The organism is Sinobaca sp. TMA16-18 (assembly GCF_059510535.1).
Genome location: NZ_JCAKFM010000001.1, coordinates 570,453 through 628,123, shown reverse-complemented (window position 1 = coordinate 628,123; position 57,671 = coordinate 570,453). Strand labels below are relative to the sequence as shown.

Sequence of the window (57,671 nt, the reverse complement as noted above, 5' to 3'; positions counted from 1 at the left end):
TATAATCATAAAAAGCAGAAAAGACTAGGGAGTGGAGCATGTTATGAGTAACGAACAACTGGATGCACTAAGAGACGAACTGGATAAAGTAAACCTTCAAATCCTGGATTTGATTAATGAAAGAGCTACTTTGGCTAAAGAAATCGGCCAGGTGAAAAATACAGCAGGGCAGAAAAGATTTGATCCGGTAAGAGAAAGAAATATGCTGGATTTAATTGCTGAAAACAACAAAGGTCCTTTTGAGACTTCAACGGTTCAGCACCTGTTCAAGCAGATCTTCAAAGCGAGCCTGGAAATTCAGGAAGATGACAATCGCAAAACGCTTCTTGTGTCACGTAAAAAGAAGCAGGAAGATACGATTGTTGACCTAAAAGGAGAAATGGTTGGAGACGGCAATCAGCGCCTGATCCTCGGACCGTGTTCAGTAGAAAGCTACGAGCAGGTATACGAAGTAGCAAAAGCAATGAAAGCACAGGGACTGAAGCTTCTCAGAGGCGGAGCGTTTAAACCAAGAACGTCCCCTTATGACTTCCAGGGACTTGGTAAAGAAGGTCTTGAAATCTTAAAAAGAGTAGCTGATGAGCTGGATATGGTCGTAATCAGTGAAATTGTAAGCCCAAAAGATGTTCAAATGGCTACAGAGTATATTGATGTGATTCAAATTGGTGCAAGAAACATGCAGAACTTTGAACTCTTAAAAGAAGTGGGCGGAGTAGATAAGCCTGTCCTGCTGAAAAGAGGACTGTCGGCTACTATTGATGAATTCGTTAATGCCGCAGAATACATTATCTCTAAAGGTAATTCGAATATTATGCTTTGTGAGCGCGGTATCCGTACGTATGAAAAAGCAACACGTAACACTCTCGATATTTCAGCAGTGCCGATCTTAAAGCAGGAAACACACCTTCCGGTACTCGTTGATGTAACGCATTCTACAGGCAGAAGAGATCTGCTTCTTCCAACAGCGAAAGCAGCACTTGCAATCGGAGCAGACGCTGTTATGGCAGAAGTTCATCCGGATCCGGCCGTAGCGCTTTCCGATTCTGCTCAGCAGATGAACATTCCGCAGTTCCAGGATTTCCTGACATCCCTTCGTGACTCAGGACTTTACAAATATTAAAATAGTACAAAAGATAAAAAGAGGAGAGTAATCGACCTGGTTCGATTCTCGCCTCTTTTGTTTTTTTGTGTGGATAAAACGCTTTATTATTTGCTATGCTGAAGAAAATAGAATAAGATCAGATAGGAAATATTTTATGAAAAAATTAATAAATTTTCATAAAATACACAAGAATACGGCTTAAAGGAATTGCAGAACCTCCTTAAGTTATAATATGATAGCAATAAATGTACGAAAGTAAAGAATAAAAAAAGGAGGCCTTTCATTGAATACAACTATTTATGATGTGGCAAGAGAAGCTGGGGTATCGATGGCTACGGTATCCCGTGTAGTAAACGGAAACCCGAACGTAAAGCCGGCAACAAGAAAAAAAGTGCTGGATGCCATTGAAAGACTTGGCTACCGCCCTAATGCTGTAGCAAGAGGACTTGCCAGCAAAAAGACGACGACAGTAGGGGTTATTATCCCTGACATTTCCAATATCTTTTTCGCTGAACTGGCCCGGGGTATTGAAGATATTGCGACGATGTACAAGTACAATATTATTTTGTGCAACTCGGACCAGAACAAAGATAAAGAGATCAGCCTGATCAATACGCTGTTGGAAAAACAGGTGGATGGTATTTTATTTATGGGCGGCGAAATTACAGAAGAACACGTCACACAGTTCAAGCGTTCTCCTGTACCGGTAGTACTGGCTGCTACAGTAGACCAGGACGGCGAACTGCCTTCAGTGAACATAGACTACCAGCAGGCTTCGTTTGATGCAGTGACAGAGCTTATAGAAGCTGGACACAGTCGTGTAGGTATGGTATCCGGTTCGCTTGAAGATCCAGTGAACGGATTTCAGAAATTCAGCGGCTACAAGAAAGCCTATACAGAAAAGAGCATGAACTTCGATGACTCCCTCGTAGCTATCGGGGATTACACCTATGATTCAGGCATTCAGGCAGCGGATACTCTTATGAAGGTCGACAATCCGCCAACCGCTATTTTTGCAGGAACCGATGAAATGGCTTTAGGAGTTATTCACGGTCTGCAGGACCAGGGCAAAAAAGTACCGGACGAGGTAGAAGTGATTGGTTTTGATAATACGAGACTTGCCACAATGGTAAGGCCGACGCTGACTACAGTAGTACAGCCTATGTATGATATTGGAGCTGTATCCATGCGGCTTTTGACAAAGTACATGAACAAAGAAGAAGTGGATGAAAAAGTAGTCGTGCTTCCGCATAGATTGGAATACAGAAATTCCAGCACATTGAAATAAAAGAAACCACGTACAAAAAGCTGCGGCTCTTTATAAAGAGCCGCAGCTTTTTGTATGCTTATTACTGGGTATAGTGGAAAAAACAAAATTTATTTTTTCTTTGTTTTCTGTTCGTTTCGAATATAGTAAAGCGATTTTTCCAATGTTTTTTCATTTTTTCCGGTTATCTCTGCCTGGCGTGGGATATGTTCGTACATATCTTCAGGATCGGTCCATTTATCCGGTAAAGGGTGTGGTGATTTTTCCTGCCACGTCTCTATCCATTTTGGCGGAATCGGATGCTTCAAAAGATCCTGGCGGTTTGTCATTTCCAGCCACAGCATAGACCATGCCCGCGGGACGACCCTCCAGATATCATAACCGCCGCCGCCGACAGCAATCCATTTGCCCCCGCAGTACTTATGGGCAAGCTTATGAGCCAGACGTGGTATCATTTCAAACGTTTTGATAGTAGAAGACAAGTGGGTTAAAGGGTCGTAGTAATGGGCGTCTGCGCCATTCTGAGTGAGAATAACATCAGGCTTAAAAAAAGCAGCTGCTTCCTCAATCGCCGTTTCGTAACAGGAAATAAAGGAATCATCTTCTGTAAAAGCATCTACAGGGATATTGATAGAAAACCCAAACCCCTGGCCCTGGCCTTTTTCATTGACACTGCCTGTGCCGGGGAATAAGTACCTGCCTGTTTCATGAATAGAAAGAGTACAGGCATCGGGCGTATCGTAAAACGCCCATTGCACTCCATCGCCGTGGTGGGCGTCGGTATCAATATAAAGAACCCGGGCCCCGTAATGCCTGCGCATGTACTCAATCGCAATGGCGCTGTCATTATAAATACAAAAGCCGGAAGCGCGGCCGCGAAAACCGTGGTGAAGGCCGCCGCCCAGATGCAGGGCGTGCTGGGCTTTATTCTGCATAACAGCATCTACAGCTGTTAGGGTGCCTCCTACAAGCAGAGCGGATGCTTCATGCATATTTTTGAAAATGGGTGTATCCTCTGTGCCAATTCCGTAGTTGGCAGCCACACCTTCGCTTAATGTTCCTTTGCCGGCTGCCTGGACAGCTTCAATGTAAGCGTCATCATGAAAAAGTTTAATTTCTTCATCTGTTGCCATGCGGGGAGTAAGAATGTCTTCCTCCTGAATAACGTTCAAGGCAAGCAGAAGATCATAAGTTAAACGAAGACGCAGATGGTTAAAAGGATGGTCGTCATTAAACTTATACTGCATCTGGTCTTCTGAATAGACAAAAACAGCATCTTTATTCATTACTCTATCCCCGGGAAGTGCGGTCGTTTCACGTGGTAGCCCGCTTCTTCGATCATACTCATGATCGGCCTTGGATCCATCGTCTGCACCCGGAAGGTAAGCACTTTGTGGGTAAGATCATCACTGGGATATACGAGCACACTGGTTATATTAATCTTATGTTGTTTAAATAAAGCTGATAAATCTGCCAGATGCCCATAAATATTGGGGACAACCACTTCAATCTGGGAAGAGGGCTGATGAGCTCCTGTAAGCTTTACAATCGTATGGAGTACATTTGTTTCTGTCAGCATGCCGACCAGTTTATCGTCAACTGCGACAGGCAGGGCACTGATGTCGTTTTCAAATAATACGACGGCTGTTTCTTCTACAAAGTCCAGAGGGTGGGCTGTAATGACAGGGTATTTCATAATATCCGAAACAGGACGGTTCAGTTCTTCTTTTAAAGCGTCCAGCTGGAAAACGGATGGACTTGCATCTCTTATATCCCGGTCGGATACAATACCGACAATCAACATATTTTCATCAACGACAGGAATATGGCGGATGCGGTTTTTCTGAAGAAGATCCATTGCATCCTGGATGGTGGTTTCTTTCTTTATTTTTATCATGTCTGTTTTCATAATTTCTTCAACGAGCATAGATATATCCTCCTTTGTACAATTAATACATAAAGCGGTTCGTAAACCGGATGGCGTCGAATTTCTGCATCGAAGACTGCGACACTCTTTTACCAACGCGCACCATCAGGCAGTTGGCCGGGTGGGAGCTTATCTCCGGGTCATCTGTTGCCATCCATTCGAGCCCGCCGGCATTCATCATTTTTTCCATTACTTTTCTATAATCCCAAATGCTCAATCCGCTTCCTTTTAAATCCCAGTGCCAATAATATTCTGTTGTAATAATGATAAAGTCCTCCACAGCATCATCAAGCATGGAAAAAGTGAGCAGATTGGAGCCAAGTTTCGCACCGCGGTACTCTTTAGCTACTTCAATAGCTCCTAATTCCAGCAGTTCTTCCATTTCTGCCTCAGACCAGCGTTCCAGCGGATCCGGGTAGACAAACGTGACATAGCCGACTATTGTGTTGTCATCAACGACAACATTAATACGACCTTCGGGAAGATCGGCAATACTAATAAGCGCTTTCTTTTGTTCGGAAGGGGAACGGAATGCGACAAGTCCTTCGTGCAGTTCGTAATCATGAATTTTTTTTCCGGATATTGGACCTTCAATCAGCAGTGTCCTGCCATTGAATTCCAGTTCCTTTGAATAGTATTTCTTCTTATGGTTCATCCAAGTACCACCTTTTAGCATATAATGAACTAATGATAGAATTACTTTTATTATACAACACCTGAAAAAAATATTGGGGATTTAAGGGAATTTCTTCGGGAGAATCCCTACAGTAACTAATAGTCACCGGTAATAAGCCTGAATTCAGCAGATTATAAATTGAAGAAATATTCATATTATATTATAATGTGTAATAGAACACATATCATTTAGCAGAAGGGGTCGATCATTAATGCAACTGAAAGCGCTTCCTCCAAGAGACGGAGATCACAATTTAAAGAGTTATGAAGATACAGCTAAGACATTTAAATGGGAGGATATCGAAAAAGAATTTTCCTGGTATGAAACAGGGAAAATAAACCTGGCTCATGAAGCGATTGATCGTTATGCCGATATGCCTGAAAAGAAAGACCAAGTAGCGCTGTATTATAGTGATGCACAGCGGGACGAACAATATACATTTGAACAAATGAAAAAGCATACAAATAAAGCAGCCAATATGATAAAAGATGCAGGTATTGAAAAAGGAGATCGCTTATTTATTTTTATGCCAAGATCTCCTGAACTGTACTTTGCTATCCTTGGGGCTATTAAAGCAGGAGCCATTGTAGGTCCGCTATTTGAAGCCTTCATGGAAGGTGCGGTAAGAGACCGCCTGGAAGACAGCAGTGCAAAAGGCCTTCTTACGACACCAACTTTATTAGAGAGAGTGCCGGTAGATGACCTGCCTGCGCTTGATACGGTATTTATTTACGGTGAAGACGTAAAAGAAGAAGGACCGTATTTGAACTTTAATTCCAGAATGGAAGCGGCGAGCGAAGAGTTTGAGCCGGAATGGATGGATAAAGAAGATGGAATGATTCTTCATTACACGTCCGGGTCCACCGGCAAGCCAAAAGGCGTACTACATGTTCATAATGCTATGCTGCAGCATTATCAGACAGCAAAGTGGGTACTTGACTTGAAGGATGACGATGTATACTGGTGCACAGCCGATCCGGGCTGGGTTACAGGAACTTCCTACGGAATCTTTGGCCCATGGCTTGCAGGAGCAACCAACGTAGTACGTGGCGGACGCTTCAGCCCCCAGGACTGGTATCAGACATTGGAAGATTATAAAGTCACCGTATGGTACAGTGCCCCAACAGCATTTAGAATGCTGATGAGTGCCGGAGACGAAGTAGTGAAAAAATACGACCTTTCCAAACTAAGACACATCCTAAGTGTAGGGGAGCCGCTGAACCCTGAAGTAGTAAGATGGGGTGAAGAAGTATTTAACCTGCGCATTCATGATACGTGGTGGATGACAGAAACAGGTGCACAGATGATCTGTAACTATCCATCGATGGAAATAAAGCCCGGCTCTATGGGCAAGCCGATTCCAGGTGTTAAAGCTGCTATTGTTAATGACCAGGGCGAAGAGCTTCCGGCAAACAGAATGGGTAACCTGGCTATAGAAAGCGGCTGGCCTTCTATGATGAGAACCGTTTGGAATAACGAAGAGAAGTTTAACAGCTATTTCGAAGTGGCGGGCTGGTACATTTCAGGTGATTCCGCTTATATGGATGAAGACGGCTATTTCTGGTTCCAGGGCAGAATCGATGACGTTATAATGACTTCCGGTGAACGTGTCGGTCCATTTGAAGTAGAAAGCAAGCTGGTGGAACATCCTGCTGTAGCTGAAGCTGGAGTAATAGGCAAGCCGGATCCGGTTAGAGGCGAAATTATTAAAGCATTTGTTGCTCTCCGTGATGGATATGAAGTAACAGATGAACTAAAAGAAGAAATCAGAGTCTTTGTTAAAGAAGGACTGGCTGCACACGCTGCACCGCGGGAAATTGAATTCAGAGACAAACTTCCTAAAACAAGAAGTGGTAAGATTATGAGACGAGTGCTTAAAGCATGGGAACTCGATCTTCCAACTGGCGATCTTTCTACGATGGAAGAATAAGCAAATAATCAAAAGCCTCATTCCACACAGGAATGAGGCTTTTTTCGTTTACAGGCGCGCTTTTCATGAGACGCTGTAGATAGAGTACAGCGTCATGCTGGGTTCAAACGTATTAAAAAACAGCCTTATTCCAGTTTAGGAATAAGGCTGTTAAACGTAATCAAATAGATGCTATTCTTCTTCCGACTCCGGACCGTCCTCTGATTCCGAACTTTCTTCCGCATCGGAAGTATCTTCCGGTTCCGGGCTTGAATCTGGTTCAGGCTCGGCTTCCGTTTCCTCTTCGGCTTCTTCATCCTCTTCCCGATTTACAGGAGTAGAGCCGCCGCCTTGAGAACTTGTTTCCTCTTCAGATTCAGTATTGGTGCCACTGCTGTTTTCAGGCGGGGCCTCTGGACTGGAGGCACCGTCCTCTTCTGAGCTTGAACCGTTGGTTTCCGGCTCAGCTGGTTCTTCAACAGGCGTTTCTTCCTCGGACTCAGGTGCAGCAGGAGGCGTTTCCTCTTCTTCAGCAGGGGCTTCTGGTTCAGCGGGGCTCTCCGGCTCAGGAGAAGTGTCTCCATCCGCTGGTGGAGATGCACCGTTATCTGAAGGTGATTCTGTCTCACTGCCGCCGTTGTCGGAAGAACTCTCTTCTTCGCTTGAAGAATCATCGTTTCCGGTATCCTCCCCATTTGAAGATCCGTTTTCTTCCTGATTTGTTTCATCTGAACTTTCTGCCGGAGAGTCCTGTTCTTCATCGGAACCGTTAGTGTCTTCATCCGGTTCCGTTGAACTCTCATCAGACGATTCGTCCTGGCTTTCCGGGTCTTCCTCTGTGGTGCCGGTAGAAGGTTCGCTATCCTGGCTGGCGTCTTCTGAGCCGCTCTCATCGCCGTTATCATCGTCATCCTCTGATCCATTTGTGCCGGAAGAAATTCCTGCACTTGCAGAATCGGAGGATTCTCTTCCACGGGTGTCGACAGCTCTGACTGTATAGGAGCCGGATCCAGGTGTGGCAGAGGTGTTGTCTTTTCCTACAATAGTATCTTCTACACTGCTGCCTTCATATACTCTGTATCCGACAATATCATCGTCTGTGTGTTCCGACCATGTAAGCTCAGTGCCGCTGCTTGATACGCCTGAAACAGCAGCAGGGGTTCTTTCGTTATCGGGAGCATCCCGGTCGACAGTAACATCACCAATGTCTCCTGGAAAATACTCTTCCGGATTATCAATGTCATCGAAATAATCTTCATTCAGAATAATTCCCGATAAAGTAAAATCGTCAGGAGTTTCTTCATAAGCAGTATAGGTGCTTTCATCAATTTCAACGAGCTCGCCTTCCTGAAGGCTGTCATCTTCTTCTGTTGGCACGAACTCTTCATTCATTAGATCTGTTACAGCAAGTCCGGCTTCTTCACACATAGGAGAGACAAGCAGGCCGGATAAACCGCAGATTTCCTGTTCCACAATGCCATCAGGCTCTTCAAACGTGCTGTCCGTATTAACAGCATCCGGATTGGCCTCGGTGGCGGCATTCATTAAATCAGCCCAAATATTCTGGGTACGCTCACTGTAGGAATACCCGTTGTATGAGTTTTCCAGCTGATTCTGCTGTTCACGGTTATCATAACCGAGCCAGAGTCCCATAGTGACTTCAGGATTCATACCTACAAACCAGGCATCTACCTGATCAGACGTTGTTCCTGTTTTTCCGGCCCAGTCGCCTTCTTCGTCCAAGTAAGAAGAAAGCTGGGCGGCTGTTCCGGGTGACTCAAGAACATCCCGAAGCATATCAACCATTAAATAGCTTGTCTGCGGGGAAAATATTTCGGTTTCTTCTGTTTCATGCTCGTAGGCGACTTCGCCATCGCTTTTCTTTTCAATGCGTTCTACCATATAGCTCTCATGGTACTGGCCTTCATTGGCAAATGTAGAAAAAGCGTTCGTGTTCTGCGAAACAGTTACCCCGTTCTCGAGTCCGCCCAATGCGGTTGATTCTACAGGTTCTTCCTCCGATAGTCTCGTGAAACCGAGGTTTTCTAAATGTTCTTTAGCTTCTTCCTGCTCGAGTTCCCAGAAGCTTCTTACTGCAGGAATGTTTTGAGAACGCTGCAGCGCCTCCCGTACCGGAATAAATCCTTCAAAGCCGCTGCCGGCATTATTAATTTCTGTTCCCGTCGTATAGTCTGTCGGCACATCGGCTACAGTAGAACCGGGATGCAGTTCTCCTTCGTCCATTAGAGGTCCATAGGAAAGGAGCGGTTTCATTGTGGAGCCATTCTGTCGGAACGTTTGTGTAGCGTGATTTAAGTTCTGTGTATCGTAATCTCTGCCGCCGACAAAACTGATGATGGCTCCGGTTTCGTTATTAATCATCATCGCACCGACTTCTTCCTGCTCTGTTATATCTCCATTGGTACGATCCGGACCAAACCAGGTGGAGCTTTCAATGGATTCCTGCATGTTGTCATAGATACTTTTGTCAATTGTAATATGAATGTCGTACCCGCCGATTGCCAGGTCTTCCCTGGCGTCTGTCGTGTACTGTTCAAGCGTCTGTTCACGCTCTTCTTCATCCATTGCGTTGAGGTTTACATCATCTTCTTCAAGCATTTGATCACGAAGAAGAGTAGAGGCTTCGCGCTGCACTTCACCCGTGATATAAGGATACTCATCTGTAACCGTATCACTCGGCTCTGCTAAATTTTCCTCGATGTCATAGGCCATCGCTTCTTCGTATTCTTCTTCTGTAATATAGCCTTTGTCATGCATGTCATTTAATACGCGGTCTTTGCGGTTAAGTCCTGCTTCGAATTCTTCTTTTACGGTTCCATTATTTTCAAAGGGCGTATAACCATAAGGGTTTTGAGGCATGCCGGCAATAAAAGCTGCCTGGGCGATATTAAGCTCGGAAGCGTCTACTCCGAATACACCTTCCGCAGCAGACTGGGCGCCTGCAATATTTAAGCCGTTGGCATTCCGGCCAAATGGTACAAGGTTAAGATAGGCTTCCAGAATTTCATCTTTGTTCAAGTAGCCTTCCAGCCGAAGAGCCAGCAGAATCTCTTTAGCTTTTCTTTCGAAACTTACTTCATTTGTTAAAAGTTGATTTTTAATAACCTGCTGGGTTAGTGTACTTCCTCCGGTCTGGACACTTGCGTTGCTCATCTCCTGGTATGTAGCCCGGAACAAAGCAGTAGGAACGATACCATCATGTTCGTAGAAGTTTTCATCTTCTGTAGCAATAATGGCATGGACCAGATTGTCGGAAATATCTTCAAGCGGCACCTGCTGTCTTTCAATATCTGCAGGGACGTTTCCCAACGATTCACCGCCGGCAAAATACATATCACTGGCCTGTTCGTAATCATAAATCTCTGCCCGCATTTCTTCTTCGTTCAGTGCTTCCTGATCATCTACGAGCGACACAAAAAAACCAGCGCCGACCGACCCGATAAAAAGGATAAAAGAAATAAAAACAATAACAGCAACCAGAACAATATTTATAATAATATTAGAACGGGAGTAGGATTCCTCTCCCAGCTGTTTTCCTCTAAACCAATCGACTCGTTTGTTAGCTTTGTATAAAAAATTTTTCATGCAGCGACCCCCTAAATTTCTAGCTCATTATAGCATATAAAAGACCCATATTTAAACTAAGGACAATCGGCAGTGAAGCTTGACATTGCCGGAAAAACCATGTTAAATAGTGATTATCATAAATAACAGAACAGCGCAGACGAAATGAAGTAGCTTTTTTTATCCCTGTCACAGAGAACCGGCGGCTGGTGGAAGCCGGTACATATAAAAAAGCGAATTACGTTATCCGAGCTTCTTTAGCAGATAAAGACGGCAGCCGCCGTTAACGGTTTGAGTGAAAAGCTTTGCTTTTAAAAAAGGGTGGTACCGCGGTAAACATCGTCCCTTTTATTAAAAGCGGGCTTTTTTTATTTGTCCGATGACGGCAGCCGCTGCGTTGGTGGTTAATTTAAAAGGAGAGACACAATGACTATTTTACAGGATCTGGAACAAAGAGGATTAGTGAATCAGGTAACCGATCGGGAAGGGCTGGAAGCTTTACTTAACAAAGAATCTATTACGCTTTATTGTGGATTTGACCCGACCGGCGACAGCCTTCATATCGGACATCTGCTTACAATTATTACGATGCGCCGGTTTCAGCTGGCCGGCCACAAGCCTCTCGCTTTAGTCGGCGGAGCTACGGGGTTTATTGGAGATCCCAGCGGAAAGAGTGTCGAACGGTCGCTGAACGAAGAAGACGTAGTAAAAATGTACAGCGAGAGAATCCGCAGTCAGCTGCAGAGACACCTTGATTTCACAGGAGAGTACGGAGCAGAAATTGTTAACAACTTTGACTGGATCGGAGAAATGAGTGTTATTACATTTTTAAGAGACGTAGGAAAGCATTTTGGCGTGAATTATATGCTGTCCAAAGAATCGGTGGAATCCCGAATCAAAAACGGCATCTCTTTTACAGAATTCAGCTACCAGATTCTTCAGTCCCTCGATTACCTTCACCTGTTTAAAGAGAAAAACTGCCGTCTTCAGATCGGCGGCAGCGACCAGTGGGGCAATATAACGGCAGGGCTGGAGCTGATCCGCAGAAAAAGCGCAGATGAAGAGCAGAAAGCCGAAGCATTCGGCTTCACTATTCCTCTTGTCACAAAAGCGGACGGCACCAAATTTGGTAAAACTGAGGGTGGTGCGATTTGGCTCGATCCCTCTAAAACGACACCGTATGAGTTTTATCAGTTTTTAATAAACACCGATGACAGAGATGTAATCAAGTTTCTGCATTACTTTACATTCCTCCCGGCGGAAGAAATAAAGGAATACGAACAGAAAATGCAGCAGGCACCGGAAAAAAGAGAAGCCCAGCAGAAGCTGGCCGAAGAGCTTACGGCATTTGTTCATAGTAAAGAAGCAGTACAGCAGGCACAGAATATCTCGGCGGCCCTTTTTGGCGGGGGAGACGTGAAAAAGCTTTCGGCAGATGAAATTGCGCAGGGATTCAAAGACGTTCCCACCCATGAGGCAGGAACGAACGAAGAACCAGGCTTAATTGATACACTCGTGGAAGCAAAACTCTCTCCGTCGAAACGACAGGCGAGAGAAGATATTACAAACGGTGCCGTTTACATTAATGGGGAACGCTGCACCGATTTACAAAAGCAGCTGTCCAATGAAGACAAAATCGGTGGCAGGTACACTATTTTAAGAAGAGGCAAAAAGAAATACGCGCTCGTATCATTTAAATAGAGCAAAAAGGGCTGTCCCAAAAGTACATTAAAAAAATGAAACAGCTGTATCAGATCTAAAAAAAGATAAGGCTGGTGTTTATTCAGGCGGGAGCTTTCGGCAGGCCAATCTTCAGCGGTGGCTGGTCTGCCTGAGTCACCGCCTGGTCTTTTTTTATGGTTTTGTTTTCGAAAAAAATAACCATCGCTGCATTTAAAAACCCCTCGTATTCCTGTTGAAAGGAATACGAGGGGTTTCGTTTGTCTTCTCTTATTATTGGTAAAACGAAGACTGAAATCCACAATTTAAAATAAAAAAAAGCAGCCGGCCGGCTGCTTTTCTTTATTAACGGGAGTACCACTCAACGATAAGGGCTTCCGTGATTTCTGCAGGAAGTTCAGAACGCTCTGGGTAACGATCAAGCGAACCTTCCATTTTTTCTTCATCAAAGCTGACGAAGTCAGGCTTGTAGCTGTTTACATCCAAAGCTTCTTTGATAGAAGTAAGGTTGCGTGACTTTTCGCGAAGGCCAATAACCTGGCCTGGCTTTAAGCGGTAAGAAGGAATATCTACGCGCTTACCGTCAACAGTTACGTGACCGTGGGAAACGAGCTGGCGTGAACCACGGCGCGTACGGGCAAGACCGAGACGATACACGATGTTATCAAGGCGTGCTTCAAGAAGAACCATGAAGTTTTCGCCGTGAACACCCTGCATTTTGCCTGCGATTTCAAATGTGCGGTGGAACTGACGCTCATTTAAGCCGTACATGAAACGCAGCTTTTGCTTCTCTTGAAGCTGAAGGCCGTATTCAGTAAGCTTTTTGCGTTGTGTTGGGCCGTGCTCACCTGGTGCATAAGGTCTTTTTTCTAATTCTTTTCCTGTGCCGTTAAGAGAAATTCCATAACGACGTGACTTTTTCCAAGATGGTCCTGTATAACGTGACATACAAGTAATCTCCTTTATAATAAAATAGTTGAAAAAAGAGCAACGTTGGTAATCTCCCGCTATGCCCATTTTATTTTCACGTATCTTCACCTCGACAGCTGGAGGGTACGCAATACACCTTATACTCCTGCGAGTATAGGAATAAAATGAAGAAAGATCGAACATGGCAGGCTTACCCTGGCTGTCTTTTTGCACAAAGATCATTATATCCTTTTAAAGCTGTCAAGTCAATAGAAGTAAAGCGTATTAAATATGCTTTAAAAGAACAGCGGCGAATTCTTCCAAAATCTCCTGGTCTTCTTCTGAAAAGCGGTTTTGTTCCGGGCTGTCAACGTCCAGGACGCCAAGAAGCACGCCCTCTTTAACAAGCGGAACGACAATTTCAGAAGCGGAGGCACTGTCGCAGGCGATGTGGCCCGGGAAAGCATGAACATCTGCGATCCGCTGGGTTTCAAGAGTCCCGGCGGCGGTTCCGCATACGCCTTTTCCCATAGAAATGCGGACACAGGCCGGCAGCCCTTGAAAAGGGCCTAAAATAAGTTCATCTTCCTTTGGGGAATATAAATAAAATCCGGCCCAGTTTACCGAAGAAAAATGCTGGTACAAAAGAGCAGAAGCATTGGCCAGGTTGGCGGTTTGATCGGCTTCTCCTTCTAAAAGGGAGTCAAGCTGTTTGTTAATAAGGTGCAACGGGGAAGTCTGCATCGTACATATCTCCTTTAATTATCATTAAATAGTGTAAGGGGGTAAAGTTCCTTAACGCCCTGGAATAACTCGGCAGGCTGATGGGCATCCGACCCGTATACGAGAGGAATGTGCCGGCTCAGCGCTTCTTTGATGATCCATTCCGGTGGATACGGCTCCCGGCAGAGAGGTTTAGCGGTGCCCGCGCCGTTATAATCAAGCTCCATATTGTGCTTTTTAACAGCATGCAGAATCTGATGCACTAAATCGGTCGGATAGTGTTTTACCGGGAATTTACGCTGGAATTTGTGGACGAGCGTCATATGACCCAGGCGTCCGGGTTTGAACGGGCCGAGGCCGGCCTTCACAGACAGCAGAACCGTTTGAAAGTACAAACGGGCTACAGCATCCACTGACCCTGTCCGGCTTACTAACGAAGCAAAGAAATCAGGGCTGTAATCCATGCATGTGTATTCTCCATCAGCTAACAGAAAATGAGTGGAAAGAATGCTGTCATCCAGGTAAGGGCCGTATGTATCAAGAAACTTTTCTGTTTCTTTTTCATACCGTTCAATAAAATCAACTTCGAGACCGGTTAAAATCGTAATATCGTTTTTATACGTTTTTTTGACGCTTTCCAGCTTCAGCAGATAGGCTTCCAGATTACCCATGGACATTGCGCTGTCTTTATCCGGGACGGTATCCGTAAACCCTTCCGGGAGCGGGGCGTGTTCGGCGAAAGTTAAAGTGGTGATGCCGCCGGCTGCCGCTTTTTCAATATATTCTTCCAGGGGACGGGATGTACCGTGGGGGCAATAGGGTGTGTGGACATGTCCATCGCGCTTTGGACTCATAAGACTTCATCCTTCCCGGATTTTTAATATTGGATAATATTTCTGAAATATTTATGTAACCAACTCTCACACGAGAGCCTTTACATGTTATCATAAAGTCATTGATTAAAAAAATAAACAAACCATGAATACACGTTTGGTAATAGAAGCTGATGTTCTTTGAGAGAGAAAAAAACAGCCGCTTCCGGATTTACTCGTGTATACATATAAAGGAACAAGCAAGGCCGCACGAAAAATATATTTCAAACATATGTTGTTGAAACTGGAGTGAAAAATGCAATGGAGTTTATCCTTTTAGCTATTTTGGTAATAGTAGTAGCTGTTGTTATTTATGGAACCTTATCAAGAAGAAAAATATACAAAGATGTAGACAGGCTGGAAAACTGGAAAATCGAACTGGGAAGCCGTCCGGTTGCGGAAGAAATTGCCAAAGTAAAAGGATTGAAAATTTCCGGGGAAACGGAAGAGAAATTCGAGCTTTGGCGTAAAGATTGGGACGATATTGTCGGCGTACATATCCCTGATATTGAAAAAGCTCTTTACGATATTGAAGAACAGGCAAATAAATATCGTTTTGGAAAAGCCAGAGACCTGGTTCATGCGGTAGAAAATCAGCTTCAGGATATAGAAGCGCAGATCGAAGCCATTTTTAAAGAAGTGGACGAGCTGGTTCACAGTGAAAAAGAAAATGAGGCAGGCATCTCTGAAACGCAGGCGAGATACGATGCCATGTCGAGGCATCTGCTGCAGCATTCCCTTTCTCTTGGGAAAACAGCACCGGTTTTTGAAGAACGCAAAACCGAAATGAAGCAGGCTTTGATTTCTTTTGAAGAAGATAGAGAGGCAGGCAATTATACGTCTGCCAGACAGACGCTTAAGCAGGTTGACCATGACCTCGAAGTGCAGAATGAACAGATGAAAGAAATTCCCGTATTGTTAAAAGATATTGACATGGAGCTGCCATCTGAATTAAGAGAACTGCAGCGCGGGGTGGAAAACATGCAAAGCCAGGGTTATCCGCTCGGCCATCTTTCCTTATATGAACAGATTGAAGAATACAAGCAGGAGCTTCCCGCTTTAAAGGAAAGCTGTGAAGAATTTGAACTGGAAAAAGTAAAAGACAGAATCGAAGAAATAAGACGGTTTATGGAATTAACGTACGAAATGCTTGAAAAAGAAGTGGATGCCCGCGGAGCGGTACAGGCAGAAATTCCACAGCTGGAAGAACAACTGCGAAAGCTTAAAGAAAAACTGGCTGACCTGCAGCGCGAAGAAGCAAAAGTCGAAGTCAGCTATTTAATTCCAATGGAAGATAAAGAGATGCATGACAGACTGGCAGTGAAGATGGATGAAACAATTAGAAACTGGCGCGTATTCCAGGATTCCAATATTAATCAGACGCAGACATTTTCAGAACAGCGCAGCCAGCTTGAAAAGCACCGCAAAGAATGGAGCGGCCTTACAAAAGAAATACAGCAGTTAAAAGACAGGCTGTACACGCTTCGCAAAGACGAAAAGAAAGCGTTGGATACCTTTGCTTCTGTAAAGCGCCAGCTGCTGGAAGATGAAATGCTTCTGCAGCGCTCCTTTATGCCAAGAATTCCTTCCCCGCTTTTAAATGACCTGGATGATGCAGATGAGCATGTGAAGGCGGCGGAACAAACGCTCGATGAAGTGCCGGTGGAAATTGCCCGGGCCAATGCAGATGTAGAGGAAGCAGATAAAAGCGTACGACGCTTTCACCAGCGCCTGATAGCCACTCTCGAACAGGTAAAGCTGGCAGAACTTGCCATCCAATACGGAAACCGCTATAGAAGCAGCGATCAGGAGCTTAATGAACAATTTAACGAAGCGGAAAAGCATTTCCACAAAGGCCGCTATGATGATGCAGTTAATACAGCTATTGGGGCAATGGAAAAAAAGAATTCGAATATACGTGAAGTACTTCTTGAATTTGGTAAGCAGTAGAAGAAAAGCCGTCTGGAAAAGACGGCTTTTTTGCTGCGTGAAAACGCACATACCGAACGAAATGTGGTAGGATATTACGTTGAGAAGAGTATAACGAATGCTAAAACAGATAGAAAGGCAGGACGCCATGATTTATTTAGATAACAGCGCGACAACCAGGCCATGGCCGGAAGCGATGGAAACATTCATAAAAGCGTCCACCGATTATTTTGCCAATCCCTCTTCCATGCATCAGCTGGGACAGGATGCGGGAATACTGCTTCAGAAAGCAAGAGAGTCTGCCGCTGCTATGCTGGGAGTAGAAAGAGAAGAAATTATCTTCACCTCAGGAGGAAGCGAATCAAATGCCCTGGCAGTGCAGGGAACTATGGCAGCTCTGGCTTCCAGGGGGAACCATGCTATTACGACAGTGATGGAACATCCATCTGTGTTAAAGCAGTTTCAAAATCTGGAAAAGCAGGGGGCTGAAGTGACCTACTTACAGCCGGGACCTGATGGAAGAATTGATCCTTCCCAGGTAATGAAGGCTGTTCGTCCAGCTACCGTGCTTGTATCTATTATAAGAGTACAAAACGAATTAGGAACGATCCAGCCGATAGAGGAAATCGGCCGGAAACTTGCCGCTTTTCCCAAAGTTTATTTCCATACGGATGATGTGCAGGGGGCAGGGAAACTTCCGATTGACTTGACAAACGTCGATTTGTACTCGCTGTCCGCTCATAAATTCCACGGTGTCAGAGGCGCAGGTATTCTCGTGAAGAAAAAACGAAAAAACCTGGTCCCAATCATTGCCGGAGGCAGCCAGGAAAGTGGAATGAGGGCCGGGACGGAAAATGTGGCAGCGATTGCTGCAATGATTAAGGCCCTCCGCTTAAGCCGGGACAAATACGAAGCAGCCGGGGGAGCGCTCTCTGATCTAAAACAGAAGATGACCCGCCGCTATCAACAGATGGCAGGGGTAGAAATTAACACGCCGGCGATCAACAGTGCTCCATATATTTTGAACATTTCTGTAAAAAACACAAAACCGGAAGCGGTCGTGCAGGAGTTATCCAGCCGCGGGATCTATATATCCACGAAGTCGGCATGCTCGTCCAAAGAAAAAAATACCGGGTCTGTCCTCGGCGCATGCGGGTTTACAAAAGAGCGTGCAGAAACGGCGCTTCGGATCAGTTTAAGTACAGAAACAACAGAAGAAGATATAGAAACGCTGCTTGCCGCTTGCAGCAGTATCTTTCCTTCTGTCCAATTAGTCGTAGGAGGAAAATAAATGATATTTGATCATATAATTGTCCGGTATGGAGAACTTGCTCTAAAGGGAGAGAACAGAGGCCTGTTTGAAAAGCAGCTTCTGCACAATATCCGTCAGGTACTAACCACCTTTCCAAATGTAAAAGCAAAAAGAACATATGGAAGAATTATTATTGAACTGAACGGCGAAGAAGGCATGGCTGTAGCGGAAAAAGTACGCTTTGTTTTTGGCCTTTCTTCTTTGAGTCTGGCCGCCAAAGCAGAAAACAGCGTGGAGTCGATACGCAGTACAGCTCTTACTGTATTTAAAGCGTACGAGGGACCGAAAGAAACATTCAAAGTAAGCGCCAGAAGAGCGTATAAGAATTTCCCCGTGTCTTCCCAGAAAATAAACCCTGCCGTAGGCGGTTGGATTCTCGAACATACCGAAGGGATCTCGGTCGACGTACATCAGCCGCAGGTAGAATTAACCATTGATATCCGGGAACAGGGAACGTACATCAGCTGCGGAAGGATCCCGGGGGCAAAAGGTCTGCCGGTAGGCTCCGGCGGACGGGGGCTGTTAATGCTTTCTGGCGGTATTGACAGCCCGGTAGCAGGCTACCTTTCTATGAAGCGCGGCGTAACTATTGAAGCCCTTCACTTTCACAGCCCGCCTTATACAACTGCTCAAGCCCTTCAAAAAGTAAAGGATGCGGCTGAAGTACTGGCATCCTATGGAGCAGACATCCGGCTGCACGTGGTTCCGTTCACCGATGTTCAAACAGGCATTAGAGATCATATTCATTCAAGCTACCAAATGACGGTAACAAGAAGAATGATGCTTCGTATTGCAGAAAAAACAGCAGGCAAAGAAAAGATTCAGGCGATAATCAATGGAGAAAGCATCGGCCAGGTGGCCTCCCAGACGATTGAGAGTATGTATACGATTAACGAAGTAACCACGATGCCGGTTATCCGGCCGCTCGCTGCTATGGATAAAGAAGAGGTGATGAAGATTGCAGAAACCATTGGCACCTATCCTATATCCATCCGTCCCTATGAAGACTGCTGCACTATTTTTCTGCCGACAGATTCTGTAACAAAACCAATCCGGGACAAAGCCTCCCGTTTTGAAAAAGCGTTCGAATATGAGTCTCTTATTGAAGAGGCGGTGCAGCATACAGAAACAACAATCATATCTGCTTCGTCTGCGCAGCAGAGCGATATGGATTCGCTTCTTTAATTAAAAGCAGGGAGGAATAAGCAATGGGCACACTTTGGCACGGCGGGACAATCTACACGATGAACGAGGAAAAGGAAACAATAGAAGCTGTCTATACAGAAAAAGAAGACATCATCATGACCGGCTCGAAAAAAGAGTTGGAAAAACAGTATGCAGATCGAATAGAGCGTGTAGAAAATCTTAAGGGAGCCGTTCTTTATCCTGGATTTACAGACAGCCACCTTCATATGATCGGCCTTGGCGAAACAATGCTTACCCTGGATCTGTCTACTTGTGAAACAGCTGAAGAAATGCAGCAGCTGATTGCACATAAGGCAGCTGCCCTGGAAGCAGGCGAATGGCTCATTGGAGAAGGCTGGAATGAAAACAAATTTCCGGATCGTAAAATTTTCCATAAACAGGAGCTCGATCAGCTGGCTCCTCATAATCCTATGATTTTAACAAGAATCTGCCGGCATGCGGCTCTTGCCAATACAGAAGCGCTGAACAAAGCTTCTATTTATAAAGAGACCCCTGATCCGCCCGGCGGAATGATTGTAAAGGATAATAACGGAATTCCTACCGGGTATCTGCTCGATCAGGCAGCGGATGCAGTTAAGGAAGTGATGCCTCCTGTAACGAAGGCATACTTGGAAAAGGCGCTTACGCTTGCAGTAGATCGCATGCTTTCCATGGGGTTGACCGGAGGCCATACGGAAGATTTAAATTATTACAACAGCTTTAAAGAAACATATGAAACGTTTTATAAAGTGCTTGGAGAAAAAAGAGCTCTGCGAACGAACCTGCTTGTTCACCACGAAGTAGCAGAGGAACTGTTTGCAGAAGAGCCGCCGGTACATCCATTTGTTACATTTGGAGCCGTGAAAATATTTTCGGACGGTGCCCTTGGCGGCAGAACGGCCTGGCTGAAGCAGCCTTATAACGATGCGCCTGACACTTCCGGCATGGCTATTCATCATGAGGATGATTTTTTCGCTGTAGTTAAACGTGCCAGAGAAGCCGGCAAAGAAGTAGCGGTCCATGCGATAGGCGATAGAGCGCTGGAGCTGACGGTTACTGCAATAGAAAAATACCCGGTTCCTTCCGGAAAAAGAGATCGTATCATTCATGTGCAGGTTGCAGATAAGCAGCTGATTGCTCGTCTGCAGAAGTTGTCTGTCATTTTAGATTTGCAGCCAAGCTTTGTGCTGTCTGATTTTCCATGGGTGGAAGAAAGACTTGGTTCAGCGAGAATGCCTTATTCTTTTGCATGGAAAACCCTGCTTGATGCAGGTATTATCTGTGCAGGAGGATCAGATGCTCCGATAGAATCCGCAGACCCATTGGAGGGGATATTTGCAGCAGTGGCAAGGCGACGGCCGGACGAGACGCATGACGGCTATCTGCCGGATCAGAAATTGTCCATGTTTGAAGCCGTGCGGCTCTATACTACAGGAAGTGCTGAAGCTGTCGGACGTGAAAAAGAACTGGGCTCTATTGCTCCGGGTTATAAGGCGGATTTCACCGTGCTGGATAAGGATTTGTTTTCGATTCCGGTTAATGCTGTATTAGAGACAAATGTCATCGGCACTGTCGTAGGAGGAAGCTGGCAGTACAGAGTATAATGGAAAGAGACTGGAAATAAAGAAATGGCTGTGAGAGAATAATAAAAAGGAGGGATAGCATGAATTTTAAAAGATGGATTGCGCTAGTAGTAGCGGCCATTGTGATTGTCGTTTCCATTGGCTTTCAGGCTGTTTCCTCTCTTGCAAGCGCTAATTGGAGCGATTTTGCAGGGGGAGGAAGCCAAACTGGAGGAATGGAAGGAATCGAAGAAGAAGAGCTTGAGCCCGGAGATGGTTCGGGTAACACCATCGCAGTGCTGGATCTGCAGGGTGTGATTCAGGATACTGGAGAAGGCTCTTTGTTTGATGCAGGAGGCTATAATCATCAGGAGTTTCTATATATGCTGGAACAGGCAGGGAACTCTAATGATGTAGACGGGATTATTTTAAAAGTTAATACTCCCGGCGGCGGTGTAGTGGAAAGTGCGGAAATTCACGATGCGATTGTCAGCGTACAGGAGGAACACGATAAACCGGTATATATTACGATGGGAAGCCAGGCAGCTTCCGGCGGTTATTACATAGCAGCTCCGGCTGATAAAATAGTCGCCCATCCCGCTACTATTACAGGATCGATAGGCGTTATTATGCAAAGCATTAATTATTCCGAGCTGGCCGATAACATTGGAATTGAAGAGAATTCCATTACCAGCGGAGAATTTAAGGACATTATGTCCCCCGGAACAGAAATGTCTGAAGAAGATGAAGCTATCCTTCAATCTATTGTAGATGATATGTATGATGATTTTGTACAGGTTATTGCGAATGGACGCGGTTTAGCTGAAGAGGAAGTACGTGAAATCGGAGACGGACGTATTTATACTGGTGACCAGGCACAGGATATCGATCTTGTGGATGAACTTGGCACAATGGATGATACCATCGCATTTATGGAAGACGAACAAAATCTGGAAGGCGCTCGTGTCGTACAGTATGGAGCCAGTTTTTCTTTTAACTCATTTGTAGGAGCCGGAGCGAGAAGCCTGTTTGTCCGCGACGCAGAGCTGCTTGGTTTAAAAGAACTTCTGACAACATCCGATTCTCCCCGGGCTATGTATTTATACACAGACTAGAGAGGAGGAACAGCAGTGAGTGATGAGAAGAACAGGGAAGAAAGAAACGAAGAGCCCGGCCCGGTGAAAGCAGCCGGAGAACATCCGGAAAACAAAGACACACAAACCGAAACAGCTTCCGGCAGCTCCGGCCGCCCGACAGAAGAAACGTCTTCTGCCGCACCGGCAGAAGGAACAAAACCGATGCAGCGTTATGCCGGTTTTTGGATGAGATTCTGGGCCTACTCTGCAGATGTGCTGATTGTTTTTGCTGTCAACGGCATTCTGCTCAGCCCGCTTGCGTTTATTAACGGAGGATCTGTTACGTTTTTAGAATTTTTTACTATACAAGGGCTGTTAAGCGGCCTGGTTATGTACTTGTATTTTTTAATTATGACAAAGATAACCGGGCAGACGCTCGGAAAAATGATTTTTGGACTCAAAGTTATACGAAAAGACAGGCAGCCGCTCCGCTGGAGTGACCTGTTTTTCAGGGAAGTCGTCGGACGCCTGATTCACCGGCTGCTCGTGTTTACCAATGTCTTATATCTGGTAGTGGCTTTTACAGATGAAAAACAGGGAATTCACGATATTTTCTCTGATACAAGAGTCATCCATACGGAAAAGTAAGAGGCGTCGTTTATTCATTGAGGAGAACAGGGTATAGTACCAATTAGACTAACTTACAGGAGGAATTTTCATGGCCAATGTTACATTTAAAGGAAACCCGGTTACGCTTCGAGGCTCAGAGGTGAACGAGGGCGACCTGGCACCAGACTTCAGCGTTCTCGCTAATGATTTATCAGAGGTGAAGCTGTCTGATTTTGAAGGCAAAGTCCGCTTAATCAGCGTGGTGCCTTCTATTGATACAGGAACATGCGACAAGCAGACAAGACGTTTCAATGAAGAAGCGGCTGAACTGGATAATGTCGAGATATTAACAATCAGCAATGACCTGCCATTTGCACAGAAGCGCTGGTGCGCAGCTGCAGGAATAGACAACATTCAAGTGGTATCCGATCACCGTGATCTATCTTTTGGAGAAAGCTATGGCGTTGTTATCGATGAGCTCCGCCTGCTGGCACGTTCCGTGTTTGTAGTAGACAGCAGTGGAGTCGTTGCTTATAAGCAGATCGTGCCGGAAGTATCCGAGCATCCTGATTATGAAGCGGCTTTAAAGCATGCCAAGACTCTGGTTTAATAATAATTAATCATACGAAAAGCCTCTACAATGCTGTAGGGGCTTTTCATATGAGAAAAGAAAAAATTCAGCTGTGGTTTTTATAATGCGCTGTTACGTTACTGTCATACTCATCAGTGAGAGCCGTGTTTTCATTATATTCCGGTGCTTTTTCAATAACAGAACGGGCTGCACGGATTTCTGCTATTTGATTTACAGGATCAAACTCTTTAAATTGTTCCACAGGTACTAATGTTTTGTCTTTGGAAAAGAAACCGGCTGTATCGATTTCCACAAAGCGGATCTGCCAGGTGGAAGTGTCAAAAACGATGTCGGTTACCTTACCGGCATCTTTTCCTCCGGCGGATACGGAGTATCCTTTAATATCCTCGGTACTCTGCAGAACGTATTCATCATTATCGCCGGCAGGTTGTTCTGTTTCCATATCGGACTGCCCGGGAACGAGTGGTCCGCCTACCGGAAGCATAGCTCCTCCGGCTCCTGCTGCAGGAGGCATCCAATAGCTTCCCGCATTGTAATGATCAGATAGTTTTGTTTCGTACGAGCGGGAAATTGGTTTATGGTCTTCTGGTTTTGGACTGTTTTTAATTTGTTCTTTCGTGGCCTGCACGCCAACAGACTGTTCGGCAAAATTCAAATTAGTGATCAACTCGGGACTGATCAACACCCGGCCTCCCGCAAGTAATGCCCGTGTGTCTGCTGCCATGTAACGAACTTTCCAGTCACCTGCTGAATCGAAATATACGTCAGCTATCGAACCAAAACGATCATCCTCTGCGGAAATAGCAAATTCCCGGAACATTTTTGTACGTAGTAGCATAGTTTAACCCCTCCATTTTTTAAAAAAGTACAGCAATACTATTTCCACTATTTCCATTGAGCCGTTAATTAAAACGTATAATGTTTTCCGGGCCCGGCTTCTTCAAAAGTGGAGGATCGACTGCATGTCTGATATACTATCAAACGTTGCGAACCAAAGGTACAAGGATTGAACTATGGGAGGAAAGAAAATGACAGAACAGACAAATACGGAAGCTTTATATGAATGGATAGATCAAATGGCCGGAGCGGTTCAAAAAAACATGGGCTTAACCTATTTAGAGGCTTTGGCTGAAGCAGGAGAAAATCTTCTTCAGCAGGATGTGGTCCAATCCCTCCCCGATGACAAAAAAGAGCAGCTGCAGGAAAAACTAAAAACAACCCTTCCGCCTGAAATGAAGCGCGAGGAAATAAGAAAAGCATTTCAGCTTGCAGTTATAAAAGGAATGAAAGAAAACGTGCAGCCGCATCATGCGATGACCCCGGATGCTGTAGCTATGTTTATGGGATACCTGGCAGAAAAAATAACGGCTAAAAAAGATATAAAAACAGTCATGGATCCGGCCGTTGGAACAGCGAACCTTCTTACAGCAGTATTAAATCAGCTGAACAAAGAAGTAGTGGCATACGGAGCGGAAGTAGATGAAACGCTGCTGAATATTGCCTACGTTCTTTCCAACCTGCAGGAGCATACGGTAGAGTTGTTTCACCAGGACAGTATTGAAAAGCTTCCCGAGGTTCCAGCAGATCTTATTGTGACGGACCTGCCGGTAGGCTATTATCCTAAACCGGAAGCAGCGGAGCAGTTTGAGTTGAATGTAACGAACGGCCAGCCTTATGTTCATCATCTAATGATCGAGAGCAGTCTCAAAGAATTAAAAGAAAACGGAACAATGCTTCTGCTTGTACCGAATTTTATTTTCGAGAGCGACCAGGCAGACGACCTGCAGCGCGTGATCAAAAAATATGCATTTACTTTGGGTCTGCTTCAGCTTCCATCGTCTATGTTTAAAGATCAGCAGTTCGCTAAAAGCATCTGGATCATTCAGAAAAGAGGCCCAGATGTCCGGCAGCCGGGCCAGGCTCTGCTTGCTGAAATGCCGTCCTTTTCAAACCGCGAAGCGATGATTGAGATGATGAAAAGTATTGACAACTGGTTTAAGGAAGAAGGATTTTCCTAATATACTGCGCTGGGAACCGCTTACAAATATAAGCTTCTATGCCTTGGTACAATAGGATTTTCTTGCTTTTTTTCCGGTGGAATGTTTAAATAGAAAAGGTTTGAAAGAAAGTAGAAAAAGGGGCGCTTTATATGCCGAAAATTATGGCAATCAATGCTGGAAGTTCATCGCTGAAATTTCAGCTCCTTCATATGCCGGAAGAAACAGTTATTGCAAAAGGATTAGTTGAACGAATTGGTATGGACGGAACCGTCATGGCCATTGAATTTGGAGAGGAAGAACATACGGTTCATCCTTCCATCGAAGACCACGCGGATGCTGTAAGAGAAATGCTTTCGTTTCTGACAGAAAAAGAGATCATTCAGTCACTTGATGATATTAATGGAATCGGTCACCGGGTGGTGCACGGCGGTGAGAAATTCTCCGCTTCCGCTCTGATGACCGATGACATGTTAGCGGAAATTGAAAAACTAAGTGAGCTGGCTCCGCTTCACAACCCGGCAAACATCATGGGAATTAAAGCATTTAAGCAGGTGCTTCCACATGTTCCTTCTGTGGCTGTGTTCGATACGGCTTTTCATCAAACGATGAAAAAGGAGAAGTATTTATACAGTATTCCTTACGAGTATTATGAAAAATACGGCATCCGTAAATATGGTTTCCACGGCACATCCCATCAGTATGTAGGGGAAAGAGCTGCGGCGATGCTTGGCAAAGACCAAAAAGATGTGAAGGTTATTTCCTGTCATATTGGAAATGGAGCAAGTATTGCTGCGATAGACGGAGGAATGTCTGTTGATACATCGATGGGCTTTACTCCGCTGGCGGGTGTAACGATGGGAACTCGTTCCGGTAACCTCGATCCTGCTCTTATTCCATACATTATGGAAAAAACAGGAAAAAGTGCGGAAGAAGTCATTCACGTATTGAACAAAGAGAGCGGCATGCTTGGCTTGAGCGGCTTCTCCAGCGATCTTCGTGATATTGATGAAGCGGCCAAAGGTGGAAACGAACGTGCGCAGACGGCAATGAATGTTTTTGCTTCCCGTATCCATAAATACATTGGTGCCTATGCAGCGAGTATGAATGGAGTAGATGCTATTGTCTTTACGGCAGGTGTCGGCGAAAACAGTATAACCGTTAGAGAAAAGGTAAGTAGAGGCCTTGGCTTCATGGGTGTTCATTTCGATGAAGAACGAAATAACACACGCGGAAAAGAAGCAGAAATCAGCGCGGAACATTCGCCTGTGAAAATTTTCGTTATCCCAACGAACGAAGAAGTAATGATCGCACGGGATGCACTGGCATTCAGCGAGTAATAAAAAAAAATAATATAAACTGCACCCTCATTGTCCGGTACATCCAACAATGAGGGTGCAGTTTTTTATAGGAAAGCAGGAATTCAATCAATGGAAGAGAAGGATATACACATACCATAAAAAAGGGGTGGTCTTAGTGGTATGCCGTAAAGATCTGGTTCTTTCTTCAGAACAATTAGCAGCAAGGTGCGACCCGGACAGCTTTTCTTTCGAAACAACAAGTGAATTAAAAAAAACACCGATGGAATTAATAGGCCAGAGCCAGGCCCAGGAAGCGATGGAGTTTGGGCTGCACATGAAGCATGATGGCCATCACATCTTTTTAGCCGGACCGGGAGGTACAGGAAGAACAACATTTGCCAGATTAAAAACGGAACAGGCCGCGGTAAAAGAAAACACACCAAAGGATATAGTTTATATACATAATTTCGAAGCCCCCGATACCCCGGCATTCATCGAGTTTCCAGCTGGAGAAGGCAGTTTGTTTGCCAGGGATATAGAAGAGATGATGCATGAAATAAAAGAGGAAATTAATAAAGCACTGACAGGCGATAGATTCGAACAGCAGAAAATGGATATGGCACAAATGCAGGAAAATGAACTGCACGATAAATGGCAGCAGCTGGAAAAAAGAGCCCGTGACCAGCGTTTCGCATTGGACAAACAGCAGCAGGGAGTAGTAGCAGTACCATTAACGAAAGAAGGAGTACCGCATTCGGAAGAATCTTTTCAGAAATTGGATGCAGCCACCAAACAGAATATAATGGAAAAAAGCAAACGGCTCACAAAAGATGTGAATGCAACCTTAAGGCAGCAGCAGATACTGAGAAGATCTCTTAAAAAGAAATGGCAGGATGCAGAAGAGCTTATGGTCGGCCAGGCAATTTACGGACCGCTTGAAGAAATGATAGAGGCATATCCTGGTGTACCAAAAGCATTATCTTATATAGAAAGTATACGTAAAGAAATAGTGAAAAAATGGAAAGTTCTTTTTCAAGAAAAAGAAGGCAAAAGCAACAGGGGGATTCCATCCGAGTTTTCAGTAAACATCCTGGTCAGCCATAAAAATGGAGTGGGGGCACCGGTCATTCACGAAACATACCCATCCTATGCCAATCTGTTTGGGAAGATCGATCAGAGGCCGGCACTTCCAACGTTGGAAACAGATTTCAGCATGCTTACAGGGGGATCCCTTCACAAAGCTAACGGTGGGTATTTAATTTTAGAGGCTGCTGAACTGTTGTCTCACTTTTACAGCTGGCAGGCTTTAAAGCAGATGCTCCGCTCCGGCCTGCTGCGGATGGAAGCATTGGCCAATGAAGCGGCCGGCGGCCCCCGCAGTCCATTGAAACCGGAGCCGCTTCCGGTAAATATGAAAGTGATTCTAATCGGCACTCCTTCCCAGTTTGATTATCTGTTTCAATCAGATGAAGTGTTCCGCAAGCTTTTTCGTGTGAAGGTGGAGTTTGAAACAAGCATGGATCGGACATTTAAACATATAGAAGAATACGCTGCTTTTATTGCATATATCTGCCGGCGTAATCAGCTGCTGCACGTACACAAACGGGCTCTGGCGAAAATAATTGACTACAGTACCAGGCTGGTAAACGATAAAAGAAAGCTGTCTGCTCGCTTTCATCTCATTACGGAAGTATTAATGGAGGCAGATTACTGGGCACGTGAAGCCGGAGCGGCTTTCATCGATGCGGAACATGTGAAACGGGCCCGTAATGAAAAGCAAAGCCGGACCAATCAAATGGAAAAAGCCATGCAGGATGCAATAGACGATGGAACAATTATGATAACGACCGAAGGGTCGGCTGTAGGGCAGATTAATGCTTTGGTCGTCTCTGTAAGAGGAGAAGGGTCATTCGGCCTGCCGACCAGAGTGTCAGCCAGAACGTATGTCGGCAGAAACGGAATTGTTAATATAGACCGGGAATCTTATTTAACAGGGCCGATCCATACGAAAGGACTGCATATTCTCTCCGGCTATCTGCAGGCGGAATTTGCCCAGGATGATCCGCTGCCATTGGCGGCGAGTATTACTTTTGAACAGTCTTACAATATGGTGGATGGAGATAGTGCTTCGAGCACGGAGCTGTATGCTCTGCTGTCGTCCCTGGCAGAAATACCTCTTAGGCAGGATATTGCTGTTACCGGCTCAGTCAATCAATTTGGGGATGTCCAGCCTATCGGCGGTGTAAATGAAAAAGTGGAGGGTTTTTACTCGGTCTGCAAACGAAGAGGTCTGACTGGAACTCAGGGAGTCATTATCCCGAAATTAAACAGCACAAACCTGATGCTCCGCAATGAAATTATAGAAGCGGTGGAAAAGGGGCTGTTTCATATTTGGGCTGTGTCTTCTATAAAAGAAGGTATGGAAATATTGACTGGTGTCCCTGGAGGGGAAAGAACACCGGAGGGCGTGTACGAAAAGCAAAGTGTATACGGTATGGTGCAGGAGCGTATTACAGCAATGGTAAATAAAATGAAAAAAATAGAAAGAAAGCAGTAGAAAACAGGTCTGGTTTTCTTTTTTTATAACATATAATGCAGTATTTATGCATGTTGTTTTATAAAATGCAGAACGGAATAGTTCGAAATAGCATAACAATCCTTTATTTATAGAGAAAAAAGCCTTTTATAAACAGATGACATAGATTCATTTATAAATTTTTATGCTTTTTTATGAATAAGTGTTGCAAAAGCGAATAGAACTTGTTAAAGTAATAAATAGCAAAGGGCGCCGCTGAGAGCGCACCAAAATGAGAGGATAAAACCTCTTATATTTTTTGCAGAAGAATGTATAAAAATAATAAAGACAGTATGAATATTCAATCACACATGGATAAGAGTTATATAAATGGAGGGAAATAGAATGGCAAAGCAAAAAGTAGTATTAGCGTATTCCGGAGGACTTGATACATCGGTGGCGATTCAATGGCTGAAAGATAACGGCTATGATGTTATCGCAGTAGGATTGGACGTAGGAGAGGGAAAAGACCTGCAGTTTGTAAAAGATAAAGCGTTAAAGGTCGGCGCGATTGAATCGATCAGCATTGACGCAAAGAAAGAATTTGCGGAAGACTTCGTACTTCCAGCTATGCAGGCACACGCAATGTATGAGTTGAAATATCCGCTCGTTTCCGCTTTATCAAGACCGCTCATTTCTAAAAAACTTGTTGAAATTGCAGAAGAATACAATGCAGATGCAGTCGCCCACGGCTGTACAGGAAAAGGAAATGACCAGGTGAGATTTGAAGTATCCATTCAGGCGTTAAATCCAAACCTGGAAGTGATTGCTCCGGTAAGAGACTGGGGATGGTCCAGAGATGAAGAAATTGACTATGCCAAGCAGCATAACATTCCAGTGCCGGTAGATCTTGACAACCCTTATTCTGTAGACCAGAACTTATGGGGAAGAAGCAACGAGTGCGGAATCCTGGAAGATCCATGGGCTACACCGCCGGAAGGTGCTTACGATTTAACAACACCGCTTGATAAAACACCGGACGAAGCGGATATTATTGAAATTGAATTCAAGCAGGGCAAGCCGGTCGCTATTGATGGAAAAGCGTATGAACTTGATGAACTTATTCTTCACCTGAACGACGTAGCAGGCAAGCACGGCGTTGGCAGAATTGACCACGTGGAAAACAGAATGGTCGGCATTAAGTCCAGAGAAATCTACGAGTGCCCCGGCGCTACAACGCTTTTAACTGCTCATAAAGAACTTGAAGATATCACGCTTCCTAAAGAAGTGGCGCACTTCAAGCCGGTTATAGAAAAGAAAATTGCAGAACTTATTTATGAGGGTCTATGGTTTTCCCAGCTTAGAACAGCCCTCCTTGCTTTCCTTGAAGAGACGCAGACAAGTGTCAGCGGACTGGTAAGAGTCAAGCTGTTCAAAGGACATGCTATTGTAGAAGGAAGAAAATCCGATTTGTCCCTTTATAACGAAAATCTTGCCACGTACTCTACCGGCGACGAATTTGATCACAGTGCAGCAGTTGGATTTATCAGCCTTTGGGGGCTGCCGACAAAAGTTCACAGCCAGGTCAACAAAACCGGCGTGAAGGGTGTTAATGTATGACAAAGCTTTGGAGCGGAAGATTTACGAAATCAGCAGAAGAATGGGTGGATGCCTTTGGGGCATCCATCTCTTTTGATAAAGAACTGGTAGAAGAAGATATTGAAGGAAGCCTGGCTCACGTGGAAATGTTGAATAAAACCAGTATTCTAACAGATGAGGAAACCGGGACGATAAAAAAAGGACTTCATGCTGTAAGAGAAAAAGCCAGAGCCGGTGAACTGGATTACAGCGTGCAAAACGAGGATATCCATTTAAACATTGAGAAATTCCTTACCGATGAAATTGGTCCGCTTGGTGGAAAGCTTCATACTGGCAGAAGCCGGAACGATCAGGTGGCTACCGACATGCACCTGTATTTAAACAAGCAGACAAAGGAAATAATAAAAAGTTTAAAAAACATGCAGACGGCGCTTGTTACTCAGGCGGAAGCGCATGTAGAAACAATTATCCCCGGGTACACGCACCTGCAGAGAGCGCAGCCGATATCTTTTGCCCATCACCTGATGGCGTATTTCTGGATGCTTCAGCGCGATGTAGATCGTTTTGAAGATAGTTTGAAACGTGTAAATCTATCTCCGCTTGGAGCCGGTGCGCTTGCGGGCACAACGTTTCCAATCGATCGTCACTACTCAGCTGAACTGCTTGGGTTTGACGGAATTTACGAAAACAGCCTTGATGCTGTGAGTGACCGCGATTTTATTATTGAATTTATGAGTGCCTCAGCAATGAGCATTATGCATCTATCCAGGCTTGCAGAAGAGATGATTCTCTGGTCCAGCCAGGAGTTCCGCTTTATTGAACTGGATGACGCATTTGCTACCGGAAGCAGCATCATGCCGCAGAAGAAAAACCCGGATATGGCGGAATTAATCAGAGGAAAAACAGGCAGAGTCTATGGCAATTTATTCTCCATGCTTACCCTGCTGAAAGGCCTTCCGCTTGCGTACAATAAAGACATGCAGGAAGATAAAGAAGGCATGTTTGATACGGTACGTACGATAAAAGGGTCGTTGAATATTTTTACTGGAATGATTGAATCAATGACGGTCAATACAGAAATCATGAATAAAGAAACCCATTCCGATTTTTCCAATGCGACCGAATTAGCAGATTACCTGGCAACCAAAGGAATGCCGTTCAGGGAAGCTCATGAAGTAGTTGGAAAACTGGTCCTGACCTGCATTCAGCAGAATATATTTCTTTTGGATCTATCTCTGGAAGAGTATAAAGCAGCCAGCTCCCTGTTTGAAGATGATATCTACGAGGTATTAAAACCCTCTACGGTAGTCTCAAGAAGAAACAGCGCCGGCGGCACCGGATTTGACCAGGTCCGCCATGCCATTGGCCTTGCTAAAGGAAAACTGGGAGAATAGTAAAATACACGAAAGACCTTCACCATGGCGGTGAAGGTCTTTTTTGGTCTCACGGCTGGGCCTGATCCGGGTGGTTTGCGGTGCGCACGATAAGAACGTCGCATTTGGCCTGTCTGGCAATAGCTTCGGATACACTGCCTATAAATATGCGTTCTACCGCGTTCAGGCCTGTTGCTCCGGTAATAATCAGGTCTGTTTTTGTTTTTCTGGCAATATCTTTTGGTATTTTCACTTTTGGGGAACCAAAGTCGAGGACCGTCGTTACATCGGTTAATCCTGCCTCTTTGGCTTCTGCGGCATATTTATCCAAAAGGTCCTGCCCGTATCCTTCCGCTCTGGCAACGACTGCCCTGTCATAATGTTCGACGGTAGCGAAAGTGCGGGTGTCGATAATATGAGCAATCGTTAATGCTGCATGGTATTCGTCCGCAAGCTCTATTGCCTTTTTAAATGCTGTTTTGGCCTCCTGCGAACCATCTACGGCTACTAGTATATGCTGATATTTGCCCATGGTCATCCTCCTTTTAGAGAGTGTACGACAGTTTATATTTACAGTATATCACAAGGATGTAAGCGCTGAACATGAGCGCAATATTTTTACGGAAGCCCGAAAGCATAGTATGATGAGTAAGGATAATAAATACAAAAGCATACATAGAGTGATCGTGTTATAAGGAGGACTAATCATGCGTCATGCACTAGTTACAGCAGGATCGAAAGGATTGGGGCGGAAAGTGACAGACATGCTGATGGACCAAGGCTACGCTGTTACAGTCAGCTACAGAAACGATGTAAATGCAGTAGAAAAATTAAAGGCAGACTGGGCCGAAGCGGAAGATCGGCTGTTATGCATCAACGCAGATATTACGAAGTCTGCAGATATTAAACAGCTCGTCCAAAGAGCCAAAGAAAAATTTGGGAGGCTTGATCTGCTGATTAATAATGCGGGGCCGTATATTTTCGAACCGAAAAAACTGATGGATTATGAACCGGAAGAATGGCATGAAATGATTGAAGGGAATTTAAGCTCGATGTTCTACCTTCTGCAGGAAGCAGTGCCGATTATGAGAGAACAGCGCTATGGCAGAGTGATAGCCTATGGATTTCAGGGAGCTGGTTCCGCACCCGCCTGGCCTTATCGTTCCGCCTACGCTGCAGCCAAATCAGGGCTTGCTTCGTTAGTGAAAACAGTAGCGGTGGAAGAAGCAGAAAACGGAATAACGATAAATATGGTATGTCCGGGCGTAGTGACATCAGATTACAAAGAAGCCGGAATAGAAGACGCCAGGCCGGTAAAAGACAGCAGTATTCCAGTAGGGCGGCCGAGTACCGGTGAAGATATTGCCCGCACTATTTTATTTTTATGTGAAGAAGATTCCGACATGATTACCGGTACGGTTATGGAAGTAACCGGCGGGGTGGACGTATTACATAAGCGCAGATAGCTTTTGTTTAAAATCATCGGAAGAAAGGTATACAAAAAAGAGAATTAAATCGAGCAAAACCAAAAGGAGTGTTATCGTTGAAAGTAACCTATCATGGACATTCAGTAGTGAAAATTCAAACGAACGGCAAAACGATTCTAATTGATCCTTTTATAACGGGTAATGGCTTAACAGATCTTGAACCAGAAAAAGTGGAAGCAGACGTTATTCTGCTGACGCATGGCCATAACGACCATCTCGGCGATACGGAAGATATTGCAAGAAGAAGTGATGCACTGATCGTAGCGCCGTTTGAACTGGCTACTTATTTAGGCTGGAAGGGCCTGAACACGCACCCTATGCATATTGGCGGCGCCTACACGTTTGATTTTGGAAAAGTGAAATTCACGCAGGCGTTCCACGGCTCCGCATTTATGGATGATGAAACACAGACGATCACGTATATGGGAATGCCGGCCGGGATTCTTTTTGAAGCGGAAGGAAAAACGATTTATCATATGGGAGATACTGGATTGTTCTCTGATATGAAAATGATTGGAGAGCGCAATAACATTGATCTGCTGTTTATTCCAATCGGCGATAATTTCACAATGGGACCAGAAGATGCGAAGCAGGCAGTCGAATGGATAGGGCCGAAGTTCACCGTGCCGATTCATTACAACACGATGCCTCAAATTAAGCAGGATCCGGAAGCCTTTATTTCTTCGATTTCACCGGCTGAAGGTGCTGCATGGAGCGCTGGTGAAGGAACGGATTTATAAAAGCCATAAAATAGAGCTGTTTTCCGGAGACGGAAAGCAGCTTTTTTTGTGCCGCATGAACTGATCTGTATTAATTTTTTCTGCGGGGACAGCCGGCTGTTTTATACAGACAGCAGGAGAAATGCCTGTCAGAAAGAGGTTAGTTGAATTGTATATAACAGAAACGTATAATAAAAGTAATACAGTTTGGAACGATAAAGAAAAAAGGGCACAGATTTGGGAGAAGAGGAGGCGTGAATATGACAACCAAGCATGAACAAATTCTTCACCACATCACGGATCTGGATGTAGGAGAGAAAATATCGGTACGCCGGATAGCAAAAACGCTGGAAGTAAGTGAAGGCACTGCTTACCGTGCGATAAAAGAAGCGGAAAATCAAGGGCTGGTCAGCACGATCGAACGGGTCGGGACGATACGTATTGAAAAAAAGCAAAAAGAAAACATAGAAAAACTCACCTATGCAGAAGTAGTCAATATTGTAGACGGCCAGGTACTGGGCGGACGGAACGGTCTGCATAAGACTCTCAACCGGTTTGTAATCGGAGCAATGAAGCTTGAAGCAATGATGCGGTATGTAGAAGCCGGAAACCTGCTGATCGTCGGAAACCGTTACCAGGTACACAAGCTGGCTCTGGAAGCAGGAGCAGCTGTATTAATTACAGGCGGATTTGATACAAATGAAAATGTTATCTCGCTTGCCGATGAGCTGGGGCTTCCGGTTATTACGACAAGCTATGATACCTTTACTGTGGCCACCATGATCAACCGTGCTATTTATGATCAGTTAATTAAAAAAGAGATTGCAATTGTTGATGATATTCTTATTCCTCTTCAGGATACGTACTATATGACGACAGACAACACGGTTGATAAGTGGCATGAAATGAATGGACGCACGGGGCACAGCCGCTATCCGGTAATTAGTGAAGACATGAAGGTACAGGGAATGGTAGCAGCTAAAGACGTACTGGGAGCACAGATGAGCACTTCGATCGAAAAAGTCATGACCAAATCCCCTATTACCGTAAACGAGCGGACGAGTATTGCTTCTGTTGCCCACGTTATGGTGTGGGAAGGAATTGAACTGCTCCCGGTTATTGATGATCACCGGCATCTTTTGGGAGTCATCAGCCGCCAGGATGTGCTGAAAGCTCTGCAGATGGTGCAGAGACAGCCGCACGTAGGAGAAACGATTGAAGATCTTGTAACAAGCCGTTTTCGTGAAACAGAACCGGGGTCGGAATATGTCTATAAGTGCGAACTGAGTCCACAAATGACCAATCATCTCGGGATGATTTCCTACGGCGTACTGACTACGCTCGTCACGGAAACGGGAAGCCGTCTGCTTAAGCAGTACAAGCGCGGCGATATTTCTGTTGAGAATATAACAATATATTTTATTAAGCCCGTTCAAATTGAAAGCACTATCGATTTAAAAGGAAAAATGCTGGATGTTGGAAGAAAGAACGGAAAAATTGATGTAGAGCTTTATCATAAAGGAGCCATTGTTGGAAAAGCATTAATGATGGCGCAGCTGCTCGACCGTTAAAGTGGAAATCGGGGAGTACCATTTTTATGGAAGACGTTAAAAAGGCAGCCGGTTCCTGAATAGGACGGCAGCCTGAAAATGGTGCAGTATAAAATTGTTAAGAAGGCTCTCTTTGGTTGCGTTCTTTTTCTACTTCTTCAGCGGCATATGGCTTGTATAATTTATAGGCACGCATTCCAAGCAGTATATTTGCAGCGCCAAGGAGAGTAAAGATCGTTCCAATAATAATATCCACTAGACCCCGGTTCGTAAACAAAAGCAGCAGTCCTACAGAAGCAAGCGCGGTGCCGAGACTGATATTTGCCTTTGTCTGCGTCCAGCGCTTCAGACCGGGGGAGGAGGCGCGGAACGCTTTTACTTTTTGAAAAAGGTAAAATACGGCAGAAACGACAATAATAATAACAAAAAGCTGGGACAAATAAATCTCTCCTTTCTTAGCAGATTCATTGTACCTTTTTATAAAGACGATCCGCAATACTCATAATGGAACAACAGGAAGGAAGAAATAGGATGAGCAGTATTATGCAGGAACTATACGAAGCGATTGAAAATCACGAGGAAATTATTATTCTGCGCCATGAAAAACCGGACCCGGACGCTCTTGGTTCGCAGGGAGGACTCGCTGCTTTAATTAAACATAACGAGCCTGCAAAGCATATTGTGATAAAGGGTGAAGATGAGCCGGGTTTGTCTTTTTTAGTATCAATGAGTGAAGAAGCAGCGGGAGCCCCGGAAGACTCTCTGTATATTATCTGCGATACAGCAAATAAAGAACGAATTGATGGAAGTGGATGGGAAAAAGCCGGTCAGATGGCAAAAATTGATCACCATCCTGAAGTAGATGTATATGGAGAGCCATCCTGGGTGGATACGAAGTCAAGCTCCACGTGCGAAATGATGATGTCTTTCGCTCTTTGGCTGAAAGCGGAAAAAGGCTGGGAAATCCCTGCAGAAGCGGCGCGGCTTTTCTACGCGGGTATTATAGGAGATACGGGACGTTTCCAGCATTCCAACACTACGCCGAAAACGCTGCAGATGGCAGCGGAAGCTTTGAAGTATCCGATTGATCCGGCTTCTCTCTTTGCCGGTTTTTACAGCAGTGATGAAACGCTGGTACGCCTGAAAGGGCGTGTGCTGTCTGACTTTGAACTGTCTTCAAACGGTGTAGGGGTGATGTATTTAACACAGGACCTGCTTCAGGAATATAATGTCACGATTAACGGCTCTTCTGCGCTGATGAACGTATTTGCTGATATAGAAGGCATTAAAGCCTGGGTCTTCTTCGTGGAAAACGAAGATGGCAGCTACCGGGTAAGGCTTCGCTCCAAAAAAGTAGTCATCAATGAATTAGCAGCCCGTCACAACGGAGGCGGACATCCCAATGCATCTGGTGCAAAAGCGGAAGACCTGGCAGAGACGAAAGCAATTATTGAAGAACTTAACAGTCTCTGCAGGAAATAACCGCTGTAAGCTCCATTGAACTGCTTCCTTGCAGTCATCCGGCCGCCTTTGATAAGGCGGCTTTATTCAAAATGGATTGCTTGTTTTTGGAAAAAAAGCGGGTCATACTAAAGGAAAGAACGGCGATAAAGAAAGGAGGACAATATGAAGGAAGTGAGGCTTCACATACATAGCGAATACAGCCTGCTCTACAGTACTGCCCGAATAAATACACTGGTAGAGACGGCAAAGCATCACCATATAGAAGCACTGGGGCTTACCGATACCAATACGATGTTTGGGGTCGTCCCCTTTTATAATGCCTGCATCGGCGCAGGAATCAAGCCTATCATAGGGGTGGAGCTGACGGTCAAAGGCGTTCATCAGGATGCTTTCTGCCTTTCTTTATACGCCGAAAATGATCAAGGCTACCAGGAACTGATGCGCCTGTCGTCGGAAAGCCAGCGCACTTCGTTATCCCTCGATGATATAGCCGGCAGAACGGAGCATTTATTTGCCGTGCTTCCGTGGGAAGAAAGTGAAGCGGCATACTGGATCCGCCTCAAGGAAAAAGACTGGGTCAAGGATACGCTGGAAAAGTACAAACAGACAGTGGCAGCGGGAAGACTATTTCTGGAGTGGCCGGAAGAAGAAGGAACAGCCGGCCTGGAAGACTGGAAAGAAGCAGCCCGGGCGTTCGATCTTCCACTGACAGCAGGAAACAACATTCGGATGGCGGACCGGAAAGAATACAAGGCGTTACTAGCGCTTCATGCGGTGAAGCAGGGCATTCCTATACGGGAGATGAATCGTCAGGATATTCCGGAACATGCTATTACTCCCTATACGCAGGTGTCGGAAACGCAGAGAGAAGCAGCAGCGAACGCCGTCCAAATCGCGGAAGCTTGTACGGTAACTCTTCAGCCGTCAACTCCTTCTCTACCTTCTTTTCCTCTCCGCCACACAAACAGTTCCGTCGAAGAACTGAACTATTTGTGCAGGGAAGGACTGAAAAAGCGGTTCGATTCCCCATCTACTGAGGCGGAAGAACGGCTTGCTTATGAATTGAACATAATAGAAAATACCGGATTTGCCGATTATTTTCTCATTGTGCAGGACTTTATACATTTTGCACGGTCCAGCGGCATTGCTGTAGGACCCGGCAGGGGGTCTGCAGCAGGCTCACTGGCAGCTTATGTGCTGGAAATTACAGACGTGGATCCACTTTATCACGAACTATTGTTTGAACGTTTTTTAAACCCGGACAGGATAAGTTTTCCGGATATTGATATTGATTTTCAAGATGACCGACGGGATGAGGTGATTCGGTACGCAGTCACAAAGTACGGAGCCGCTCACGTTGCACAGATTGGCACGTTTGGGACGTTTGGAGCCAGAGCCGCCATTCGCGATATTGGAAGAATACTGGAGACTCCGCAGGCGCTTATTGAGAAACTGGCAGGCTATATTCCAGCGCAGCCGGGCAGGCAGTCAACAATAGCGGAAACGATCCGGAACAATTCGGATATGAAAGATTTTATTACGCGGGAAAAAGCAGCCGGTGCCGTTATGAAGCTGGCGGCCCAGATCGAAGGCATGCCCCGGCACACCTCGGTGCATGCGGCTGGTGTTATAGTCAGTAAACATGAATTAACAGACCATGTGCCGCTCTTGTATAAAGAAGATGCGGTGCCGGTGACACAATACCCGATGGGAGTGCTCGAAGCACAGGGATTGACAAAAATTGATTTTCTCGGTCTGAGAAACTTATCGATGCTTCAGCGGATGGAAGAGCTGATAAAGCGGAAAAACCATCGTTTTTCGCTTCGGGATCTTCCGCTCGACAATGATGCTGCTTTTGCCCTGCTGGCTCAAGGAGATACGGATGGAGTGTTCCAGCTGGAGTCCGACGGAATGAAAAAAGCCCTGAAACAGATTCATCCGGATCGATTTGAAGACATTACGGCAGTCAACGCATTGTACCGGCCGGGTCCCATGGAATTTATTCCAAATTATGCAGCGCGTAAACATGGCAGAGAACAGACAACATTTCCCCATCCTGATTTAGAGCCTATTCTCGGTTCTACCTACGGGGTTATTGTGTATCAGGAACAAATTATGCAGATAGCTGCATTAATGGCCGGCTATACCTATGGCCAGGCTGACCTGCTCCGGCGGGCAGTGAGCAAGAAAAAAAGAGAAGTACTGGAAAAAGAAAGAGAGGCTTTTACAGCCGGTGCCGTGCAAAAAGGCTACACGGCAGAAACCGCCTCGAAAGTATACGATACCATCGTCCGTTTTGCTGATTACGGTTTTAACAAAAGTCATGCGGTAGCCTACAGCGTCATTTCCTACCAGCTGGCTTATATTAAAGCCAACGAACCGGCCGTTTTTTATACCGTTCTGCTGGCACTGCATGTGCACAACAAAAATAAGCTGGGCCAGTACAAAAGAGCTGCAGAAAAAAGCGGAATATCATTTCTGCCGCCCTCCATCAATAAAAGCTATTCTACGTTTAAACTGGAACAAGAACGGATTCTTTTTGGATTTAACATGATCAAACAGGTTGGAAACAAAGCGGTATACTCGCTGATCGAAGAACGAAAAAAAGGTCCGTTTACTGACCTGATCGACTTCTGTATGCGCGTCAGCATGAAAGAGTTCGGTCGCAGCGGGCTCGAAATGCTCATTAAGTCCGGTGCTTGTGATGAATGGAGAAAAGACCGGGCGGTTCTGCTTGCATCTATTGACCGCGCGCTCGAATTTGCTGAATTCCAAAGAGACCTCGGCGGACTGGTACAATCCGGAGATGACGATTTCCGCTATGTAGACGCCAAGCCGTATACGACAAAGGAAGCCTATGAAGCAGAAAAAGAAGCAACCGGTCTTTATTTAAGCGGCCATCCTCTGGATGAATATATTCATTTTCTACCTTCTTTTCAGCCGGCAGAGCTGGGAAATATTAAAGAAGGCCAAAAAAAAATGTGGGTGGCCGGTATTGAAGAAGAATGCCGGGAAATCCGCACAAAAAAAGGAGAAAAAATGGCCTTTCTCACGATTACAGATGGCGATGCTTCAGCAGAAGTTGTCCTATTTCCATTTGTTTACCGTAAAGTGAGGCCGCTGATCGAACTAAAAGTTCCTATGCTTATTCAAGGAAGGTCTGAAGCAAAAGGACGCAGCCTTCAGATCATTGGAGAAGCTGTCCTGAGCCTGCCTGAGCTCAACGAACAAAGCCGGTCCATGCTCTGGTTAAAAATAGACGATCAGCTGGAAAAAACCGATGTAATCAAACAGGTGAAAAAAATTGTAAATCAATACCCGGGGTCCGTGCCAGTAAACGTTTTTTATGAGCGGACAAGAGAAACCATGCAGCTGGGAAATCATTTGAAAGCGTCACCGAACCCCCATTTTATGAAAGAAATGGAAAAATACATTCCGAAAGAATTTATTGTCTTTAAGCCTTCTGAATGATGAACTAGTCCGTTTCATCTGTTATAATAAAAGAAGTTTTGCAAGTTATCGAAAAACTTGCTCTAATGAGTAAAAGCAGTTATATAAAAGGAGAGTGGGTTACGTGCCAACGACAAGAGAAGAAGCCCTTCATATTCATCGAGTAAATCAGGGAAAGCTTGAATCAGGAATTAAAGTTCCCGTCCGTAATTCCAGGGATTTAAGTTTAGCTTATTCACCAGGTGTTGCTGAACCGTGTAAAGCTATCTTTGAAGACAAGCAGAAAGTATTCGAATATACAATGAAGGGAAACATGGTAGCTGTTGTTACAGATGGTACCGCTGTGTTAGGGCTGGGTAATATTGGTCCGGAAGCTTCTCTTCCTGTAATGGAAGGAAAAGCTGTCCTTTTTAAATCGTTTGCAGGCGTAGATGCGTTCCCAATCTGCCTCGATACAACAGATGTAGATAAAATTGTAGAAACCGTCAAGCTGATGTCACCAACCTTCGGCGGCGTTAACTTAGAAGACATAGCGGCTCCTAACTGCTTTATTATAGAAGAGCGCTTAAAAAAAGAAACGAACATACCTGTATTTCACGATGACCAGCATGGAACGGCGATTGTTACAGCAGCCGGGCTGATCAATGCACTGAAGCTGAACGGCAAGCCGATATCTGAAATACGCGTTGTTATTAACGGCGCAGGATCTGCCGGCATTGCTATTATCAAACTTCTGCAGCGCCTCGGCGTACGTGACGTTATTCTCTGTGATTCCAAAGGCGCTATCTATGAAGGCCGCTCTTTCGGAATGAATGATGTAAAAGCCGCAGTGGCAAAAGTAACAAATAAAGACAGAGCATCCGGCGAACTTAAAGATGTGATCAAAAATACGGATGTGTTTATCGGAGTATCTGTTGCCGGCGCTTTAACAAAAGAAATGATCCAGACAATGAACGAAGATCCGATTATTTTTGCAATGGCCAACCCGGATCCGGAAATTATGCCTGATGAAGCCAAAGAAGCCGGTGCTCATGTGATTGGTACTGGAAGATCCGACTTTCCAAATCAGATTAACAACGTTCTTGCGTTCCCGGGTATCTTCAGAGGAGCACTTGATGTAAATGCTACACACATTAACGAAGAAATGAAAAAAGCAGCCGTTTATGCAATAGCTGATTTGATTTCAGATAACGACCTCTCGGAAGATTATGTAATTCCAAATCCATTTGATGGAAGAGTGGCTCCAGCGGTAGCAGCAGCCGTTGCCAAAACCGCAATGGAAACAGGAGTAGCCCGCAAAGAAGTGGATCCGGACGAAGTGGCAGAAAAAACACGCCGTCTTTCTATTATCGATAAAGAATAATTTAAAATTTATTCCCATATACAACGGGCTACGTGATAAAATAAAAGAAATGTTTACGGAAAGAAAGCGATCGTTAACGCATATCGGTCGCTTTCTATCCGTTTATTTGTGAATCTGCTTATTTATGTTTTAAAAAAATAGACATTCTTTATAGGAAAGCAAAGAAGGTGTACGCGTGTTAAAAGATTTTTTTTATAAAAAAAGAAGATATGCTACGGTACCTCCTGAAAGGCAGCAGCCTACCAGTATGAACGAAGGAGTTATGACAAAGTGTCCATCATGTAAAACGATCGTTTACACAAAAGAACTGCGTAAACATCAAATGGTGTGCATGAACTGTGAGCATCATATGCCAATCACAGCTCCGGAGAGAATTGAAGGTTTGTTTGATGAAGGCACTTTTTCCGAGATAAATACGTATCTGGTATCCTCGGATCCGCTCGGTTTTCCTGATTACCAGAAAAAAGTAGAACAGGACCAGAAAAAAACGGATCTGCATGAAGCGGTTGTGACGGGGAAGGGAACAATAGACACTCATCCTGTTGTAGCCGGCGTCATGGATTCCAGGTTTCGTATGGGAAGCATGGGATCGGTAGTAGGAGAAAAAATAACCCGGGCCATTGAAGAAGCTGCAGCTGACGGCGTACCATTTATTATGTTCTCCTCTTCAGGTGGTGCAAGAATGCAGGAAGGCGTTCTTAGTTTAATGCAGATGGCTAAAACAAGCGCTGCTTTAAAAAAGCTGGATCGCGAAGGCCTGTTGTTTATATCAGTTATGACGCATCCAACGACCGGAGGCGTTTCCGCAAGCTTCGCTTCGCTTGGGGATTATAATTTTGCGGAGCCGTGTGCATTAATCGGATTTGCGGGCCGCCGCATTATTGAGCAGACGATCAGACAGGATCTGCCGGAAGATTTCCAGACGGCGGAATTTCTTTTGAAGCACGGACAGCTTGATGGTGTCATATCAAGAACGCAGATGAAAGAGAAACTGGGCACTATCCTTGCTATCCACAGAAAGTAACATATAGAGAAAGGAGGAGGCTGCATTGAACCATCTTCCCTTTGAGAAGCCGGTAGTTGAGCTTCGTGAGAAAATTAACGAACTAAAAGAATTTACGAAAGACAAAGAAATTGATATGAGTGGAGAAATTGACAAGTTGGAAAGCCGCCTGGAGCAGCTGGAAGATGAAATTTACGGTAACTTAAAGCCATGGCAGCGTGTGCAGATTGCAAGACACGCAGAGCGGCCAACCTCACTTGATTATATTAATGAGCTGTGCACCGATTTTATGGAAATGCACGGTGACCGGCTCTATGGAGACGATGAAGCGATCGTCGGCGGTATTGCATTTTATCACGGTATGCCCGTTACCGTTATCGGACATCAGCGCGGCAAAGACACAAAAGAAAATCTTCGGCGAAACTTCGGTATGCCGCATCCGGAAGGATACCGCAAGGCACTGCGCCTGATGAAACAGGCAGAGAAGTTCAACCGGCCGATCATCTGCCTGATTGATACAAAAGGGGCATACCCCGGAAAAGCTGCAGAAGAACGGGGCCAGAGCGAAGCTATTGCCAGAAACCTGTTGGAAATGGCAGGTTTCAGCGTGCCGATTGTCAGCATCGTCATTGGCGAAGGCGGAAGCGGTGGTGCTCTTGCTTTAGGAGTAGGCAATCACATTCATATGCTGGAGAATTCTACATACTCTGTTATTTCTCCGGAAGGTGCAGCAGCGCTCTTATGGAAGGATTCCGCTCATGCGAAAAAGGCAGCAGAGACGATGAAAATCACCGCACCAGACCTCAAAAAAATGGACATTATTGATGAAGTGATCCCTGAAATCAGGGGAGGCGCTCATCATAATGTAGCAGAGCAGGCAAAACAGATAGATAAAGTATTGAAATCCTCAATAGATGAGCTGAAGAAGATGAGCGGAGAAGAGCTCATTGAACAGCGCTACGTAAAGTTCAAGAATATCGGGGAATTTAACGATGAGAGCGTTATCATTCCTGCAGATAATCCTAGTGCTTTCTGACTAAACAGCAGAAAGCACTTTTGCTTTTGATCCAAAAAAAAAGAAAAAGCTACATTTTTTTTGAATGAGATGGTAACGTATAATACGATGTGGAAGGGGATAGTTTAGAATGAAACGTATTGGTGTATTAACAAGTGGAGGAGACTCTCCAGGCATGAATGCCGCTATTAGAGCAGTAGTAAGAAAGTCTATTTTTCACGGGCTGGAAGTGTATGGCGTCAAAAACGGCTATGCCGGCCTGATAAGTGGAAATATTGAACAAATGCAATTAGGTGATGTCGGCGATATTATCCATAGAGGCGGCACGAAATTATATACAGCACGGTGTGAAGAATTTAAGACTCCGGAAGGCAGGGAGCTTGCAGTAAATGAGTTGAATAAAAAAGGAATTGAAGGTCTTGTCGTTATCGGTGGAGATGGTTCTTTCCGCGGGGCACAGAAGCTTACAGAACTTGGTTTTCCTACTATTGGAGTTCCCGGCACGATTGATAATGACATTCCAGGTACTGATTTTACGATTGGATTCGACACGGCTCTCAACACAGTCATTGATGCGATTGATAAAATCCGTGATACGGCGACATCCCACGAACGCACGTATGTGATCGAAGTAATGGGAAGAAATGCGGGCGACCTGGCTTTATGGGCAGGACTGGCTGACGGGGCGGAGACGATTATTATTCCGGAAGAGCCGTATGACATGGATCAGATACTTGCCCGTCTTGAGCGGGGGCACCAGCGCGGTAAAAAGCATAGTATTATTATCGTGGCTGAAGGCGTAGGCAGTGGTCCGGAATTTGGTAAACGAATTGAAGACGCAACACAGCTGGAAACAAGAGTTACCGTTCTGGGTCATATTCAGCGCGGAGGCTCGCCTACTGGTTCGGACCGTGTACTCGCAAGTCGTCTTGGAGCTAAAGCGGTTGAACTTTTAATTGATGGAAAAAAAGGCGAAATGGTAGGAATCCGTGAAAATAAAATTGTGTCGCAGAGTATCGAAAGTGCGCTTCAGGAAACGCACCAAATTGATAAAGATGTATACCGCCTCTCCCAGGAATTGTCTATCTAATTCGGGAGCAGTTAGTGTATTAAATAATTAGGAGGAATAAGATGAGAAAAACAAAAATAGTTTGTACTATAGGCCCGGCAAGTGAAGATCCGGTGATTTTGGAAAAATTAATGACAGCAGGCATGAACGTGGCCAGGCTGAATTTTTCCCACGGTGATTTTGCTGAACATCAGGCACGAATTGATAATCTCCGTGAGGTATCTGCAAAGCTCGAGAAAAACGTAGCCATTCTTTTAGATACGAAAGGTCCGGAAATCCGGACCCATACGATGGCCGGCGGTGCGATCAACCTTGAAAAAGGGCAGGACCTGATTGTCTCCGCAGAAGAAGTAGAAGGGACAACAGATAAAATTTCGGTAACGTATGGCGGCCTGGCAGATGACCTGGAACCCGGAAAGAAAATTCTTCTTGATGACGGATTGATTGAACTGGAAGTCCTTGAAATTCAGGGAAAAAACCTTCTTACAAGAGTGCTCAATAATGGAGAGCTCAAAAATAAAAAAGGGGTTAACCTTCCTAATGTCAGCGTTAATCTGCCGGGTATTACCGATAAAGATGCAGCTGACATTGAATTTGGTATTAAGCAGGGCGTAGACTTTATTGCAGCCTCTTTTGTCAGAAGAGCATCTGATGTGCTTGAAATAAGAGAGCTTCTTGAAAAGCATGGAGCAGAGGACATTCAGATCATTCCGAAGATCGAAAACCAGGAAGGGATCGACAACATTGATTCCATTCTTGAAGTATCAGACGGCTTGATGGTAGCACGTGGAGACCTTGGTGTAGAGATACCGCCGGAGGATGTTCCATTGGCTCAGAAAGAGTTAATTAAAAAATGCAATACGCTGGCAAAGCCGGTTATTACGGCAACCCAGATGCTTGATTCGATGCAGCGCAATCCGCGTCCAACAAGAGCAGAAGCAAGTGATGTAGCCAATGCTATCTTTGACGGCACGGATGCGATTATGCTTTCAGGAGAAACGGCAGCCGGGGATTATCCGGTGGAATCTGTTCAGACGATGAGTAATATAGCCCGCAAAACAGAAACAGCATTAAAGTACAAAACTATTTTAAGCCAAAGAACAAAAGAAAGCCGGGTTTCGATTACCAACTCAATCAGCCAGGCTGTTTCCCATACGGCTTTTAATTTAAATGCTGCAGCCATTTTGTCTGCTACGGAAAGTGGAAATACAGCAAGAATTGTATCTAAATACCGCCCGGAATCACCGATTATTGCGGTATCCAGCAACCCGGGCGTTGTAAGAAAACTGGCGCTCGTCTGGGGTGTTAAAGCCATTCACGGTGCTGCAGCGAAAACAACAGATGAAATGCTCGATATTACGGTAACGGAAGCGTTAAAAAGCGGCCGTGTAGAACATGGAGATCTTGTTGTCATTACTGCAGGTGTACCGGTTGGTGAATCTGGAACGACAAACATTATGAAGGTTCACGTAATTGGAGAAGTAGCTGCAAAAGGCCAGGGTATTGGAAGAAAAACTGCCTCTGGTAAAGTAGTTATCGCTAAAAATGCAGAAGAAGCAAAACGGAAAATGGTACCAGGCGCTATTCTTATTACGTACGGTACGGATAAAGACATGATGCCGGCATTTGAACAGGCGTCTTCTGTTATTACAGAAGAAGGCGGATTAACATCACATGCAGCAGTTGTTGGTCTTACGCTTGGCATTCCAGTCATCGTTGGGGTAGATGAAGCGACAGACTTGTTTGAAGATGGAGAAGAAATTACAGTGGACGGTGCCCGTGGCGATATTTACCGCGGTCATGCAAGTGTCCTTTAAAGAGAAGTACGGTAAAAAAGCCGCCCTGCTATACGGGGCGGCTTATTCCGTATATAATATTAAGATAAGAGAAAAAAAGGAGAGAATTAAATGAAATGGCTCCTCTTGCTGCTCATTATTGTTCCAGCCGCTGAAGTAGGCGTGCTTATTCTGGCAGGAAATGTTATTGGCATCTGGCCGACGATCATTCTTATTATCCTTACTGGTATATTAGGTGCATGGCTTGCTAAAAAAGAAGGCCTTCAAACGATCAGAACCGCCCAGCTGCAGATGCAGAATGGGGAAATTCCAAGCAACCTGGTTATGGATGGAGCATGTATTCTGCTCGGAAGTGCATTTTTGCTTACTCCCGGTTTTATTACAGACTTGATAGGCTTTTTGCTGCTTATTCCGGCAACACGCGGATCAGCTAAAGCACTTTTCCAAAAAATATTGAACCGGATGCTGCGGAACGGAACAGTTGTCGTTACAAGAAGGTAAGTGAAAAACAATTCGGCCCGCTTGAAAAAGTGGGCCTTTTTTTGCTTAAAAAAGCGGATCCGCCCGGCTTATTTTTTACATAAGAAACCACAACATCATTTCAGAGGGAGAAGGGATTGGAATGTTTTCATCAGGCTCACTTTTTATGCTGGCACTTCTTGCTGTCAGCATCATTGCAAAAAACCAGACGTTAATTATTGCTATTGTTGCTCTGCTCGTCGTGCATTATGCAGGACTCGGAGATAAAGTATTTCCCTTTATGCAGGCTAAAGGCATTACTATAGCAGTTACTATTCTTACATTTACGGTTCTTATCCCTATTATGACCGGAGAAATCGGGTTCAGCCAGCTTGGAGAAGCAGCCAGGTCGTCCTATGCATGGATCGCGCTTGCGGCCGGCATAGCGGTAGCTGTCATAGCGAAAGGCGGGGTGGTGCTGCTTGCAAACGATCCTCACATTACAGCAGCTCTTGTATTTGGAACCATTCTGGCTGTTGTTTTGTTTAATGGAGTAGCTGTCGGCCCGCTTATCGGAGCTGGTATGGCTTACACTGCGATGAAAGTGGTGGAATTCTTTTCTTCATCTGGAGCCGGTTGAAAAAAGATCGGCTCGTAACAGCCGGCATAGAGAAGAATGCGATTTTTTTACGTACTTTGATTCACAAATTCATGAATTATGGTTATAATGAGTAGGTGAAAGTCCTTCCTACATAGTTAGCTTATAATGAATCGCGCCTATAATAGTATGCCGGAACGATGATGATTATGATCGAGCCTTTAAGGGAAGGGTACTCTGTGTAGCAAACAGACTAACCATTCTAGTTAAAAAGGAGTGGCGGTTTTTACAATTCATGGAAATGTAAGCATTTTCGATTTTCAAAGAATTTGGAAATCATACTTTAAGGTAAAGGAGATGTTTTTAAAATGAGTACAACACGCGGTCTTGAAGGGGTAGTAGCAACTACCTCAAGCGTCAGTTCCATCATTGATGATGTCCTGACTTATCAGGGTTTTGATATTGATGATCTTGCAGATAATGCCACTTTTGAGGAAGTTATTTATTTACTTTGGAATGGACATCTGCCAAAGGAAAATGAATTAAACGAACTTACGAAAGATCTTGCTGCAAATATGGACGTACCGAAAGAAATATTTGATTTCATGAAGCAGTATCCGATCGAAAAGGTACATCCAATGGCTGCACTTCGTACGGCTGTTTCCCAGCTTGGCTTGTACGATGAGGAAGCAGATGAAATGAATGAGGAATCAAACAAGCGTAAAGCTGTAAAGATTCAGGCACAGATTCCTGCAATTGTTACAGGTTTCTCCCGCATTCGCGAAGGAAAAGAACCAATTGCACCAAAAGCAGACCTTGGTTTTGCAGCGAACTTTCTTTATATGCTGAATAACGAAGAGCCGGATGAAACGTCTGTTACAGCATTTAACAAAGCGCTCGTTCTTCATGCAGACCATGAGTTGAACGCTTCGACATTTACGGCACGTGTCTGCGTAGCGACACTATCCGATATTTACTCCGGTGTGACATCCGCTATCGGAGCATTAAAAGGCCCGCTTCACGGCGGTGCCAACGAAAAAGTTATGGCTATGCTTTCTGAAATCGGCGAGACAGATAAGGCTGAAGATTACATTAAAAAAGCCATGGCGAATAAAGAAAAAATTATGGGATTTGGACACCGTGTTTACAAGCACGGCGATCCAAGAGCGAAACATCTTCGTGATATGTCCGAGCGCCTGACAAAAGTAACCGGTGAAACAAAGTGGTTTGATATGTCCCTGAAAGTAGAAGAAGTTGTAACCAACGAAAAAGGCCTTCTTCCAAACGTGGATTTCTATTCTGCTTCTGTTTACCACAGCCTCGGCATTGATCACGATTTGTTTACCCCTATCTTTGCAACAAGCCGTGTTTCCGGCTGGCTGGCCCATATTCTGGAACAGTACAGCGACAACCGCTTAATCCGCCCCCGTGCTGATTATGTAGGACCGGATAAGCAGAAGTACGTGCCGATGGATCAAAGATAATAGCGACAACGCAATAGTAAGAGAATAAAGGATTTCCTTTATTCTCTTTACTCTGCCGCAGGACAACATTAAAATAAATAGTGGTTCACTTATTCTAAGTAGGAGGTTTTTTTGAAATGGCTAATGGAGAAAAAATTACAACAAATAATGGAGTATTAAACGTACCAAATAACCCGGTAATTCCTTATATCGAAGGTGACGGTATTGGCCCGGATATCTGGGCTGCATCTGAAAAAGTTTTGGATGCTGCAGTTGAAAAAGCATACAACGGCGAAAAGAAAATTCACTGGAAAGAAATTCTTGTTGGAGAAAAAGCATACAACAATTCAGGAGAATGGCTTCCGGAAGAATCCCTTGATGCAATCCGCGAATACCTTATTGCTATCAAAGGACCATTAACTACTCCAATCGGCGGGGGCATTCGTTCATTAAACGTAGCTCTTCGTCAGCGCCTGGATCTTTTTACTTGCCTTCGTCCAGTACGCCACTTCACAAACGTACCTTCCCCGGTTAAGCGTCCGGAAGATGTAAACATGGTTATTTTCCGTGAGAACACTGAAGATATATATGCAGGTATTGAGTACAAGCAGGGCACAGACGAGGCGAAGAAAGTGATTAACTTCCTTCAGGATGAAATGGGAGCTACCGGCATTCGTTTCCCTGAAACATCCGGTATCGGCATCAAGCCTGTATCCAAAGAAGGTACAGAGCGTCTTGTCCGCGCAGCGATCGATTACGCACTTGAAGAAAACCTTAAAACTGTAACGCTTGTTCATAAAGGTAACATTATGAAATTTACAGAAGGTGCCTTTAAGACATGGGGATATGAGCTTGCTGAAAGAGAGTACGGCGAGAAAGTATTTACATGGGCCCAGTATGATGAGATCGTAGAAAAAGAAGGAAAAGAAGCAGCAAATGAAGCACAGGATAAAGCTGAAAAAGACGGAAAAATCATTGTAAAAGATTCTATCGCAGATATCTTCCTACAGCAGATTCTTACTCGTCCGAAAGAATTTGACGTAGTAGCAACGATGAACCTCAACGGTGACTATGTATCCGACGCACTTGCAGCACAGGTCGGCGGCATTGGTATTGCACCTGGAGCCAACATCAACTACGAAACAGGACATGCGATCTTTGAAGCAACACACGGAACAGCTCCTAAGTATGCTGGACTTGATAAAGTGAATCCATCTTCTGTTATTCTTTCCGGAGAGCTTATGCTCCGCCACCTTGGCTGGAACGAAGCAGCTGATCTTGTTATCGGCGCGATGGACAAGACAATTGAAAGCAAAGTAGTAACGTATGACTTTGCCCGTCTAATGGATGGCGCTACAGAAGTGAAATGCTCTGAATTTGGAGATGCACTTATCAACAACATGTAATTACGATACTGGGAGGAAATAAAGATGGCTATTAAACGCAGAAAAGTATCCGTTATCGGCAGTGGTTTTACAGGGGCAACAACAGCTATAATGACAGCCCAGAAAGAACTTGCAGACGTAGTCCTTGTAGATATTCCTGATATGGAAGGCCCGACTAAAGGGAAGGCTCTTGATATGCTTGAGTCCACTCCTGTTCAGGGAGCTGATGTGAATGTAACAGGAACATCAGACTACAAAGATACGGCAGGCTCTGACGTAGTGGTCATTACAGCCGGAATTGCCAGAAAGCCCGGTATGAGCAGAGATGATCTTGTAAATACAAATGCAAAAATCATGAAATCGGTAACGCGGGAGATTGTTAAGCATTCTCCGGAGTGTTATATTATCGTGCTGACAAACCCGGCGGATGCGATGACATACACTGTGTATAAAGAATCTGGTTTTCCTAAAAATCGAGTGATCGGACAATCCGGCGTGTTGGACACTGCCAGATTCCGGACATTTGTTTCCCAGGAACTTGGCTATTCTGTAGAAGATGTACAGGGCTTTGTTCTCGGCGGCCATGGTGATGACATGGTTCCATTAATCCGTTATTCCAGCGTAGGAGGCGTACCGCTTACTTCTCTGCTTTCCCAGGATAGAATTGATGCTATCGTGGAGAGAACAAGAAAAGGCGGCGGCGAAATTGTTTCTCTACTTGGAAACGGGAGTGCGTATTATGCACCCGGTGCATCCATTACGCAGATGGTAGAAGCAATTTTGAAAGATAAAAAGCGCATTATTCCAACCATCGCTTACCTTGAAGGGGAATATGGCTTTAATGACCTGTACCTCGGTGTTCCTACCGTTCTCGGCGGCGACGGCATCGAAAAGATCATTGAGCTTGATCTCACAGAAGAGGAAAAGGCGGCAATGGCCAAATCAGTAGAATCAGTTAAAGCTGTTATGGAAGCCCTGCCTGCTGAATAATGTAAAGAACGGCTCCCTTTTGGGGAGCTGTTTTTTTGTTACAGCAAAAGGAGAAGAATTTGAGCAATTATAAGAAAGTATAGTAAGATAGAAGAAAAGAAGATGAAATACGTTCAAAGTTATGCTTTTATTATTAGGGTATATAAAAGCGAATGGGGGAAGAAGATGGCACAGCGGTTGTTGGTTGTTGATGATGAAGAATCAATTCTTACGTTGATTACGTATAATCTAAAGCAGGCAGGGTTTGCGATTGATACAGCTTCGGATGGAAAAGAAGCGCTGCAGAAAGCAAAGAGTGAAACGTACGATTTAATCGTGCTGGATCTTATGATACCGGAGATGGATGGCCTTGAAGTATGCAGGCAGATCCGTCAGGAGAAATACCATATGCCTATCCTGATGCTTACCGCAAAGGACGATGAATTTGATAAGGTACTGGGCCTTGAACTGGGAGCGGATGATTACATGACGAAGCCGTTCAGTCCAAGGGAACTGGTGGCCCGGGTAAAAGCTATTCTCCGTCGTGTAGATAATGTATCGGGAGCAGAAGTGAAGGAAGAAGTAAAAAAGAAAGTCATTGGACACCTTACTATCTATCCGGATAATTATGAAGTTATTGCAGATGGCCGGGCGTTGGAGCTGACTCCAAAAGAGTTTGAGCTGTTACTGTATTTAACAAACAACAAAGGCCGGGTGCTTACAAGAGATCAGCTGCTAAACGCCGTCTGGAACTATGAGTTTGTCGGTGATACACGAATTGTCGATGTACATATCAGCCATCTCCGGGAAAAAATCGAACCAGCAGCGAAGAAACCGACTTTCATCAAAACGGTGAGAGGCCTTGGCTATAAATTTGAGGGACCTCCCTCTGCATGAAACGATTTCGAACGAGACTGATTCTAGGTATTATAGCGGCTATCTTTTTTGTGCTTGTTTCATTAGGGTTTTTAATCAGCAATTTAATGCAGGGGTATTACACAGACCAGTTGGTGGAGCGTTTGAGCAAAGAAGCACGCTTTACCGCGACAGCGGTAACAGACCTTAATCCGGAAGAGTGGCAGTCATTTGCAGACAGTGTGGAAGAGGATCTGGAAGTGCGTGTCACTATTTTAAATAACAATGGCGACGTAGTAGGAGATTCTACAGCAGAAACATCTGCTATGGAAAATCATCTGGACCGCCCGGAAATTCAAAATGCCGGCGAAGCAGATGGCTATAACATCCGGGTGAGTGAGACGTCTGGAGAGAGGCTCTTATATTACGCCCAGCCATTTGAAGACGGCTACGTCAGGCTCGCTTTTCCTATGGATCAGGTGGAAGCAGTGAATACACAGCTGTACTGGATCATTATAGCCAGTTTTGCCGTTGCTTTTATTATTATTTCTACTATCGCTTTCCGTATTGCCCATCAAATGACAGCACCGATTGATGAAGTGTCCAATGTGGCTCGGGAGCTGGCGAAAGGTAATTTTAAAGCAAGAGCATACAGCAATTCCAAAGATGAAATCGGGCAGTTGACCCGGTCGATGAACATGACAGCCTATAACCTGGACCAGATTACATCGAGCTATCAATCCCAGCAGGAACGTTTGGAAGCATTAATCGACCATATGGGAAGCGGTTTGGTATTTATAAACAACCGCGGTGATATTACGTTAATCAATCAATACTGTAAAGATATTTTTGAAGTGGATACCGATCAGTGGCTGGACTATTTGTATTATGAAGTGATTGAAGAAAAAAACCTGATTAAACTAATTCAGGAAATATTTTTAACAGAAGTGAAGGTGCGCAATCAGGTACAGCTTGCCGCTCCTTCCGGAATTAAGCATTACGACGTATATGGTGCGCCTATTTTAGGCGACCAGGACAAAATAAGAGGCATTGTCCTCGTTATGCACGATATTTCAGAACTAAAAAAACTGGAGAATGTGCGTAAGGATTTTGTTGCCAACGTCTCTCATGAGTTAAAAACACCGGTCACTTCTTTAAAAGGTTTCGCTGAAACGTTATTGGACGGAGCAATGCATGAGCCGGAGTTAACCAAGCAGTTTTTAGAAATAATATGGAATGAAAGCGACCGCCTTCAGGATTTGATTTCCGACCTTCTCGAGCTTTCCCGGATTGAACAGGAGCACTTTAATTTGTATATGCAGGATATTGCTCCCCTTTCTTTAATTGGGGAGGCAGTCAGCCTGCTGCGTCCGAAGCTTGAAGCCAAATCCCACCATCTTGATATTCAATGTGAAGAGAATATTGTAATGAGAGGTGATGCAGGACGCTTGAAACAGGTAATGATTAATTTAGTGGATAATGCCATCAGCTACACGCCTGATGATGGATCTATCCGTATTGTTATTACGCAGTCTGCGACGGAAACGGTCTGGAGAATTGAAGATTCGGGCATAGGGATCGCACAGGAAGAGCAGCCCCGCATTTTTGAGCGGTTTTACCGTGTGGATAAAGCCAGAAGCAGAAATTCGGGGGGAACCGGGCTTGGACTGGCGATTGTGAAGCATTTAGTGGAAGCCCACAAAGGGAAAATAAGAGTGGAAAGCGAAATGGGAAAAGGCACAGCTTTTATCGTTTCTTTTCCCACTCGTACAAACCAATCGAATTTCTAAATATTTACAAACTATTTACAATGGCTCAATGAATGGTTTACGTTCAAAGGCTATGATGAGATAGAACGGTTTCCTCTTCTGGAGATTTTATACCTCATCCCTTAAAATCTTTAGTAGAGCAACATCCCCTTAAAGACGAGTGCCCCCCCTTGGGCCTTGTCTTTTTTTTATGGTTGTTTCCCCGTGGTGTGAAAAAATCAGAACAGGCCTGCACTGCTTTTCCCTCTCTGGCAGAAGGAATGTATGATAAAATATAAGAGGTATGAAAACGGGATGACGGAGGTTTTATAGTGAATAAACTAGTATTGATTGATGGAAATAGTATTGCCTACCGGGCCTTTTTTGCCCTGCCTCTTTTGAATAATAAAAAGGGCGTATACACGAACGCCGTATACGGTTTCACGACGATGCTGCTGAAAGTGCTGGAAGAAGAAAGTCCTTCCCATCTTTTGGTTGCCTTTGATGCAGGGAAAACGACATTCCGGCACGAAACGTTTAAAGAATATAAATCCGGGCGGCAGAAAACACCAGGTGAACTTTCTGAGCAGCTGCCTTTAATGAGAGAGCTCCTGGAAGCATTTGATATTGCTTATACCGAAGTGAATAATTATGAAGCGGATGATATTATTGGAACCCTGGCTTCCCGGGCAGAGACGGAAGGCTGGGACGTTAAAATATATTCCGGTGATAAAGACCTTCTGCAGCTCGTATCCAAAAAAACGAGTGTGGCTTTAACGAAAAAAGGGATTACAAATGTAGAAACATATACTCCTGAAGCGATGCAGGAACGTTATGGCTTTGAGCCGGCGCGGATTGTTGATATGAAAGGATTAATGGGAGACAGCTCGGATAATATTCCCGGTGTACCGGGCATTGGGGAGAAAACAGCTTTAAAGCTTCTCCACGAATTCGGCACAATAGAAAAGGTGCTTGAATCGATTGATCAGATTTCCGGAAAGAAAATGAAAGAACGCCTGGAAGAGAACAAAGAACAGGCAATGATGAGCAAACAGCTTGCTGTGATAGAAACGAATGCCCCTTTAACAGTTTCTGTAGAAGATGCTGCGCGCAAAGAATACGACACGGATAAAATTATTGCTTTGTTTAAAGAGCTGGAATTTGAATCCCTAATTAAGAAATTTGATACAGAAGAAGAAGCGCAGCAGGAACTTGAGGACATCAATTTCACCGTTGTGGAAAAAGAAGTGACCGAAGAAATGCTGGCCTCCCCTTCTGCCCTTATCGTAGAAGTACCGAGTGAAAACTATCATGAAGCCGATATATGGGGGATTTCCATCGTCAACGAGTCCGGCGCCTACTATATTTCAACAGAAGCGGCTCTTGCTTCGGACGCATTTAAAACCTGGGCGGCAGACCCGGCGCAGGAAAAGTATATGGTGGATACGAAACGTGCCGTTGTTGCACTGGGGTGGAAAGGCATTGAACTCGCGGGTGTCACCCACGATATTTTGATAGCCTCTTATTTGATTGACCCTTCTGCCGGCTCGCATCAAGTGGCGGATATTGCCGAGCGGAACGCGCAGAAGAAAATAGACAGCGACGACGCGGTATTTGGAAAAGGAGCAAAGCGCGGCCGGCCGGAAGAGGATAAGCTCTCGGAGCACTTGGTCCGCAAAGGTCTGGCTGTATTTGAACTTAAGAAAGTTCTTGAGAAGAAATTAAAAGAAAACGAGCAGTTTGAGCTGTTTAAAGACCTGGAACTGCCGTTGTCGCTTATTCTCGGAACAATGGAGAAAACAGGCATCACCGTTGATACAGATCAGCTGAAAGCGATGGGCGAAGAGCTGACGGGGCGCCTGCAGACGCTTGAAAAAGAAATCCACGAGCTGGCGGGAACCGACTTTAATATTAATTCCCCGAAACAGCTGGGGCCGATTTTGTTTGAAAAACTGGGACTGCCCCCGTTGAAAAAAACAAAAACGGGCTATTCCACTTCGGCTGACGTGCTGGAGAAGCTGGCTGATCAGCATGAAATCATACCTAAGCTGCTTTTGTACAGACAGGTGTCGAAGCTTCAGTCCACATATGTGGAAGGTCTTTTAAAAGTAGTTCATGAGGATACCCACAAGATACACACGATGTTTAATCAGGCATTAACCCAGACCGGCAGGCTCAGTTCCACCGAGCCCAACCTGCAGAACATTCCTATCCGCCTGGAGGAAGGCCGGAAGATCCGCAAAGCCTTCACGTCTTCTGATAAAGGCTGGAGTATTCTGGCGGCGGATTATTCCCAGATCGAACTTCGTGTTCTTGCCCACATTGCAGGCGATGAAGGGCTGCTGGAGGCGTTTCGCAACGAAATGGATGTTCATACGAAAACCGCGATGGACGTATTTCATGTAAAAGAAGAAGACGTGACGGGGAACATGCGAAGAAGCGCCAAAGCGGTAAACTTCGGCATTGTTTATGGGATATCCGATTATGGTCTTTCCCAGAGTCTTTCCATTCCAAGGAAAGAAGCCCAGGAATTTATTGACCGGTATTTGGCCAGTTATCCCAAAGTCCGTGATTATATGGACTCCATTAAGGAACAGGCCCGCGAATATGGGTATGTGACAACGCTTTTAAATAGGAGACGGTATCTTCCAGAGATTACGAGCAGCAATTTTAACAGAAGAAGTTTTGCAGAGCGGACCGCGATGAATACACCTATCCAGGGAACGGCTGCAGATATTATCAAAAAAGCGATGGTGGATGTAACAAAAGCTCTTAAAGACAAAAAGCTGGAGAGCAGAATGCTGCTTCAGGTACACGATGAATTGATCTTTGAAGTACCAGAACATGAGTTAAAGGAAATGGAAGTGCTCGTGCCGGACGTAATGGCACGGACAATGGAGCTGGACGTTCCTTTAAAAGCAGATGTGTCCTACGGTGACACCTGGTATGATGCAAAGTAAGGAGAGCATAAGAAATGCCTGAACTTCCGGAAGTAGAAACAGTAAAAGAAACATTAAATCACCTGGTAGCGGGGAAAACATTAGAAAAAATAGAAGTCGGCTGGCCGAAAATGATTAAACGGCCGGACGATGCCGAAGCATTCGTGACGATGCTTTCCGGACAGAAAATTCACCGGGTTGCAAGAAGAGGCAAATTTTTATCTTTTATTCTTGATGATTATGTGATGGTCTCCCACCTTAGAATGGAAGGGCGCTATGAAATGGCGGCCGGCAATGAGCCGGATAAACATACCCATGTACGCTTTCATTTTACGGACGGCTCGGAGCTTCGCTACCGGGATGTCCGTAAATTTGGGACGATGCACATTTTTAATCCCGGCGAAGAGCAGACAAGCCTGCCATTATCCCAGCTGGGCCCGGAACCGGTAAACGATTTATCGTTTACATCGGCTTATCTGAAGGAGATATTCGCAAAAACAAGCCGTACGATAAAAACAGTCCTGCTGGATCAGCGGGCCATTGCGGGACTTGGCAATATTTACGTGGATGAATCATTGTTCCGTTCAGGAATTATGCCGAATAAAAAAGCCAGGCTGTTGAACAACAAACAAATCCAAA

Annotated in this window: 46 protein-coding genes and 1 other annotated feature (1 of these 47 only partly in view); of the genes, 35 read left to right on the top strand and 11 right to left on the bottom strand. The window is 44.9% G+C overall.

What is annotated here, in order from left to right; genetic code table 11:
• Nucleotides 1-43: 43 nt before the first annotated feature.
• On the top strand, nt 44-1,120 hold the full coding sequence (locus tag AC5W14_RS03170) for a bifunctional 3-deoxy-7-phosphoheptulonate synthase/chorismate mutase (protein WP_496059058.1): 1,077 nt from the start codon (nt 44-46) through the stop codon (nt 1,118-1,120).
• A gap of 265 nt (nt 1,121-1,385) precedes the next feature.
• On the top strand, nt 1,386-2,390 hold the full coding sequence (ccpA, locus tag AC5W14_RS03165; RefSeq protein WP_496059059.1) for a catabolite control protein A: 1,005 nt from the start codon (nt 1,386-1,388) through the stop codon (nt 2,388-2,390).
• An 89-nt stretch (nt 2,391-2,479) separates the two neighbouring features.
• On the opposite strand, the gene AC5W14_RS03160 is transcribed toward ccpA, so the two are convergent.
• From AC5W14_RS03160 to AC5W14_RS03150, 3 genes are read right to left on the bottom strand one after another with little or no spacing between them, the layout of a single operon-like run.
• Entirely contained in the window at nt 2,480-3,655 is a 1,176-nt protein-coding gene (locus AC5W14_RS03160; RefSeq protein WP_496059060.1) for an acetoin utilization protein AcuC, read from the bottom strand.
• Nucleotides 3,655-4,296 (bottom strand): acetoin utilization AcuB family protein, encoded by a 642-nt coding sequence (locus tag AC5W14_RS03155; RefSeq protein WP_496059061.1) that lies wholly within the window; start codon nt 4,294-4,296, stop codon nt 3,655-3,657. The genes AC5W14_RS03160 and AC5W14_RS03155 overlap by 1 nt, the downstream gene beginning before the upstream one ends.
• A 22-nt stretch (nt 4,297-4,318) precedes the next feature.
• On the bottom strand, nt 4,319-4,951 hold the full coding sequence (locus AC5W14_RS03150) for a GNAT family N-acetyltransferase (RefSeq protein WP_496059062.1): 633 nt from the start codon (nt 4,949-4,951) through the stop codon (nt 4,319-4,321).
• Nucleotides 4,952-5,183: 232 nt separating this feature from the next.
• On the opposite strand from AC5W14_RS03150, the gene acsA reads away from it, so the two are divergent.
• Nucleotides 5,184-6,902: an acetate--CoA ligase gene (gene acsA / locus AC5W14_RS03145; protein ID WP_496059063.1), complete on the top strand. Its 1,719-nt coding sequence runs from the start codon at nt 5,184-5,186 to the stop codon at nt 6,900-6,902.
• Nucleotides 6,903-7,073: 171 nt separating this feature from the next.
• Here the strand turns inward: acsA and AC5W14_RS03140 are convergent, their stop codons facing one another.
• On the bottom strand, nt 7,074-10,487 hold the full coding sequence (locus AC5W14_RS03140) for a transglycosylase domain-containing protein (protein ID WP_496193649.1): 3,414 nt from the start codon (nt 10,485-10,487) through the stop codon (nt 7,074-7,076).
• Between the two features lie 127 nt (nt 10,488-10,614).
• Nucleotides 10,615-10,816: a binding site (T-box leader), on the top strand.
• Nucleotides 10,817-10,892: 76 nt separating this feature from the next.
• Here AC5W14_RS03140 and tyrS point away from each other — a divergent pair.
• Complete coding sequence (gene tyrS, locus AC5W14_RS03135) at nt 10,893-12,167, top strand: tyrosine--tRNA ligase (protein ID WP_496059065.1); 1,275 nt, start codon at nt 10,893-10,895, stop codon at nt 12,165-12,167.
• An 82-nt stretch (nt 12,168-12,249) separates the two neighbouring features.
• Here the strand turns inward: tyrS and AC5W14_RS03130 are convergent, their stop codons facing one another.
• The 4 genes from AC5W14_RS03130 to hisJ form a co-directional block, all read right to left on the bottom strand.
• Complete coding sequence (locus AC5W14_RS03130; protein ID WP_496059066.1) at nt 12,250-12,450, bottom strand: hypothetical protein; 201 nt, start codon at nt 12,448-12,450, stop codon at nt 12,250-12,252.
• Between the two features lie 41 nt (nt 12,451-12,491).
• Nucleotides 12,492-13,094, bottom strand: coding sequence for a 30S ribosomal protein S4 (gene rpsD / locus AC5W14_RS03125; RefSeq protein WP_120192627.1), 603 nt, complete (start codon nt 13,092-13,094; stop codon nt 12,492-12,494).
• Between the two features lie 246 nt (nt 13,095-13,340).
• Nucleotides 13,341-13,799, bottom strand: coding sequence for a GAF domain-containing protein (locus AC5W14_RS03120; RefSeq protein ID WP_496059067.1), 459 nt, complete (start codon nt 13,797-13,799; stop codon nt 13,341-13,343).
• A gap of 14 nt (nt 13,800-13,813) precedes the next feature.
• A complete protein-coding gene (gene hisJ / locus AC5W14_RS03115; RefSeq protein WP_496059068.1) occupies nt 13,814-14,632 on the bottom strand; it encodes a histidinol-phosphatase HisJ in 819 nt (272 codons plus the stop codon).
• A 279-nt stretch (nt 14,633-14,911) separates the two neighbouring features.
• Here hisJ and AC5W14_RS03110 point away from each other — a divergent pair, with 279 nt between their 5' ends.
• The 7 genes from AC5W14_RS03110 to tpx all read left to right on the top strand — a co-directional run bounded on the left by AC5W14_RS03110 (nt 14,912) and on the right by tpx (nt 22,933).
• Nucleotides 14,912-16,600, top strand: a complete 1,689-nt coding sequence (locus tag AC5W14_RS03110; RefSeq protein WP_496193648.1) for a septation ring formation regulator EzrA — start codon at nt 14,912-14,914, stop codon at nt 16,598-16,600.
• 97 nt (nt 16,601-16,697) lie between these two features.
• Nucleotides 16,698-17,870 carry a cysteine desulfurase family protein gene (locus tag AC5W14_RS03105; protein WP_496193647.1) on the top strand — a complete coding sequence of 391 codons (1,173 nt, stop codon included), beginning with the start codon at nt 16,698-16,700 and terminating at the stop codon, nt 17,868-17,870.
• Nucleotides 17,871-19,076 carry a tRNA uracil 4-sulfurtransferase ThiI gene (gene thiI, locus AC5W14_RS03100; protein ID WP_496059071.1) on the top strand — a complete coding sequence of 402 codons (1,206 nt, stop codon included), beginning with the start codon at nt 17,871-17,873 and terminating at the stop codon, nt 19,074-19,076.
• Nucleotides 19,077-19,099: 23 nt separating this feature from the next.
• The gene (locus tag AC5W14_RS03095) at nt 19,100-20,680 is read left to right on the top strand and encodes an amidohydrolase (RefSeq protein WP_496059072.1); all 1,581 of its coding nucleotides are present in this window, start codon (nt 19,100-19,102) and stop codon (nt 20,678-20,680) included.
• Nucleotides 20,681-20,739: 59 nt separating this feature from the next.
• Nucleotides 20,740-21,753: a signal peptide peptidase SppA gene (sppA, locus tag AC5W14_RS03090; RefSeq protein ID WP_496059073.1), complete on the top strand. Its 1,014-nt coding sequence runs from the start codon at nt 20,740-20,742 to the stop codon at nt 21,751-21,753.
• A 15-nt stretch (nt 21,754-21,768) separates the two neighbouring features.
• The gene (locus AC5W14_RS03085; RefSeq protein ID WP_496059074.1) at nt 21,769-22,362 is read left to right on the top strand and encodes an RDD family protein; all 594 of its coding nucleotides are present in this window, start codon (nt 21,769-21,771) and stop codon (nt 22,360-22,362) included.
• Between the two features lie 70 nt (nt 22,363-22,432).
• On the top strand, nt 22,433-22,933 hold the full coding sequence (gene tpx, locus AC5W14_RS03080) for a thiol peroxidase (RefSeq protein WP_496059075.1): 501 nt from the start codon (nt 22,433-22,435) through the stop codon (nt 22,931-22,933).
• A gap of 67 nt (nt 22,934-23,000) precedes the next feature.
• Here the strand turns inward: tpx and AC5W14_RS03075 are convergent, their stop codons facing one another.
• Complete coding sequence (locus AC5W14_RS03075) at nt 23,001-23,753, bottom strand: PRC-barrel domain-containing protein (protein ID WP_496059076.1); 753 nt, start codon at nt 23,751-23,753, stop codon at nt 23,001-23,003.
• A gap of 190 nt (nt 23,754-23,943) precedes the next feature.
• Here AC5W14_RS03075 and AC5W14_RS03070 point away from each other — a divergent pair, with 190 nt between their 5' ends.
• The 5 genes from AC5W14_RS03070 (at nt 23,944) to argH (ending at nt 31,721) form a co-directional block, all read left to right on the top strand.
• Nucleotides 23,944-24,933: a class I SAM-dependent methyltransferase gene (locus AC5W14_RS03070; RefSeq protein WP_496059077.1), complete on the top strand. Its 990-nt coding sequence runs from the start codon at nt 23,944-23,946 to the stop codon at nt 24,931-24,933.
• A gap of 131 nt (nt 24,934-25,064) precedes the next feature.
• The gene (locus AC5W14_RS03065) at nt 25,065-26,252 is read left to right on the top strand and encodes an acetate kinase (protein WP_496059078.1); all 1,188 of its coding nucleotides are present in this window, start codon (nt 25,065-25,067) and stop codon (nt 26,250-26,252) included.
• Nucleotides 26,253-26,388: 136 nt separating this feature from the next.
• Nucleotides 26,389-28,770, top strand: a complete 2,382-nt coding sequence (locus tag AC5W14_RS03060; protein ID WP_496059079.1) for a Lon protease family protein — start codon at nt 26,389-26,391, stop codon at nt 28,768-28,770.
• 363 nt (nt 28,771-29,133) lie between these two features.
• Nucleotides 29,134-30,348 carry an argininosuccinate synthase gene (locus tag AC5W14_RS03055; RefSeq protein ID WP_496059080.1) on the top strand — a complete coding sequence of 405 codons (1,215 nt, stop codon included), beginning with the start codon at nt 29,134-29,136 and terminating at the stop codon, nt 30,346-30,348.
• Nucleotides 30,345-31,721 carry an argininosuccinate lyase gene (argH, locus tag AC5W14_RS03050; protein WP_496059081.1) on the top strand — a complete coding sequence of 459 codons (1,377 nt, stop codon included), beginning with the start codon at nt 30,345-30,347 and terminating at the stop codon, nt 31,719-31,721. The genes AC5W14_RS03055 and argH overlap by 4 nt, the downstream gene beginning before the upstream one ends.
• Nucleotides 31,722-31,770: 49 nt before the next feature.
• Here the strand turns inward: argH and AC5W14_RS03045 are convergent, their stop codons facing one another.
• On the bottom strand, nt 31,771-32,232 hold the full coding sequence (locus tag AC5W14_RS03045; RefSeq protein WP_496059082.1) for a universal stress protein: 462 nt from the start codon (nt 32,230-32,232) through the stop codon (nt 31,771-31,773).
• A 175-nt stretch (nt 32,233-32,407) separates the two neighbouring features.
• Between AC5W14_RS03045 and AC5W14_RS03040 the strand changes: the two genes are divergently transcribed.
• The 3 genes from AC5W14_RS03040 (at nt 32,408) to AC5W14_RS03030 (ending at nt 35,477) form a co-directional block, all read left to right on the top strand.
• A complete protein-coding gene (locus tag AC5W14_RS03040; RefSeq protein ID WP_496059083.1) occupies nt 32,408-33,166 on the top strand; it encodes an SDR family oxidoreductase in 759 nt (252 codons plus the stop codon).
• Nucleotides 33,167-33,243: 77 nt separating this feature from the next.
• Nucleotides 33,244-33,927: a metal-dependent hydrolase gene (locus tag AC5W14_RS03035; RefSeq protein ID WP_496059084.1), complete on the top strand. Its 684-nt coding sequence runs from the start codon at nt 33,244-33,246 to the stop codon at nt 33,925-33,927.
• A 239-nt stretch (nt 33,928-34,166) separates the two neighbouring features.
• Nucleotides 34,167-35,477: a DRTGG domain-containing protein gene (locus AC5W14_RS03030; RefSeq protein ID WP_496059085.1), complete on the top strand. Its 1,311-nt coding sequence runs from the start codon at nt 34,167-34,169 to the stop codon at nt 35,475-35,477.
• Between the two features lie 97 nt (nt 35,478-35,574).
• Here the strand turns inward: AC5W14_RS03030 and AC5W14_RS03025 are convergent, their stop codons facing one another.
• Nucleotides 35,575-35,895, bottom strand: coding sequence for a YtpI family protein (locus tag AC5W14_RS03025; protein ID WP_496059086.1), 321 nt, complete (start codon nt 35,893-35,895; stop codon nt 35,575-35,577).
• Between the two features lie 92 nt (nt 35,896-35,987).
• Between AC5W14_RS03025 and AC5W14_RS03020 the strand changes: the two genes are divergently transcribed.
• From AC5W14_RS03020 to mutM, 16 genes are all read left to right on the top strand, one after another.
• The gene (locus AC5W14_RS03020; RefSeq protein ID WP_496059087.1) at nt 35,988-36,938 is read left to right on the top strand and encodes a DHH family phosphoesterase; all 951 of its coding nucleotides are present in this window, start codon (nt 35,988-35,990) and stop codon (nt 36,936-36,938) included.
• 144 nt (nt 36,939-37,082) lie between these two features.
• Nucleotides 37,083-40,391, top strand: a complete 3,309-nt coding sequence (gene dnaE / locus AC5W14_RS03015; protein ID WP_496059088.1) for a DNA polymerase III subunit alpha — start codon at nt 37,083-37,085, stop codon at nt 40,389-40,391.
• A gap of 103 nt (nt 40,392-40,494) precedes the next feature.
• On the top strand, nt 40,495-41,733 hold the full coding sequence (ystJ, locus tag AC5W14_RS03010; RefSeq protein WP_496059089.1) for an NADP-dependent malic enzyme: 1,239 nt from the start codon (nt 40,495-40,497) through the stop codon (nt 41,731-41,733).
• Nucleotides 41,734-41,908: 175 nt separating this feature from the next.
• Nucleotides 41,909-42,757, top strand: coding sequence for an acetyl-CoA carboxylase, carboxyltransferase subunit beta (gene accD, locus AC5W14_RS03005; protein ID WP_496059090.1), 849 nt, complete (start codon nt 41,909-41,911; stop codon nt 42,755-42,757).
• A gap of 25 nt (nt 42,758-42,782) precedes the next feature.
• Nucleotides 42,783-43,772, top strand: coding sequence for an acetyl-CoA carboxylase carboxyl transferase subunit alpha (gene accA, locus AC5W14_RS03000; protein WP_496059091.1), 990 nt, complete (start codon nt 42,783-42,785; stop codon nt 43,770-43,772).
• A gap of 109 nt (nt 43,773-43,881) precedes the next feature.
• Entirely contained in the window at nt 43,882-44,841 is a 960-nt protein-coding gene (gene pfkA / locus AC5W14_RS02995; RefSeq protein ID WP_496059092.1) for a 6-phosphofructokinase, read from the top strand.
• 41 nt (nt 44,842-44,882) lie between these two features.
• Nucleotides 44,883-46,637 (top strand): pyruvate kinase, encoded by a 1,755-nt coding sequence (gene pyk / locus AC5W14_RS02990; protein WP_496059093.1) that lies wholly within the window; start codon nt 44,883-44,885, stop codon nt 46,635-46,637.
• A 90-nt stretch (nt 46,638-46,727) separates the two neighbouring features.
• On the top strand, nt 46,728-47,117 hold the full coding sequence (locus tag AC5W14_RS02985; RefSeq protein WP_496059094.1) for an FxsA family protein: 390 nt from the start codon (nt 46,728-46,730) through the stop codon (nt 47,115-47,117).
• 121 nt (nt 47,118-47,238) lie between these two features.
• Complete coding sequence (locus AC5W14_RS02980; RefSeq protein ID WP_496059095.1) at nt 47,239-47,715, top strand: DUF441 domain-containing protein; 477 nt, start codon at nt 47,239-47,241, stop codon at nt 47,713-47,715.
• A 326-nt stretch (nt 47,716-48,041) separates the two neighbouring features.
• The gene (gene citZ / locus AC5W14_RS02975; RefSeq protein WP_496059096.1) at nt 48,042-49,157 is read left to right on the top strand and encodes a citrate synthase; all 1,116 of its coding nucleotides are present in this window, start codon (nt 48,042-48,044) and stop codon (nt 49,155-49,157) included.
• A gap of 116 nt (nt 49,158-49,273) precedes the next feature.
• A complete protein-coding gene (gene icd / locus AC5W14_RS02970; RefSeq protein ID WP_496059097.1) occupies nt 49,274-50,542 on the top strand; it encodes an NADP-dependent isocitrate dehydrogenase in 1,269 nt (422 codons plus the stop codon).
• A 24-nt stretch (nt 50,543-50,566) separates the two neighbouring features.
• Entirely contained in the window at nt 50,567-51,511 is a 945-nt protein-coding gene (mdh, locus tag AC5W14_RS02965; RefSeq protein WP_496059098.1) for a malate dehydrogenase, read from the top strand.
• Between the two features lie 165 nt (nt 51,512-51,676).
• Nucleotides 51,677-52,387, top strand: a complete 711-nt coding sequence (locus AC5W14_RS02960; RefSeq protein ID WP_496059099.1) for a response regulator transcription factor — start codon at nt 51,677-51,679, stop codon at nt 52,385-52,387.
• Nucleotides 52,384-54,135, top strand: a complete 1,752-nt coding sequence (gene pnpS, locus AC5W14_RS02955) for a two-component system histidine kinase PnpS (RefSeq protein WP_496059100.1) — start codon at nt 52,384-52,386, stop codon at nt 54,133-54,135. Before AC5W14_RS02960 ends, pnpS begins: the two co-directional genes overlap by 4 nt.
• 290 nt (nt 54,136-54,425) lie before the next feature.
• Nucleotides 54,426-57,053, top strand: a complete 2,628-nt coding sequence (gene polA, locus AC5W14_RS02950; protein WP_496059101.1) for a DNA polymerase I — start codon at nt 54,426-54,428, stop codon at nt 57,051-57,053.
• A gap of 14 nt (nt 57,054-57,067) precedes the next feature.
• Nucleotides 57,068-57,671 carry the 5' portion of a DNA-formamidopyrimidine glycosylase gene (gene mutM, locus AC5W14_RS02945; RefSeq protein WP_496059102.1) on the top strand. Its footprint extends 221 nt past the window's final position, so the window shows 604 of its 825 coding nt (coding positions 1-604); the start codon lies at nt 57,068-57,070; its stop codon lies beyond the right edge, outside the window.

Coding starts and splice junctions, on each gene's coding strand:
- AC5W14_RS03170 (WP_496059058.1), top strand. CDS start 44: ATGAGTAACGAACAACTGGATGCACTAAGAGACGAACTGGATAAAGTA.
- AC5W14_RS03160 (WP_496059060.1), bottom strand. CDS start 3,655: ATGAATAAAGATGCTGTTTTTGTCTATTCAGAAGACCAGATGCAGTAT.
- AC5W14_RS03155 (WP_496059061.1), bottom strand. CDS start 4,296: ATGCTCGTTGAAGAAATTATGAAAACAGACATGATAAAAATAAAGAAA.
- AC5W14_RS03150 (WP_496059062.1), bottom strand. CDS start 4,951: ATGAACCATAAGAAGAAATACTATTCAAAGGAACTGGAATTCAATGGC.
- acsA (WP_496059063.1), top strand. CDS start 5,184: ATGCAACTGAAAGCGCTTCCTCCAAGAGACGGAGATCACAATTTAAAG.
- AC5W14_RS03140 (WP_496193649.1), bottom strand. CDS start 10,487: ATGAAAAATTTTTTATACAAAGCTAACAAACGAGTCGATTGGTTTAGA.
- tyrS (WP_496059065.1), top strand. CDS start 10,893: ATGACTATTTTACAGGATCTGGAACAAAGAGGATTAGTGAATCAGGTA.
- rpsD (WP_120192627.1), bottom strand. CDS start 13,094: ATGTCACGTTATACAGGACCATCTTGGAAAAAGTCACGTCGTTATGGA.
- AC5W14_RS03120 (WP_496059067.1), bottom strand. CDS start 13,799: ATGCAGACTTCCCCGTTGCACCTTATTAACAAACAGCTTGACTCCCTT.
- hisJ (WP_496059068.1), bottom strand. CDS start 14,632: ATGAGTCCAAAGCGCGATGGACATGTCCACACACCCTATTGCCCCCAC.
- AC5W14_RS03110 (WP_496193648.1), top strand. CDS start 14,912: ATGGAGTTTATCCTTTTAGCTATTTTGGTAATAGTAGTAGCTGTTGTT.
- AC5W14_RS03105 (WP_496193647.1), top strand. CDS start 16,698: ATGCTAAAACAGATAGAAAGGCAGGACGCCATGATTTATTTAGATAAC.
- thiI (WP_496059071.1), top strand. CDS start 17,871: ATGATATTTGATCATATAATTGTCCGGTATGGAGAACTTGCTCTAAAG.
- AC5W14_RS03095 (WP_496059072.1), top strand. CDS start 19,100: ATGGGCACACTTTGGCACGGCGGGACAATCTACACGATGAACGAGGAA.
- sppA (WP_496059073.1), top strand. CDS start 20,740: ATGAATTTTAAAAGATGGATTGCGCTAGTAGTAGCGGCCATTGTGATT.
- tpx (WP_496059075.1), top strand. CDS start 22,433: ATGGCCAATGTTACATTTAAAGGAAACCCGGTTACGCTTCGAGGCTCA.
- AC5W14_RS03075 (WP_496059076.1), bottom strand. CDS start 23,753: ATGCTACTACGTACAAAAATGTTCCGGGAATTTGCTATTTCCGCAGAG.
- AC5W14_RS03070 (WP_496059077.1), top strand. CDS start 23,944: ATGACAGAACAGACAAATACGGAAGCTTTATATGAATGGATAGATCAA.
- AC5W14_RS03065 (WP_496059078.1), top strand. CDS start 25,065: ATGCCGAAAATTATGGCAATCAATGCTGGAAGTTCATCGCTGAAATTT.
- AC5W14_RS03055 (WP_496059080.1), top strand. CDS start 29,134: ATGGCAAAGCAAAAAGTAGTATTAGCGTATTCCGGAGGACTTGATACA.
- argH (WP_496059081.1), top strand. CDS start 30,345: ATGACAAAGCTTTGGAGCGGAAGATTTACGAAATCAGCAGAAGAATGG.
- AC5W14_RS03045 (WP_496059082.1), bottom strand. CDS start 32,232: ATGGGCAAATATCAGCATATACTAGTAGCCGTAGATGGTTCGCAGGAG.
- AC5W14_RS03040 (WP_496059083.1), top strand. CDS start 32,408: ATGCGTCATGCACTAGTTACAGCAGGATCGAAAGGATTGGGGCGGAAA.
- AC5W14_RS03030 (WP_496059085.1), top strand. CDS start 34,167: ATGACAACCAAGCATGAACAAATTCTTCACCACATCACGGATCTGGAT.
- AC5W14_RS03020 (WP_496059087.1), top strand. CDS start 35,988: ATGAGCAGTATTATGCAGGAACTATACGAAGCGATTGAAAATCACGAG.
- dnaE (WP_496059088.1), top strand. CDS start 37,083: ATGAAGGAAGTGAGGCTTCACATACATAGCGAATACAGCCTGCTCTAC.
- pfkA (WP_496059092.1), top strand. CDS start 43,882: ATGAAACGTATTGGTGTATTAACAAGTGGAGGAGACTCTCCAGGCATG.
- pyk (WP_496059093.1), top strand. CDS start 44,883: ATGAGAAAAACAAAAATAGTTTGTACTATAGGCCCGGCAAGTGAAGAT.
- AC5W14_RS02985 (WP_496059094.1), top strand. CDS start 46,728: ATGAAATGGCTCCTCTTGCTGCTCATTATTGTTCCAGCCGCTGAAGTA.
- AC5W14_RS02980 (WP_496059095.1), top strand. CDS start 47,239: ATGTTTTCATCAGGCTCACTTTTTATGCTGGCACTTCTTGCTGTCAGC.
- citZ (WP_496059096.1), top strand. CDS start 48,042: ATGAGTACAACACGCGGTCTTGAAGGGGTAGTAGCAACTACCTCAAGC.
- icd (WP_496059097.1), top strand. CDS start 49,274: ATGGCTAATGGAGAAAAAATTACAACAAATAATGGAGTATTAAACGTA.
- mdh (WP_496059098.1), top strand. CDS start 50,567: ATGGCTATTAAACGCAGAAAAGTATCCGTTATCGGCAGTGGTTTTACA.
- AC5W14_RS02960 (WP_496059099.1), top strand. CDS start 51,677: ATGGCACAGCGGTTGTTGGTTGTTGATGATGAAGAATCAATTCTTACG.
- pnpS (WP_496059100.1), top strand. CDS start 52,384: ATGAAACGATTTCGAACGAGACTGATTCTAGGTATTATAGCGGCTATC.